41 protein-coding genes, 3 tRNA genes, 1 other RNA gene and 2 pseudogenes are annotated in these 46,825 nt (G+C 63.6%); 24 read left to right on the top strand and 23 right to left on the bottom strand.

The window, feature by feature from the left end; all coding sequences use genetic code 11:
- The 5 genes and pseudogenes from ACFC3J_RS10040 to npdG all read left to right on the top strand — a co-directional run.
- A pseudogene (locus ACFC3J_RS10040) lies at positions 1-365 on the top strand (starch synthase); the annotation flags it as partial.
- Positions 362-2,239 (top strand): glycogen debranching protein GlgX, encoded by a 1,878-nt coding sequence (gene glgX / locus ACFC3J_RS10035; protein WP_375196027.1) that lies wholly within the window; start codon positions 362-364, stop codon positions 2,237-2,239. The pseudogene ACFC3J_RS10040 and the gene glgX, both read left to right, overlap by 4 nt.
- Positions 2,240-2,375: 136 nt before the next feature.
- The gene (locus ACFC3J_RS10030; RefSeq protein WP_375196026.1) at positions 2,376-3,110 is read left to right on the top strand and encodes a TetR/AcrR family transcriptional regulator; all 735 of its coding nucleotides are present in this window, start codon (positions 2,376-2,378) and stop codon (positions 3,108-3,110) included.
- A 397-nt stretch (positions 3,111-3,507) separates the two neighbouring features.
- Entirely contained in the window at positions 3,508-5,892 is a 2,385-nt protein-coding gene (cofH, locus tag ACFC3J_RS10025) for a 5-amino-6-(D-ribitylamino)uracil--L-tyrosine 4-hydroxyphenyl transferase CofH (protein WP_375196031.1), read from the top strand.
- Positions 5,882-6,547 (top strand): NADPH-dependent F420 reductase, encoded by a 666-nt coding sequence (npdG, locus tag ACFC3J_RS10020; protein WP_375196025.1) that lies wholly within the window; start codon positions 5,882-5,884, stop codon positions 6,545-6,547. Before cofH ends, npdG begins: the two co-directional genes overlap by 11 nt.
- Positions 6,548-6,983: 436 nt before the next feature.
- Here the strand turns inward: npdG and ACFC3J_RS10015 are convergent.
- Positions 6,984-7,059: transfer RNA gene (locus tag ACFC3J_RS10015), tRNA-Lys, on the bottom strand.
- A 51-nt stretch (positions 7,060-7,110) separates the two neighbouring features.
- Entirely contained in the window at positions 7,111-7,605 is a 495-nt protein-coding gene (gene folK, locus ACFC3J_RS10010; protein ID WP_375196024.1) for a 2-amino-4-hydroxy-6-hydroxymethyldihydropteridine diphosphokinase, read from the bottom strand.
- A gap of 23 nt (positions 7,606-7,628) precedes the next feature.
- Between folK and ACFC3J_RS10005 the strand changes: the two genes are divergently transcribed.
- Positions 7,629-8,282: a uracil-DNA glycosylase gene (locus ACFC3J_RS10005; RefSeq protein ID WP_375196023.1), complete on the top strand. Its 654-nt coding sequence runs from the start codon at positions 7,629-7,631 to the stop codon at positions 8,280-8,282.
- Here the strand turns inward: ACFC3J_RS10005 and ACFC3J_RS10000 are convergent.
- The 5 genes from ACFC3J_RS10000 to ACFC3J_RS09980 all read right to left on the bottom strand — a co-directional run bounded on the left by ACFC3J_RS10000 (position 8,272) and on the right by ACFC3J_RS09980 (position 12,555).
- On the bottom strand, positions 8,272-8,562 hold the full coding sequence (locus ACFC3J_RS10000) for a putative quinol monooxygenase (RefSeq protein ID WP_375196022.1): 291 nt from the start codon (positions 8,560-8,562) through the stop codon (positions 8,272-8,274). The genes ACFC3J_RS10005 and ACFC3J_RS10000 overlap by 11 nt on opposite strands.
- A gap of 12 nt (positions 8,563-8,574) precedes the next feature.
- The gene (gene aguB / locus ACFC3J_RS09995) at positions 8,575-9,423 is read right to left on the bottom strand and encodes an N-carbamoylputrescine amidase (protein ID WP_375196021.1); all 849 of its coding nucleotides are present in this window, start codon (positions 9,421-9,423) and stop codon (positions 8,575-8,577) included.
- A gap of 11 nt (positions 9,424-9,434) precedes the next feature.
- The gene (locus ACFC3J_RS09990; protein ID WP_375196020.1) at positions 9,435-9,788 is read right to left on the bottom strand and encodes a DUF3147 family protein; all 354 of its coding nucleotides are present in this window, start codon (positions 9,786-9,788) and stop codon (positions 9,435-9,437) included.
- Complete coding sequence (locus ACFC3J_RS09985; RefSeq protein WP_375196019.1) at positions 9,785-10,771, bottom strand: agmatine deiminase family protein; 987 nt, start codon at positions 10,769-10,771, stop codon at positions 9,785-9,787. The genes ACFC3J_RS09990 and ACFC3J_RS09985 overlap by 4 nt, the downstream gene beginning before the upstream one ends.
- A gap of 131 nt (positions 10,772-10,902) precedes the next feature.
- Entirely contained in the window at positions 10,903-12,555 is a 1,653-nt protein-coding gene (locus ACFC3J_RS09980; RefSeq protein ID WP_375196018.1) for a M28 family peptidase, read from the bottom strand.
- A gap of 120 nt (positions 12,556-12,675) precedes the next feature.
- Here ACFC3J_RS09980 and ACFC3J_RS09975 point away from each other — a divergent pair, with 120 nt between their 5' ends.
- The gene (locus ACFC3J_RS09975) at positions 12,676-14,679 is read left to right on the top strand and encodes an alpha/beta hydrolase family protein (protein WP_375196017.1); all 2,004 of its coding nucleotides are present in this window, start codon (positions 12,676-12,678) and stop codon (positions 14,677-14,679) included.
- A gap of 58 nt (positions 14,680-14,737) precedes the next feature.
- Here the strand turns inward: ACFC3J_RS09975 and rpsD are convergent, their stop codons facing one another.
- Positions 14,738-15,352, bottom strand: coding sequence for a 30S ribosomal protein S4 (rpsD, locus tag ACFC3J_RS09970; protein WP_375196016.1), 615 nt, complete (start codon positions 15,350-15,352; stop codon positions 14,738-14,740).
- A gap of 181 nt (positions 15,353-15,533) precedes the next feature.
- On the opposite strand from rpsD, the gene ACFC3J_RS09965 reads away from it, so the two are divergent.
- Complete coding sequence (locus tag ACFC3J_RS09965; RefSeq protein WP_375196015.1) at positions 15,534-15,833, top strand: chorismate mutase; 300 nt, start codon at positions 15,534-15,536, stop codon at positions 15,831-15,833.
- Positions 15,834-15,869: 36 nt separating this feature from the next.
- Here ACFC3J_RS09965 and ACFC3J_RS09960 read toward each other — a convergent pair.
- The 4 genes and pseudogenes from ACFC3J_RS09960 to rpiB form a co-directional block, all read right to left on the bottom strand.
- Positions 15,870-16,592 (bottom strand): annotated as a pseudogene (locus ACFC3J_RS09960) (RNA methyltransferase); the annotation flags it as partial.
- Positions 16,591-17,052, bottom strand: a complete 462-nt coding sequence (gene nrdR, locus ACFC3J_RS09955; RefSeq protein ID WP_375196014.1) for a transcriptional regulator NrdR — start codon at positions 17,050-17,052, stop codon at positions 16,591-16,593. The pseudogene ACFC3J_RS09960 and the gene nrdR, both read right to left, overlap by 2 nt.
- Before the next feature lie 6 nt (positions 17,053-17,058).
- Entirely contained in the window at positions 17,059-18,378 is a 1,320-nt protein-coding gene (gene glyA, locus ACFC3J_RS09950) for a serine hydroxymethyltransferase (protein WP_375196013.1), read from the bottom strand.
- An 11-nt stretch (positions 18,379-18,389) separates the two neighbouring features.
- Positions 18,390-18,827: a ribose 5-phosphate isomerase B gene (rpiB, locus tag ACFC3J_RS09945; RefSeq protein WP_375196012.1), complete on the bottom strand. Its 438-nt coding sequence runs from the start codon at positions 18,825-18,827 to the stop codon at positions 18,390-18,392.
- 102 nt (positions 18,828-18,929) lie between these two features.
- On the opposite strand from rpiB, the gene ACFC3J_RS09940 reads away from it, so the two are divergent.
- Entirely contained in the window at positions 18,930-19,127 is a 198-nt protein-coding gene (locus ACFC3J_RS09940; protein WP_375196011.1) for a hypothetical protein, read from the top strand.
- Here ACFC3J_RS09940 and ACFC3J_RS09935 read toward each other — a convergent pair.
- Both ACFC3J_RS09935 and ACFC3J_RS09930 read right to left on the bottom strand, forming a co-directional pair.
- On the bottom strand, positions 19,124-20,200 hold the full coding sequence (locus ACFC3J_RS09935) for an HPP family protein (protein ID WP_375196010.1): 1,077 nt from the start codon (positions 20,198-20,200) through the stop codon (positions 19,124-19,126). The genes ACFC3J_RS09940 and ACFC3J_RS09935 overlap by 4 nt on opposite strands.
- A 164-nt stretch (positions 20,201-20,364) precedes the next feature.
- Positions 20,365-21,021 carry an alpha/beta hydrolase gene (locus tag ACFC3J_RS09930; RefSeq protein WP_021319762.1) on the bottom strand — a complete coding sequence of 219 codons (657 nt, stop codon included), beginning with the start codon at positions 21,019-21,021 and terminating at the stop codon, positions 20,365-20,367.
- 133 nt (positions 21,022-21,154) lie between these two features.
- On the opposite strand from ACFC3J_RS09930, the gene ACFC3J_RS09925 reads away from it, so the two are divergent.
- The 12 genes from ACFC3J_RS09925 to ACFC3J_RS09870 all read left to right on the top strand — a co-directional run bounded on the left by ACFC3J_RS09925 (position 21,155) and on the right by ACFC3J_RS09870 (position 31,033).
- On the top strand, positions 21,155-22,186 hold the full coding sequence (locus tag ACFC3J_RS09925; RefSeq protein ID WP_375196009.1) for a cysteine desulfurase family protein: 1,032 nt from the start codon (positions 21,155-21,157) through the stop codon (positions 22,184-22,186).
- The gene (locus ACFC3J_RS09920; protein WP_375196008.1) at positions 22,183-23,271 is read left to right on the top strand and encodes a cysteine desulfurase family protein; all 1,089 of its coding nucleotides are present in this window, start codon (positions 22,183-22,185) and stop codon (positions 23,269-23,271) included. Before ACFC3J_RS09925 ends, ACFC3J_RS09920 begins: the two co-directional genes overlap by 4 nt.
- Positions 23,272-23,288: 17 nt before the next feature.
- A complete protein-coding gene (locus ACFC3J_RS09915) occupies positions 23,289-23,624 on the top strand; it encodes a 2Fe-2S iron-sulfur cluster-binding protein (protein WP_375196007.1) in 336 nt (111 codons plus the stop codon).
- Positions 23,625-23,654: 30 nt separating this feature from the next.
- Positions 23,655-24,563: an SGM family class A beta-lactamase gene (gene blaSGM, locus ACFC3J_RS09910; RefSeq protein WP_375196030.1), complete on the top strand. Its 909-nt coding sequence runs from the start codon at positions 23,655-23,657 to the stop codon at positions 24,561-24,563.
- Between the two features lie 55 nt (positions 24,564-24,618).
- Positions 24,619-24,716, top strand: an RNA gene (gene ffs / locus ACFC3J_RS09905) — signal recognition particle sRNA small type.
- Positions 24,717-24,813: 97 nt separating this feature from the next.
- Positions 24,814-26,424 carry a DNA polymerase III subunit gamma/tau gene (locus ACFC3J_RS09900; RefSeq protein WP_375196006.1) on the top strand — a complete coding sequence of 537 codons (1,611 nt, stop codon included), beginning with the start codon at positions 24,814-24,816 and terminating at the stop codon, positions 26,422-26,424.
- A complete protein-coding gene (locus ACFC3J_RS09895; protein ID WP_375196005.1) occupies positions 26,421-26,744 on the top strand; it encodes a YbaB/EbfC family nucleoid-associated protein in 324 nt (107 codons plus the stop codon). Before ACFC3J_RS09900 ends, ACFC3J_RS09895 begins: the two co-directional genes overlap by 4 nt.
- Before the next feature lie 131 nt (positions 26,745-26,875).
- On the top strand, positions 26,876-29,269 hold the full coding sequence (gene lon / locus ACFC3J_RS09890; protein WP_375196004.1) for an endopeptidase La: 2,394 nt from the start codon (positions 26,876-26,878) through the stop codon (positions 29,267-29,269).
- Between the two features lie 178 nt (positions 29,270-29,447).
- On the top strand, positions 29,448-29,720 hold the full coding sequence (locus ACFC3J_RS09885) for an HU family DNA-binding protein (protein WP_013846598.1): 273 nt from the start codon (positions 29,448-29,450) through the stop codon (positions 29,718-29,720).
- Between the two features lie 279 nt (positions 29,721-29,999).
- Positions 30,000-30,076, top strand: a tRNA-His gene (locus tag ACFC3J_RS09880).
- Between the two features lie 65 nt (positions 30,077-30,141).
- On the top strand, positions 30,142-30,513 hold the full coding sequence (gene hisI / locus ACFC3J_RS09875; protein ID WP_375196029.1) for a phosphoribosyl-AMP cyclohydrolase: 372 nt from the start codon (positions 30,142-30,144) through the stop codon (positions 30,511-30,513).
- Positions 30,500-31,033, top strand: coding sequence for a hypothetical protein (locus ACFC3J_RS09870; protein WP_375196003.1), 534 nt, complete (start codon positions 30,500-30,502; stop codon positions 31,031-31,033). The genes hisI and ACFC3J_RS09870 overlap by 14 nt, the downstream gene beginning before the upstream one ends.
- Here ACFC3J_RS09870 and ACFC3J_RS09865 read toward each other — a convergent pair.
- The 5 genes from ACFC3J_RS09865 to ACFC3J_RS09845 form a co-directional block, all read right to left on the bottom strand.
- Complete coding sequence (locus ACFC3J_RS09865; RefSeq protein ID WP_375196002.1) at positions 31,030-31,650, bottom strand: YitT family protein; 621 nt, start codon at positions 31,648-31,650, stop codon at positions 31,030-31,032. The genes ACFC3J_RS09870 and ACFC3J_RS09865 overlap by 4 nt on opposite strands.
- Positions 31,647-32,858 (bottom strand): MFS transporter, encoded by a 1,212-nt coding sequence (locus tag ACFC3J_RS09860; RefSeq protein WP_375196001.1) that lies wholly within the window; start codon positions 32,856-32,858, stop codon positions 31,647-31,649. The genes ACFC3J_RS09865 and ACFC3J_RS09860 overlap by 4 nt, the downstream gene beginning before the upstream one ends.
- Before the next feature lie 202 nt (positions 32,859-33,060).
- A complete protein-coding gene (locus ACFC3J_RS09855; RefSeq protein WP_375196000.1) occupies positions 33,061-33,732 on the bottom strand; it encodes a L,D-transpeptidase family protein in 672 nt (223 codons plus the stop codon).
- A gap of 90 nt (positions 33,733-33,822) precedes the next feature.
- Positions 33,823-36,090: an NADP-dependent malic enzyme gene (locus ACFC3J_RS09850; RefSeq protein WP_375195999.1), complete on the bottom strand. Its 2,268-nt coding sequence runs from the start codon at positions 36,088-36,090 to the stop codon at positions 33,823-33,825.
- Between the two features lie 11 nt (positions 36,091-36,101).
- Positions 36,102-37,025 (bottom strand): LysR family transcriptional regulator, encoded by a 924-nt coding sequence (locus ACFC3J_RS09845; RefSeq protein ID WP_375196028.1) that lies wholly within the window; start codon positions 37,023-37,025, stop codon positions 36,102-36,104.
- A gap of 91 nt (positions 37,026-37,116) precedes the next feature.
- On the opposite strand from ACFC3J_RS09845, the gene ACFC3J_RS09840 reads away from it, so the two are divergent.
- The 3 genes from ACFC3J_RS09840 to ACFC3J_RS09830 all read left to right on the top strand — a co-directional run bounded on the left by ACFC3J_RS09840 (position 37,117) and on the right by ACFC3J_RS09830 (position 43,381).
- The gene (locus tag ACFC3J_RS09840) at positions 37,117-39,213 is read left to right on the top strand and encodes a malate synthase G (protein WP_375195998.1); all 2,097 of its coding nucleotides are present in this window, start codon (positions 37,117-37,119) and stop codon (positions 39,211-39,213) included.
- 167 nt (positions 39,214-39,380) lie between these two features.
- Complete coding sequence (gene alaS / locus ACFC3J_RS09835) at positions 39,381-42,035, top strand: alanine--tRNA ligase (RefSeq protein WP_375195997.1); 2,655 nt, start codon at positions 39,381-39,383, stop codon at positions 42,033-42,035.
- A 407-nt stretch (positions 42,036-42,442) separates the two neighbouring features.
- Positions 42,443-43,381: a glutaminase gene (locus tag ACFC3J_RS09830; protein WP_375195996.1), complete on the top strand. Its 939-nt coding sequence runs from the start codon at positions 42,443-42,445 to the stop codon at positions 43,379-43,381.
- A 3-nt stretch (positions 43,382-43,384) separates the two neighbouring features.
- On the opposite strand, the gene ACFC3J_RS09825 is transcribed toward ACFC3J_RS09830, so the two are convergent.
- The 4 genes from ACFC3J_RS09825 to ACFC3J_RS09810 all read right to left on the bottom strand — a co-directional run.
- Positions 43,385-45,172, bottom strand: a complete 1,788-nt coding sequence (locus ACFC3J_RS09825; protein ID WP_375195995.1) for a cation:proton antiporter — start codon at positions 45,170-45,172, stop codon at positions 43,385-43,387.
- A 78-nt stretch (positions 45,173-45,250) separates the two neighbouring features.
- Positions 45,251-45,336 (bottom strand) — tRNA-Leu (locus tag ACFC3J_RS09820).
- 226 nt (positions 45,337-45,562) lie between these two features.
- Entirely contained in the window at positions 45,563-45,850 is a 288-nt protein-coding gene (locus ACFC3J_RS09815) for an integration host factor subunit beta (RefSeq protein WP_375195994.1), read from the bottom strand.
- 168 nt (positions 45,851-46,018) lie between these two features.
- The coding region (locus ACFC3J_RS09810; protein WP_375195993.1) for a S1 RNA-binding domain-containing protein at positions 46,019-46,825 on the bottom strand (807 nt) is incomplete at its 5' end.

Genomic DNA, 46,825 nt, shown 5'->3' with positions numbered 1-46,825 from the left:
ATCTGATGCAGGCGGGTGGGGATGCGATCCTGATCCCTTCGCGCTTCGAGCCTTGCGGTCTGACGCAGCTTTATGGCCTGCGCTATGGCTGCGTGCCGGTGGTGGCGCGGGTCGGTGGGTTGGCCGATACGGTGATCGATGCCAATGAGGCAGCGACCGGCGCCGGAGCCGCGACCGGCCTGGTTTTTGCTCCTTCCGACCCGCTGGCCCTGCATGGCGCGATTGCGCGGGCCGCAAGGTTGCATGCGAACAGGGCGGGGTGGCAGGCGATGCAGCGGGCAGGCATGCGCGCCGATTTCTCCTGGACCCGCAGCGCTGCACGTTATGCGGAGCTGTTCCGGTCCCTCGTCCCGGGAACGGCATGAGCCAGCCGCCGCTGGGACCGGACATGCATGAGCGGGGAGCCCGCTTCCATATCCGCTCGCCCGACGCCGGACAGCTTTGGATCTGCCTGTTCGACGATGAGGATCGCGAGACGCGCCTGCCCATGGCGCCGGGCGCGGAGGGCATCTGGTCGCTCGATGTGCCGGGCGTGCGGGAGGGAGCGCGCTATGGCGTGCGGGCCGATGGGCCTTACGATCCCGGCGCGGGTTTCTGGTTCGACCCGGACAAGCTGTTGCTCGATCCTTATGCGACCGCGATCGACCGGGCGTTTGCCTATGATCCGGCACTGGCGTCGCGGCGAGGGGAGGGGCCCGACACTGCGCCCCTGATGCCCAAGGCGGTCTTGACCTTGCCGCCTCCGCCGCTGACCCCGTTGCCGCCGCTGTTTCAGCCGGGCGGCCTCATCTACGAAGTGCAGGTGCGCGGTTTCACCAGGCTGCATCCCGACGTTCCGGAGGCGCAGCGCGGCACCATCGCCGCTCTCGGCCATCCGAAGGTGATCGAGCATTTGCAGCGGCTGCACGTCTCGGCCGTCGAACTGATGCCGGTCAATGCGTGGATCGATGAGCGGCATCTGGGACAGCTCGGCCTCCACAATGCATGGGGCTATAATCCGGTCAGCTATTTCGCGCTCGATCCCCGAATCGCGCCCGGCGGCATGGCGGAGCTGCGCGGCGCCGTCGAAGCGCTGCACGCGGCGGGGATCGGCGTGATCCTCGACATGGTCTACAATCATGATGGCGAGAGCGATGCGCTGGGGCCGACGCTCTCGCTGCGCGGTCTCGATGCGCGTCATTATTTCCGGCATGAACCCGATGGCAGCCTTATCAACGATACCGGCACCGGCAACAGCATCGACTGCAACCATCCTGCCTCGCAGCGATTGATCCTCGATTCCCTGCGCCATTTCGCGGGCGCGGCGGGCGTGGATGGATTCCGTTTCGATCTGGCGCCTGCTCTGGGCCGTCTGCCCGGCGGCTTCGATGCGCGGGCGCCGCTGCTGGACGCGATGCGGACCGATCCTCTGCTGGCCGACCGCGTGCTGATCGCCGAACCCTGGGATATTGGTCCCGGCGGCTATCAACTGGGGCAATTCGGCGAGGGATGGCTTGAGTGGAACGATCGCTATCGCGACGATCTGCGCCGTTTCTGGCGGGGCGACCGTGGGATGCTGGGCGCGCTGGCGACGCGCCTGGCCGGTTCGTCCGACATATTCGGCAAGGCGCCCGTCACCCGCACCGTCAATTTCCTCGCGGCGCATGACGGTTTCACGCTGGCGGACCTCACCGCTTATGAACGGCGGCATAATGAGGCCAATGGCGAACAGAATCGCGATGGCCATGGCGAGAATTTCAGCTGGAACAACGGCGTTGAAGGGCCAAGCGACGATCTTGCGGTGCTGGAAGCTCGCCGGCGGGACATCAAGGCTTTGCTCGGCACGCTATTCTGCTCGCGCGGCACGATCATGCTGACGGCCGGCGATGAGTTCGGCCGTTCGCAGCAGGGGAATAACAATGCCTATGCGCAGGATAATGCAACGGGCTGGGTCGATTGGGCTGGACACGACAGGGAGATTGAGGCGCATGCCTTCGCGCTCGCCACCCTGCGGGCATCGCAGCCGGACCTGCGCGATACGCACTGGCTGTCGGAGGACGATGTCGATTGGCTCGATGAGCAGGGCCAGCCGCTGACGGTGGCCCAATGGGAGGATGCGGAGCGTCGCTGCCTTGAGATGCGTTTTTCCTCCGGTCTTGCAATCTATGTGAATGGCGGCGACCAGCCCCGTTTCTTCGGCTCAGTGGAAGTCCCGGCGCGAACGGTTTTGGCCGTCCCGGCCGAACAGAGAGGCGGTTGATCTGGCCGGTCCGTCCCGTCTCACCTTAGGGCGGGGAGGGGCTTCCTACGACTCAGGACCATAAATTTGCACGATCATGCAATCCCGCTATGATCCTGTCGCGAAAGGGACGATCCGGCTATGAAAGCGAGCGACCTTGGCGAGTGAATGGGGCGAAGAGTTGAAGGAAGGCGGCGATCGGCCCCAGACCTATTCCAGTCCGGCGATCATCGAGCGCCGCCGCCGGATACTGGAGGAAACACGCAAGGTCATCGCCGAACAGGGCATCGCCGCGCTCAGCATGAACGATATTGGCCTGCGCGCAGGCGTGGCCAAGCGCACGCTCTACAACGCCTTCCAGACGCGCGAGCGGATGGTCGCATCGGCCATTCAGGAATATTTCGACGAATATGGAAGCAGGATCGCCTATTCCAGCGCTCCGGGCACGATGCTGCACAATCTGGAGCGCATGATTTCCATCGTTCAGCGCAACCGGAAGATGCGCAATTATATCAGGGCGATCATGGCGCTCTATTTCAGTTCGGATGTCGATCATGACATCTGGACGGCGATGCATTCGCCTGCGGTTCATCATAACCGCCAGTGGATCGAGGTGCTGGAGGCCGGGAAGCAGCTTCAACCTTGGATTGTCGCGGATACGTTGGTCGAGGATCTGGTGCGCTTCGAATATGCGACGATCAACGACTGGGCGCAGGGGCGCATCGCGGATGATGCGGTGATCGTCCGGCTGGTGAGCGGCTATCTGACGAGCCTGCTCGGCGCGCTGAAGGGCGCGGCGCGCAAGGAAGTGGAGGCGCTGATCAAGGATATAGCCGAACGCGGCATGGAAGCTCTCCCCGCTATTCAGCCTCCCAGGGCCGTCGCAGCATGAATTTGCACTCTGTCATCGGCTAGCCCATAACGGCGTCTGGAGAAGGCGAGAAATCAAAGACTTGGAGTGGCCAAGCCGACCCAGTCGGATCAGAAGCGGCTCAAGGCGTCGGTCTATTGCCACATATGTCAGGCTTGCGCATGGCTGCCAAAGACAAGGCGGTCGAATGAATTTGAACCCATGGTGCGAAATTGTTTGCGCTTGGGATCAACGGACCTTCTTTCCATCAACGAACAATTTTCGGCTCACCGGAAGAAGCGGCGCCTACCCCTAAAAGCCGGGCGATTCCTCGAAGTGGGAGCGCGTCATGATCGGGCGGCCGGGACCAGTGGGTTGAACTCGCGGCCAAATCCAAGCAAAACAGAATAAATATAATGGAGAGATACGAATGAGAGGCATGGTCGGGATCAATGGGCAGGCAAATGCGTTGCTGAACCTGTCTTTCGCCGATCTTCTTTCGGCTGCTTCGGCGCTGCGGGACGAGGGGCATGGCCGGGTTCAGAGCTGGTCGCGCAAGGTCTTCATTCCGCTGACCCAGCTATGCCGCAATCTCTGCCATTATTGCACCTTTTCCCAGCCGCCCCGGCCCGGCGAAAATGCCTATATGACCCAAGAGGAGGTGCTGACGGTCGCTCGCGCAGGCAAGGCGGCGGGCTGCACCGAGGCGCTGTTCACGCTGGGCGACAAGCCCGAACTGCGCTTTACCGTCGCCCGCGAGGAACTGGCGCGACTGGGCCACGCCACGACCATCTCCTATCTCACCGAAATGGCGGCGCTGATCCGCGACGAAACCGGCCTGCTGCCGCACATCAACGCTGGGGTCATGACCCGCGAGGAGATGGCGGCGCTCCGCCGTGTCTCGGTTTCGCAGGGGTTGATGCTGGAGTCCGTGTCCTACCGCCTCTGCCGGAAGGGCGGCGCCCATTACCGCTCACCCGACAAGGAACCGGCGGCGCGGCTCGAAACCATCCGCCTCGCTGGCGAACTGCAAATCCCCTTCACCACCGGCATCCTGATCGGCATCGGCGAAACCCGCGCCGAACGGATCGAGGCATTGGAAGCGATCCGCGACCTCCACGAACGCTACGGCCATATTCAGGAAGTGATCGTCCAGAATTTCCGCGCCAAGGAGCGCACGGTGATGGCTCATGCGTCCGAACCGGACATGAAGGAACTGCTCTGGACAATCGCCGCCGCCCGACTGATTTTGGGGCCGGAGATGAACATTCAGGCGCCGCCAAATCTCTCGGCGTCTGACTTTCCGCGCCTGCTCTCGGCGGGGATCAACGATTGGGGCGGCGTCTCGCCGGTGACGCCCGACCATGTGAACCCGGAAGCGCCATGGCCCGAAGTCGAGTGCCTGCGCATGGCGACCGAAAGCGAGGGGCGGATGCTGGTCGCGCGCCTGCCGGTCTATCCGGCCTACGCGCAGGATAATGGCCGCTGGCAGGACCCCGCGATGGTGCGCCACATTCTCGCTCATGCCGACGCGCAGGGCTTCGCCCGCGAGGACGGATGGTCGCCGGGGATAGCGCTCGAACCCCGCGTCACGCGCCCCTCGACCCTGCCCATCGATCCGAAGATTGCCGCCATCGTCGAGCGCGCCTTGGCTGGCGCATTGCTGGACGAGGAGGAGATCGCGACCCTCTTCTCGGCCCGCGAAACGGACCTGAAGCATATCTGCGACAGCGCCGACGCCCTGCGCGAACAGGTGATGGGCAACGAGATCACCTATGTCGTCAACCGCAACATCAACTATACCAATATCTGCGCCTATAAATGCAGCTTCTGCGCCTTCTCGAAGGGCGACAAGGCAGAGGCATTGCGCGGCATACCCTATGACCTCGACCTCGAAGAAGTCGTCCGTCGCACCCGCGAGGCATGGCAACGCGGCGGCACCGAGGTCTGCCTGCAGGGCGGCATCCACCCCCATTATACCGGCGAGACCTACATCAATCTCGCCAAGGCGGTTCGCACCGCCGTGCCGGACATGCACATCCACGCCTTCTCCCCGCTGGAAGTGTCGCAGGGCGCCGCGACTCTGGGCCTGAGCGTCGAGCAATTTCTGATCCGCCTGAAGGGCGCGGGCCTCGATACGCTCCCCGGCACGGCGGCGGAAATCCTTGACGATGAAGTCCGCGCCCAGATCTGCCCGGACAAACTCAGCTCCGATCAATGGCTCGACGTCATCGAAACCGCGCATCGCGTCGGCTTCACCACCACCGCCACCATCATGTTCGGCCATGTCGACACGCCCCGCCATTGGGCGCGTCACCTGATCCGTATCCGCGACCTTCAGCGCCGCACCGGCGGTTTCACCGAGTTCGTGCCGCTGCCCTTCGTTCATATGGAATCGCCCATGGGACTGCGCGGAGAGGCGCGCCACGGCCCGACCTTCCGCGAAGTCCGGCTGATGCACGCGGTCGCCCGGCTCGCGCTGCATCCGCATATTCGCTCGATTCAGACCAGTTGGGTGAAGCTCGGCCCCGAAGGCGTGAAGGCCTGCCTTACCTCCGGCGCTAACGACCTTGGCGGCACGCTGATGAACGAGAGCATCTCCCGCGCCGCCGGGACCCAGCATGGTCAGGAAATGCCGCCCGCCGCGATGGAGGCGCTGATCCGCTCGATCGGCCGCACCCCGCGCCAGCGCAGCACTGTCTATGGCGCAGTAGCGCAGGACATGCATGAGCGCGGCATGGCCGCTGAGGACCTCACCCCGATGGTCCTCACGGCCCCGCGCAAACGCCGAAAAGAACAGGAGAGATTTGAATATGCAGAATGAAACTCTGGCGAGCATTGCCGTTCTCGGCGGCACCGGCAAGGAAGGCGGGGGCCTGGCGCTTCGTTGGGCGCATAAGGGCCACAAGGTCATCATCGGCAGCCGCACCGCTGAACGCGCGCAGGAAGCTGCCGCCCAGATGAACGAAGTGCTGGGGAGCGGCACCATTACCGGCGCCGCCAACCCGGAAGCCGCCGCGCAGGCCGACATCGTCGTTCTTGCCGTGCCCTATGCGGCGCAGCAATCGACGGTAAGGGATGTCGAACCGGCGCTGGCGGGCAAGATACTGATCGACGTGACGGTACCTCTGGTCCCGCCAAAGGTCAGCCGCGTGCAACTCCCCGAAGGCGGCTCGGCCGTCGAGGCGGTGCAAAGGATGCTGGGCGAGGGGGTGCGCGTCGTCTCTGCCTTCCAGAACATCAGCGCCCATCATCTTACCCGGCTGGACGAAGAAATTGAATGCGACGTCCTTGTCTGCGCCGACGATAGCGGAGCCGCCGATCAGGTGGTCGCGCTGGCGCAGGAGATTGGCCTGCGCGCCTGGAACGCAGGACCGCTTTGCAACTCCGTTGTTGCCGAAGGACTCACTTCTGTCCTGATCGCGCTCAACCGCAGATATAAGGTTCCCGGCTCAGGCATCCGCATCACCGGCGTCTGATGGGAGAAATAATGGCTGAGGCCTCTATCGTCGCTAGCCGCAGGTCCAGCAGCGTGTAGCCTCCAGCCCTGGAAAGCCGCAAATCACACATCCCGACAGGAACGGATCGCCACACCGTTCCCCAAGGACCAAAGAATAGTATGGCGTCGCAATGCTGCCCCTGCAAAGAGCCTGCCTTCGACGGATCCTCCGTCGGGCAAAAATAGGGGCCTGGGGGCCAGCGGCGCGACGAACCGGAGCGATGCGTTCAATCGCTCCGGGAACCAGCCGTGTGGCCAAGCCGTTCATCTTACATAAAGAAATGGAGAGGGCAGATGAACAACGCGCTGAAGCCTCATGCCATGTTCGGCATCCTGCTAGGTCTGCTGCTTTCTATCGAAATGTGGTGTTGCGTCGCGCTGATGCTGATCGCGCTGACTTGACCGTCGGGAAAATATGGTGAGCCCTGCTGGATTCGAACCAGCGACCTACTGATTAAAAGTCAGTTGCTCTACCGACTGAGCTAAGGGCCCTCATATCCTGAGGTTCGGACGCACTAGAGGCGCCGCCGCCACCGGTCAACCTCAAGAAGTCGCTTTTCTCAAGCGAGCGTGCAAATGGCGCATGGAAAGCCCGGAAATCGGGTCACGCCAGCATGGCACAATCGCGCAAAGTGGCGCCAGCACGAAATCCCGCCGCGGGAAAGCGGGGTGCGGAATGTGCAGCGACCGACTGTTCCAGCGGCCCCCGGACCAGAGGATGATGTCGATATCCACACTCCTTGGCCCCCAGCGCCGGAACCGCCGACGGCCAAGATTACGCTCTATGCGCTGTAAACTGGCGAGCATGGCTGCGGGGGGGAGGTCGCTTTCCACCAGCAACGCCCCATTCGCGAAAACCCGCCGCGAAGGACCTAAAGGCGGTGTCGTCATGACGGACGAAACGGCCAGAACCTTGCCCAGTTCTGCAATCCGACCGACTGCCTCTCTCAGCAATTGCTTCGGGGTCAGCCGCGCCGACAGGGAGCGGTTCGATCCCAATGCAAGCGCATATTGGTGACGAGTGCTTGTCTTGGCCATGGCCCAGCGCCTATCGGGTTGCGATGACCCTGCCTAGTCCCTTGCCCCATACCGAGCCGCCGCATGATTGCCAGCTTTGTCCGCGTCTCGCCGCTTTGCGCGAAGAATGTCGGGCCGAGCATCCCGACTGGTGGAATGCGCCGGTCCCGTCCTTTGGTGATCCGAACGGCAGAATCGCGATCATCGGACTTGCTCCCGGGAGAAATGGGGCCAATCGCACCGGGCGGCCCTTTACCGGCGATTTTGCAGGGGACCTGCTCTACGCCACGCTCGCCAAATTTGGCTTTAGCAGTGGCGCCTATGAAGGCCGCTCCGATGACGGCCTGATCCTGCGCAACATCATCATCCTCAACGCGGTCAAATGCCTGCCGCCGCAGAACAAGCCGCTGCCCGAGGAAATCCACAACTGCCGCGCTTTTCTGAAGCCGGCCGTCGCGGCGCTGCCGAATGCGCAGGTTTTCATCGCGCTTGGCCAGATTGCGCATCAGTCGGTGGTAAAGGCGCTGGGCGGCAAGCTGCCCAAGGCGCGCTTCGCCCATTTGGCCGAGCATCGCATGCCCAGCGGCAGGATCGTGATCGATAGCTATCACTGCTCGCGCTACAATCAGAACACGGGCCGCCTGACGGCAGAATTGTTCGAGGCGGTATTCGCGCGAGCAGCGGAACTCAGCGCATGAGATAGTCGAGATAGGCCCCGTCCGGCGGTCCGTCGAGCGCGGCCATCATCGGCGCGAATACCGATTTGTCGAGGCCCGTCGCTGCGGCTTTGTGCGCATCGACATCAGCCCATTGCTCGATGAAGACGAAGCGTCGCTCATTGCCGAGATCGCGCAGCAGTTCCACGCCTTCGCAGCCGGGCAGCGGACGAACCGCGTCAGCCACGGCGCGCAAGGCGGTTTCCAGCGCGGCATCCATGCCTTCCCTGGCGTGCATGATATAGTGGCGGGCAACGGTCATAGCGTCTCTCCTTCAGATGTCCTGTGCGATCCGCGCATATAAATCGGGCCGCCGGTCGCGGAAGAAGCCCATGCCTGCACGATGGATCTTGGCTTTTTCCAGATTCAGCGTCGCCACCAGAGCGCCATTGTCTTTCGCATCGGCCTCGGCAGCAAAATCGCCCCATTCGTCGCTGATGAAGCTGTGACCGTAAAATTTCTGGCCTTCTTCTTCACCGATACGGTTTGCGGCAATCACCGGCATGCAGTTGCTGACCGCATGGCCGATCATGGCGCGCCGCCACATGCGGCTGGTGTCGAGGTCGGCGTCATAAGGCTCCGAACCGATGGCGGTCGGGTAGAACAGCATCTCCGCGCCCATCAGCGCCATCACGCGGGCAGTTTCGGGATACCATTGGTCCCAGCAGATGCCGACGCCGATGGTGCCATAGGGCGTCTTCCACACCCTGAAACCGGAATTGCCCGGGCGGAAATAATATTTTTCCTCATAACCCGGCCCGTCGGGAATATGACTCTTGCGATAAACGCCCATGACCTCGCCCTGATCGTCGATCATGGCGAGCGAATTATAATAATGATGCCCGTCGCGTTCGAAGAAGCTGGTGGGAATGTAGACGCCCTCGGCCTTCGCCACCTTCCGCATTTCCTGCACGGCGGGATGTTCGTCGAGAGGCAGGGCACGGTCGAACAGCGCTTCGTCCTCATGTCTGCAGAAATAATAGCCTTCGAACAGCTCAGGCGGCAGGATGATCTTCGCGCCCCGCGCGGCAGCCTTCACGACATGACCCGCGACCATTTCGATATTGTCCGCCCGGTCGTCCGAAAAGGCGAGCTGGAGCGCGGCGACGGTGACTTTGGTCATCAAATATTACCCTACGATCGGATACCCATGCGGGCGGCAACGGCTACGGTCAGGAGATAGAGCAGGATCGTCAGCACGCAACCCGCGATCAGCGCTGGGCCAAAGCCGACGCCGCGTCGCAGCAGCATCGGGATCAGCAGAAACATCGGCAACGACGGGATGACATAATAGAATGTCGCCTCCGCATGGCGCGCCATGTTTTCGACGTCCGGCTTGTCGTTCCACAACCAGATCATACCCACCACCGAAATCAGCGGCAGGGATGCGATCAGCGCGCCCAGCCCGGGAAAGCGGCGCGATACCACCGATACGACGGCGATGATGATCCCGGAAATCAGCGCCCGCAGCGCCAACATCACGGTCATGCGGCCGCTGGCATCTGCTGGCTGCAACAATGGAAGCTGCCGCCGCCTGACAGGATTGCATCGCTGAACAATCCGACAATCTCCCGGCCGGGAAAGAAGGGCCTCAACGCATCCAGAGCCGCCTGATCATTGGGCTGGCCATAGATCGGCACGATGACAGCCGCATTGCCGACGTAGAAATTCATGTAGCTGGCCGGAATGATCTCGCCGTCCACGACCACGCGGCCAGGGGAGGGGATGGACGCCACCTCGACCCCGAACGCCCTGGCCCGCGCCAGCGCATCGGCATAGATCGCTGCGTTCGGATCATCCTTGCCGCTCGCCTCGGGCAGGGCCAGCACGCCCGGCGCCACGAAGCGCGCCAGATTGTCGACATGTCCGTCCGTATGATCGTTGAGAAGGCCGTCCCCCAGCCACAACATGTCCGAAAGGCCCAGCGAGCCGGCCAGCAGCGTCTCGATCTTGCCCCGGTCCAGTTCCGGATTGCGGTTGGGATTGAGCAGGCATTGCTCGGTCGTCACGAACAGCCCGGTGCCGTCGGTATCGACCGCGCCGCCCTCGAACACCCAATGCTGGGTGGAGGTCGGCAGTCCCGTCGTCGCCGCCAGCCGCGCACCGATATCCTCGTCGCCCGGCATCTGATATTTGCCGCCCCATCCGTTGAAGCCGAAATCGACCAGCGCTCGCTCCCCGCCCCGCAGCACTGCGATCGGCGCGGTATCGCGCAGCCAGACGTCGCCCAGCTTCTGCACCATGATGGTCACGCCGGGCGCCGCCAGTTTGCGGGCATCCTCCGCATCGCTTTCCTTGGCGCAGACCAGCCGCACTTCCTCGCCGCGACCCCCGGCATGGAGAGCGCTCGCAAAGTCCGCAATCTGCTGGCGGGCCGCGTCGAAGGCGCCCGGCCATTCTTCGGGATAGGTGGGAAAGCCGATCCAGGTCCACTCATGCGGCGCCCATTCGGCGGGCATACGGAAAGTCATGGGCGTGGCTCCTGTCTGCGGGAAAATGTCCGGTGGCCTCTACAGGATCAGGTGTCGCGTGACAGCCGTAAAATGTGCGTCGGTTGGAGGATGAACGGGGGGACTGTGGCCATTTTCCCCCGTCCGGCCGTTCATTTTGCCCCGCGGCTCCTGTCGCGGATCGCCCGAAACTCGTCGCCCGGCGTCCAGTTCGGCCAGTCGGTGGTAGTCGCCAGCGCTCGGCCCACATCATAATAAAGTTTGAGGTCCGCCTTTACCCCGCTCCAGTCCCAGCTGGGATCATATTCATCCTTGGGGCCGTGATAGCGATGTTCCTCATAATCCTTGGCCGCCTTGGCCCCCGCGGCGGGGCCGCCCTTCACCAGATCCTGCCCGCCCTCAAAATAGAGCATCGGCACGCCATGTTTGGCGAAGCTGAAATGGTCCGAGCGATAATAAAATCCCTTTTCCGGCGTCGGTTCCAGACTGGCAACCCGCTTCTGCGCGGCGAGTGCCCGATCGAGATAGGCGTCGAGCTGCGACTTGCCCTTGCCGATCACGACGACGTTCTTCGCCAGCCCTGCCATGCTGAGCGCGTCCATATTGACCCCGCCCACCGTCTGCCCCAGCGGAAAGACAGGATGGTTGCCATAATAGGCCGATCCGAGCAGCCCCGATTCCTCCGCCGTCACCGCCAGAAACACCTGACTGCGATCCGTCGGCCCGGCCTTCACATTGGCCTGCGCCAGCGCCACCAGAGCCGCGGTCCCGGTCGCATTGTCGATCGCGCCGTTGCAGATGTCGTCGCCATCGGGCGCCGCCTCGCAATGGCCCAGATGATCCCAATGCGCCGCGTAAAGCACATATTCATTGGGCCGCACCTTGCCCGGCAGCAAGGCGACGACATTTTTCGAACTATGCTTGCGGATGGCATTGTCGAAGCTGAGGTTCGCCTTCACCCCCTTCAAGGCCACTGCCCTGAACCCGCGCTTTTTCGCAGCCGCCATAAGCGCATCGAGGTTCAGTCCGGCACTTGCCATGAGCGCCGCCGCCTTGTCCTTCTGGATCCAGCCGATGGCCGCCGACTGGTCGGCATTGCCGTTGGCGCTGTCGGCGACATGCTGCGCGCCGGTCCAGCTGGATTGCACGACGTTCCAGCCATAGGCGGCCGGAACCGTGTCATGCACGATGATCGCCGCCGCAGCGCCCTGCCGCGCCGCTTCCTCGAACTTGTAGGTCCAGCGGCCATAATAGGTCATCGCCCGCCCGCTGAACGGCCCGCGCAGGGTGGGGTTCTGATAGTCAGGGTCGTTCACCAATATGACGACCGTCTTTCCCCTGACGTTGACACCCGCATAATCGTTCCACTTCTTCTCCGGCGCGTTGATGCCATAGCCGACGAAGACGACCGGACTGTCCTTGACTGCGATATGGGCCTGTCCGGTGCGATAGGTGGCCATCACCATTTCCGGCCCATATTTGGCGGATATCGTTCCCTTGCCGCCGGTGAAGGTCAGCGGCGAGACGTTCTTCGCGTCGATTTCGACCAGCGGGACATCCTGGAACCAGCTCCCCTTATTGCCCGGCTTCAGCCCCAGCGCCTCGAACCGCCGCACCAGATAGGCGAGCGTCTTTTCCTCCCCCGCGGTCCCCGGCGCGCGCCCCTCATAGGCATCGGAGGAAAGCTCCTTCACCACCTCTTTCATCGTCTCGATGGAAGGGCCGCTGTCGGAGGCCGCTACCGCCGCGCTACTGGCGATGAGGGCGATCAGCGGCAGCGTGATCTTGGCGAAACACAGGCGCATGGGAGGAACCTCAAAATCTGGACGATGCGATGATGGCACCGCACATCGGGGCGGGCAAGCGCCACCCGTTGACAGTTTTACTGCCGTATATATTCCTGACCTCGCAAGGGGGTCTGTGTCATGCGATTGAAGTTTCTGAATATTCTACCGTTGGTTGCGCTTGCCGTGCCGGTTCATGCGCAAAGCCCAACGCTTGAGCCAAGCGCAGCCGCCAAGGCCTTTGGTTCGCGCCCCATTATCGATGTCAGCATTTCGCCGGACGGCAAGTCGCTTGCGCTGGTCGAACCGCTGGTGGGGCGGGGTTCCGTCGTGTCGGTGGCCCGGCTGGACGGAGGCGTCGAACCCAGGCCCGTGCTGGTGTCGGAGGGCAAGGAGGACAGGCTGTTCGGCTGCGCCTGGTCCAGCAACGCGCGGCTGGTCTGCAACGCCTATATGATCAGCGCCATCTACGGCGAGAAGCGCGGCTGGACCCGCATGCTGGCGGTCAATGCTGATGGCAGCGATATGAAGGCGATCAGCGCGAAGGGCAGCGGCGATCAACTGGGTTTCGTGTTGCGGGGCGGTCGGATCATCGACTGGCTGGGTAAGGCCGGGGAGGACACGGTGCTGATGGACCGTTACTACATGCCGGAAATGACGACTGGCAAGATGACCGCCGAGCAGCGCGAGGGCCTGGGCGTCGAACGGGTGAACACGCGAACGTTGGCCCGCAGCTCGGTCGAACCGGCTCGCGGCAATGCGGCGGGTTATATCACCGATGGCCATGGCAATGTCCGTATCATGGTCACGCGCCCGACCACGAGCATGGGTTATGGCGGCCATCGCTATGATTATTTCTATCGCAAGAAGGACAGCCGGGAATGGCTGCCTTTATCGACGCAGTCGGTATCGGGCGTCGTGGCGACGGGCTTTGAGGCCGACTCCGTCGATCCTGCGCTGGACGTGGTCTATGGCAGCGATGCAGTCAACGGCCGCACAGGCATTTACCGGATCAGCCTGGACGGCAGCATGAAGAAGGAACTGGTGTTCGAGCAACCCGGCGTCGATGTCGACGACCTGATCCGCATTGGCCGCCATCAGCGTGTCGTCGGGATCAGCTGGGCCACGGACCGACGCCATTCGATCATGTTCGATCCGGAACTCAGGAAGGTCGCGGCTGCGCTGACCAAGGCGTTGCCCAATGCGCCGCTCATCACCTTCGTCGACAGCAGCGAGGACGAAAGCAGGCTCGTCCTGCTGGCGACCAGCGACGTCGATCCGGGCAAATATTATCTGTTCGACAAACAGACCAAACGGCTTGCGGAGATCGCGCCGATGCAGGCGGCGCTGGGGAATTATAGCTTGTCGCAGGTCAAGCCCGTCAGCTTTCCGGCTGCCGATGGCAAGCAGATTCCCGGTTATCTGACCCTGCCGCCGGGCAGCAACGGCAAGGGATTGCCCGCGATCGTCATGCCGCATGGCGGACCCTGGGCGCGCGACGAATGGGGCTTCGACTGGCTCGCGCAGTTTTTCGCGCATCAGGGCTACGCCGTGCTTCAGCCCAATTTCCGGGGGTCGACGGGGTTCGGGGTCGAATGGCTGGGCAGCAGCGGCTTCAAATCCTGGCAACAGTCGATCGGCGACGTCAATGACGCCGGCAGATGGCTGGTGGGGCAAGGTATCGCCAACCCGGCGCAGCTTGCCATCGTGGGCTGGTCCTACGGCGGCTATGCGGCGTTGCAGTCCGCCGTGGTGGACCCGCAGCTCTACAAGGCGATCGTGGCCATCGCGCCGGTGACGGACATTGGCGACCTCCAGACGGAGTGGAAGAATGATCTCAGCCCCGCCATGCTGGAGGGCATGTTCGGCGATATGTCCGTGGCGCAGGCTGGTTCACCCGCTCGCCAGGCTGATGCCTTTGTCGCGCCGGTTCTGATGTTCCATGGCGATATTGACCAGAATGTGTCGATTGCCGAATCACGCCTGATGGCGTCGCGCCTGCGTGGCAAGGGCAAGCCGGTCGAACTGGTTGAATATAAGGGCCTGGACCACCAACTGGCCGATGGCCAGGTGCGCAGCCAGATGCTGGACCGCGCCGACCGCTTTTTGCGCGATGCGCTGCATCTTCCCGCGGCCAAACCCTGAAAAGAAAAAGGGCGGTCCAACCGGACCGCCCCCCTTGTTCGGATATCCGCGACTGAAATTAGCGCGAATAGAATTCAACGACCAGATTCGGTTCCATCTTCACCGGATAGGGCACTTCGTCCAGCGACGGAACGCGGACATAGGTGACCTTGGCGGTGCCATCGGGAGATACATAGTCGGGAATGTCGCGCTCGGGCAGGCTCTGCGCTTCAAGGACCAGCGCCATTTCCTGCGCCTTCTTGCCCAAGGTGATCTCGTCGCCCGGCTTCACCAGACGGCTGGCGATGTTGCACTTCACGCCGTTCACATAGATGTGGCCGTGCGAAACGATCTGGCGGGCCGAGAAGATAGTCGGCGCGAACTTGGCGCGATAGACGACAGCGTCCAGGCGACGCTCGAGCAGGCCGACCAGGTTCTGGCCGGTGTCACCCTTCATGCGGGCGGCTTCGATATAGTTCTTCTTGAACTGCTTTTCGGTGATGTCGCCATAATAGCCCTTCAGCTTCTGCTTGGCGCGCAACTGAATGCCGTAGTCCGACATCTTGCCCTTGCGGCGCTGGCCGTGCTGACCGGGACCATATTCACGCTTGTTGACCGGGCTCTTGGGGCGACCCCAGATATTCTCGCCCATGCGGCGGTCAAGTTTGTACTTTGCGCTGGAACGCTTCGACATGATGATTTCCTAAACAATTGCGTATAACGTTGTTCCCGGTATCGCCTGCGATCCATATTTCAGGGGCAGGGCCGCCGCTTCACCGGGATGCGGAGCCAATCGCGAAGCGGCGCCTATGGAGAAGGGGGGCAGGCATGTCAACCCTCGACAGGCCGGTTTTCGCGGCTTAGTGCCATTGCCCATGAACCCCGAAAGCTACACGACCATGGCCCAGGTCCGCGCAGGCGTGGACGAACTCGACCGCCAGCTTGTCGCGCTGCTCGACCAGCGCTTTGCCCATATGCGCGCCGCCGCCCGGATCAAGCCGGATCGCGGAGCCGTACGCGATGAGGCCCGCAAAGCGGAGGTGATTGAAAATGCTCGCGCTGAAGCTGAACGCCTCGGCGCGCCCGCCCATGTCATCGCAGCGCTGTGGGAACAGTTGGTCGAAGCCTCGATCGCTTATGAAATGACCGAATTCGACCGTTTGCGGACCAGCTGATCCATCATTCCCGCCTTCGCGGGAATGACAGGGCGTTTAGCGAGAGCGTGGATTGCGCAGCGCCGACAGCACGCCCCGCAAGGTCCGCACTTCCAGGTGATTCCAGCCCGGCTTGGTCAGCAGATTCCGCAATGTTCGCTTGGTCGCGGGCGCACGGTCTGGCGGGAAGAAATAGCCCGCGCCTTCGAGCAAGGTTTCGAACTGCTCGATCATCCCCTCCAGCTCTGCCTGCGGAGCCGGTTCGCCCAGATCAACCACGGTCGGCTGTTCCAGTCCAGCCTGCTTCGACCACTCGTAGGCGCAGAGGATCACCGCCTGCGCCAGATTGAGCGATCCGAATTCCGGATTGATCGGCACTGTCAGAATCTTGCGCGCCAGCGCCACATCCTCGGTCTCCAGGCCCGACCGTTCCGGCCCGAACACATAGGCCGACCGTCCCTGCGCAGCGTGAATTTCCCGCGCAGCCTCATCCGGCGTCACCACCGGCTTGGTCACGCCCCGCTTGCGCACGGTGGTTGCATAGACATGCGCGCAATCCGCCACCGCATCCGCGAGCGTCTCGAAAACCTCGGCCTTGTGCAGCACCACGTCTGCGCCTGCTGCTGATGGGCCGGCATCAGGATTGGGCCAGCCGTCGCGCGGCGACACCAGCCGCATCTCGGACAGTCCGAAATTGAGCATAGCCCGCGCCGCCTTGCCGATATTCTCGCCAAGCTGCGGTCGCACCAGAACGATGACGGGAGGCAGCGACGCGGTTTCAGTCACCGCCGACTTCCTTCACCGTCGAGGCGAAATCCTCGAAATCCCGTGCGTCGGTAAAGTCCTTATAAACGCTGGCGAAGCGAATATAGGATACGCTGTCGAGGCGCTTTAAGCCCTCCATCACCATCTCGCCAATCGCCCGCGCCGGGACTTCGCCGTCGCCGGAGGTTTCCAACTGCCGCTGGATGCCGGAAATCAGCTTTTCCAGACGGCTTGGGTCGATCGGTCGCTTGCGACAGGCAATGCCGATAGAGCGCGCCAGCTTGTCGCGATCAAAGGCTTCCTTGCGCCCCTCGCTCTTCACCACCCAGATGTCGCGGAGCTGTATCCGCTCAAAGGTCGTGAAGCGCGCGCCGCAGGCTTCGCACTGCCGACGACGACGAATGGCGGCGCCATCCTCCGTCGGCCGGCTGTCCTTTACCTGACTGTCGTCATGGGCACAGAAGGGGCAACGCAAGGGCGATTACCCTTCGTAGATCGGGAAACGGGCGCAAAGGGCCGATACGCGCTCGCGCACGCTGGCTTCCACGGCGGCATCGCCATGCTCACCATTGTCGCGCAGTCCTTCCAGAACGTCTGCGATCATGTCGCCGATCGCCTCGAACTCCGCCACTCCGAACCCGCGCGTCGTTCCCGCAGGGGAGCCAACCCGAATGCCGCTGGTCTTGGTCGGCGGCAGCGGGTCGCCCGGCACGCCATTCTTGTTGCAGGTGATGAAGCTGCGCTCCAGCGCCTCGTCCGCATCCTTGCCAGAAATCCCGTAGGGGCGCAGGTCGATAAGAGCCAGATGCGTGTCGGTGCCGCCCGAAACCACGGCCAGACCGCGCTGCTCCAGCTTGCCCGCCAGCGCCTTCGCATTGGTGACGATGGCCTTGGCATAGGTCTTGAACTCGGGACGCAGCGCCTCGCCGAAGGCAACAGCCTTCGCCGCGATCACATGCATCAGCGGGCCGCCCTGAAGACCGGGGAACACCGCCGAGTTGATCTTCTTCGCAATGGCTTCGTCGTTGGTCAGGATCATGCCGCCACGCGGACCGCGCAGGGTCTTGTGCGTGGTGGTGGTCACGACGTCGGCAAAGCCGAAGGGCGTCGGATGCTCGCCACCGGCGACCAGACCCGCGAAATGCGCCATGTCGACCATCAGCAGCGCGCCGACCTTATCGGCAATCGCCCGAAAACGCGCGAAGTCGAGATGGCGGGGATAGGCCGAACCGCCCGCGATGATGAGCGTCGGCCTGGCCTCGATCGCCTGCGCCTCGAGCGCATCATAATCGATGAGGTGGGTGTCTTCGCGCACGCCGTATTGCACGGCGTTGTACCACTTGCCCGACAGCGCCGGCTTCGCGCCGTGGGTCAGGTGGCCACCGGCGTCCAGCGACAGGCCCATGATGGTGTCGCCCGGCTTGGTCAGCGCCAGCATCACCGCGCCGTTCGCCTGCGCGCCGGAATGGGGTTGAACATTGACGAAGCCGCAGTCGAAGATCTCCTTGGCGCGGTCGATTGCGAGCTGCTCCACCTCGTCCGACGGCGCGCAGCCCTGATAATAGCGCTTACCGGGATAGCCCTCGGCATATTTGTTGGTGAAGACCGAACCCTGCGCTTCCAGCACCGCCTTTGACACGATGTTTTCCGAAGCGATCAGTTCGATCTGATTCTGCTCGCGCTTCAGTTCCTTGGTAACGCCCGCGAAGACCGCCGGATCGGCATCGGCCAGATTGCGCGTGAAATAGCCTTCGGAACGGATGTCCGACAGGTTGGGCTGGGTGAGGGTTTCGGTGCTCATCTCAAGTCCTTTCAGAGCGCGGGCTGGGAGAGTTTTTCGACGCGGCCGGCATGGCGGCCTCCGCCGAAGTCAGTGGTAAGGAAAGCGGTGACGCAGGCCTTGGCCATATCCACGCCGGTCAGGCGCGCGCCCAGGGCAAGAACGTTCGCGTCATTATGCTCGCGGCTGAGCGCGGCGGACAGCGGCTCGGATACCAGCGCGCAGCGGCAGGCGGGGTTGCGGTTCACGGCAATGGAAATGCCGATACCCGACCCGCAGAGCGCGATGCCACGCTCGGCCGCGCCGGAAGCGATCGCTGACGCGAGCTTGTAACCGAAATCGGGATAATCCACCCGGTCGGCGGTCGCCGGACCCAGATCGTCCACATCATGACCTTCGGAGCGCAGCCAGTCTGCGATTTCCGCCTTCAGATCGACGGCGGCGTGATCGGAAGCGAGAGCTATTTTCACGGCTTGGTTGTCCTGTCACGCAAAAGGTGATTCGTTCTCGCGCCTCTTACGGGGTGCGCTGCAATATTGCCACCGTCCACCTGCCAACCTATGGCCTGCTCCATGGCAGGCACGATTTTATCCATTTTGATGTTGGCTGGCATGGCTTTGACGGGGGGCGGCGTCTACGCCATCGTCAAGAAGCGAGATCGAAAGCGCGGCATGCTGATGATCGTCGCGGGTCTCGTCATGTTCGCCAATGTCGCGATCACCGCCATTCCCGGCCCGGATCTGCCTGTGCTGGAAAACGACATGCGTTAAACCTGACAAGCCAGCGCGGATAGCAGATCGGTCTGGGTAATCAGGCCCCGCAACATCCGGTCGTCATCCACCACGACGGCCTCTCGCCGTCCGCCGCCAGTCAACGGACGGAGCAGCGCGGCCACGGGCGTATCGGCATGCACGACATAGGCGGGCGAAGCGATGTCGCACACATCCTCGCCGTCTCGCGCCAGGTCCAGCGGGGTGACCAGACCCTGCACGCGTCCGGCATTGTCCAGAACTGGCAGGGACAACAGCCGCCGCTCATGGAGCAATTTCCGGGCCTCGGCCACGGGCCTGTTTTCCTTCACCGAGATCACGTCGCGGGACATGATATCTCCGCACGTCAACGTGCCATGTGTCCGTTCGGCGGCGCGCATTTCGGCATCGCGCAGGACGGCCTGCAGATCGGCGGCATCGACGTCCAGCGCATCGCCATAGGCGTTCAGCGCCTCCTCGACATCCTGCTTGGACGGGGTTCGCAGGATCGGCGTGGGATCGCTGGTTCCATGCGCGCTGGCTTGCTTGGGCGCGACATGGGGGTAGCTATGCCCGGCCAGCCGGTGAAAGATGATGGCGACCGTCACGAGCAGAGCGGTGTTTACCGCCACCGGCACCAGCGCGAACATATAGCTGTGCGTGGCGCCCAACACCGCCGACAGCGCCACCGCGCCCCCCGGCGGATGCAGGCAGCGCAGCAGCGACATGGCGCCGATCGCGCAGCCGACCGCGAGCGCGGCGGCTATGGTCGGATCGGGAATAAGCCGGCAAACGGTGATCCCGACCAGCGCCGATACCACATTGCCGCCAAATACCGACCAGGGCTGGGCGAGCGGACTGGCGGGCACGGCGTAGAGCAGCACCGCCGACGCCCCCATCGGCGCCACCAGCAGGGGATGGGCGATGCCATTGCCCAGCATCAGCCCGCAGAGCAGCCCGGTTATCGCGATCCCGCCAATGGCGCCGCTGGCCGCCTTCAGCCTGTCGAAAAAGCCGGGACCCGCCGGTGCGGGAACGAAGGCGCTGTAATAGCGGCTCCATATCAGGCGGACGTCGTTCTTCTCGTCACTCATCGCTGGCGGCCGCTACCGGGCGCGGTCCGTCCCGCCAAGCGGGAATTTCCTTGAATGCCTCAACCCCAGCTTCCTGGCTGGAAGGGCGGGGGAGGCCTGCATGCGCTCCCAAAAAAAGGGGCCGCCCAAGCAGCCCCTTCAACTTTTTGAATTTCAGTCAGCCATCACCGGATAGGGGAATCCGGCGAGAGGCGCATGTCGAGATAATTGTCGACCGACTTCATCAGCTGATCCAGCTCATGTTCGAAAAAGTGGTTCGCGCCCCGGATTTCGTCATGATGGATGGTGATGCCCTTCTGGGTGCGCAGCTTGTCGACCAGCTTCTGCACGGCGCTGGCGGTTACGACCTCGTCCGCCGTTCCCTGCACGATGATGCCCGACGAAGGGCAGGGCGCGAGGAAGGAGAAGTCATACATGTTCGCCGGAGGCGCGACCGAGATGAAGCCGCGAATTTCCGGCCGCCGCATCAGCAGTTGCATGCCGATCCACGCGCCGAAGGAGAAGCCCGCGATCCAGGTCGTCTGCGCCTCAGGATGGAAGCTCTGTACCCAGTCGAGCGCCGCAGCGGCATCGGACAGTTCGCCAATGCCGTTATCAAACGTCCCCTGGCTGCGTCCCACGCCGCGGAAGTTGAACCGCAGCACCGCAAAGCCGCGCTTCACGAAGGTCTTGTAAAGCGCCTGCGTGATGCGATCGTTCATCGTGCCGCCGCCCTGAGGGTGCGGGTGCAGGATCATGGCGACGGGTGCGCGGGGGCGGGGCGGGGGGCTGAAGCGGCCTTCAAGGCGGCCTTCGGGTCCGGGAAAGATTACGTCGGGCATGGCACCTGTTATGTTTCTGGGCCGGGCTTAACCGGCGAATGGGACAGGCGCAGCAGCCAGTGCTGGCGCTGCGCGGCAGACCGCCTATATAGAAGCCGCCACCATTTCCGCAATCAATGAGTGTTTTTCGGCCTTGGCTCTAGACCGTCTCTATCTGGATCACGCCGCCACCACGCCGCTGCTGCCCGCTGCCAAGGCTGCCATGATCGAGGCCCTGGAAAGCTGGTCCAATCCCTCCAGCCCCCATAGGGACGGCCGCCTCGCCCGCGCCGCGCTGGAGGACGCCCGCCGCCGCGTTTCCGCCGCGCTGGAATGGGACGGCCATGTGATTTTTACCTCCGGCGCCAGCGAAGCCATTGCCATCGGCCTGACCCGCGCCAAGGCAAGCCGGATCCAGACCTCTCCGGTCGAGCATGATTCGGTGCTCCGCGTCACGCCGCAGGCCGGGCGGCTGGATGTGACGTCCGACGGCCGCGTCGCCCCTTTTCGCTCTGAGGGCGAGGCGCTGGTCGCCATTCAGCACGTCAACAACGAAACCGGCGTGATCCAGCCCCTCGACGCGATCGACCGCGAAGGCTCCATCCTCTTCGCCGACTGTGCCCAGAGCGCCGCCAAACTCCCGCTGCCGCAAGCCGACATGATCGCCGTCAGCGCCCATAAATTCGGCGGCCCTCCGGGCGTAGGCGCGCTGTTCGTCAAGGACCTGACCCTGATCCATCCCAGCGGCGGACAGGAGCAGGGCTATCGCGCAGGCACGGAAAACCTGCCCGCGGTCCTCGCCATGGCGGCGGTGCTCGAAGCCCGCACCGACTGGCTCCCGCAAGCCGCCGCCCTCCGCGCCAGACTCGATGCCGCGATCGAGCAGGCGGGCGGCGAGATTGTCGCCCGCAACGCCCCGCGCATCCCGACGATCGCCAGCTATCGCATGCCCGGCGTGTCGGCCCGCGCCCAGCTCATCCAGTTCGACCTTGCAGGCATTTCCGTCTCGGCGGGCAGCGCCTGTTCTTCCGGCTCTCTCAGGACCAGCCATGTCCTGCACGCCATGGGCTGGGACGAAGCGCGGGCCAGCGAGGTCATTCGCGTGAGTTTCGGTCCCTCAACCAGCGAAGCCGATATCGACCGCTTCATTGGGCAGTGGACCAAAATGGCCGAGCGGGCGCGATGACGATCTATCTCGATTATCAGGCGACGACCCCGCTCGCTCCGGAAGCCTTCGATGCGATGGTTCCGCTGCTGCGCGACCAGTTCGCCAATCCCCATAGCCCGCACCGCCTCGGCCGCGCTGCTGCCGCGCAGGTCGAGGTTGCCCGCGCCGAGATACTGGAACTCCTTCCCGAAGGAGGGCGTCTGCTCTTCACCTCCGGCGCCACGGAGGCGCTGAACATGGCCATTCAGGGCGCCCCTCCCGGCGACGTCGTCACCCTCGCCACCGAACATGCCGCCGTTCTCGACACCGTGGACGCCATGGGCCGGGGAGGGCGCCGCATCACCATCCTACCCGTCGGCGCCGACGGCCTCGTCGACCTCGACATGGCGGCCAAGGCCATCCGCCCCGGCGTTGCGCTGGTCGCAGCTATGCTGGTAAATAACGAGATCGGCGTGATCCAGCCCGTCGCAGACCTCGCAGACCTCTCCCATAAGGCCGGCGCGCTATTCCTTTGCGACGTCGTACAGGGCTATGGTCGCGTGCCCATCCCGGCCCATTGCGACATGATCGCGATCAGCGCCCACAAAATCTACGGTCCCAAGGGCATCGGCGCGCTCTGGCTGCGGGATGGCGTGCCCCTGACCCCGATCATCCACGGCGGCGGACAGGAGGGCGGCCTGCGCTCCGGCACGCTCTCTCCCGCCCTTTGCGCAGGTTTCGGCATCGCCGCCCGCCTGATGCGCGACCGCGCCGAGGCGGACCGCGCTCATGTCGAGTCGCTCTGGGAGGCCGCCCGCGCCCTTTTCTCCCACTGGACGCTCAACGGCAGCGCCGATCGGCGCTATCATGGCAATCTGAACCTCCGCCGGGGGGGAGTCGACGGCGCCAGATTGCTGTCCGATTGCCGCAATGTCGCTTTTTCGCTCGGCAGCGCTTGCGCAAGTGGGTCCGGGCGGCCTAGCCATGTGCTGCGCGCACTCGGCCTGTCAGACGCAGAGGCGCGCGGATCGGTGCGGATCGGCTTTGGCCGGTACACGACACTGGCCGAGTTGGAGGATGCTGCGGGGTTATTGAATGAGGCAGCCCAAAAATGGGCGCCGTGACATGCGGGGAACGCACCATGACAAGGGTTGTCTTCATCAGCGCCGATGGAGAGCATAAGCAGGAGGTTGAGGCGCCGGCTGGTGCCGTCCTGCTCGACATCGCTCAAGCCGCGGGTCAGCCGCTGGAAGGCACCTGCGAGGGCCAGATGGCCTGTTCCACCTGCCATGTCATCATAGATGCGGATGATTTCCCGAAGCTCAAGAAAGCGAGCGAGGACGAGGAGGATATGCTTGACCTTGCCGCTGCCGCCACCCGCACCAGCCGCCTTTCCTGCCAGATCGTGCTGGACGAGAAGCTGGAAAGCCTGACCGTCCGCATCCCCGGAGAATTTTACAATATGCAGGGGATGTAGGTTTTGCCCAAACGCCTGATTATTGCGGCCCTGCTGTTCGCCACACCCGCTGTTGCGCAGCAGCAGGACAACGCCCCGCGCCAGTCGCTGCTGCCGCCCGCGCCCCGTTACATGGTGAGCGAATCGGCGATGAAGGCAATCCGCAATCCCAAGGAGATCGAGGAAAGTACCGGCGGCCGTCTGGGCGTGGCGCTGGTCGACAGCAAGGGCGCGCTGATTCTCGGTTTCAATCGGGACGAGCGCTTTGCGATGTGCTCGACCTTCAAGGCTCCGCTCGCGGCCGCCGTGCTGACCGGTGCCGAAGGTGGAAAATTCGGTCTGGAAGGCCAGATCAGCTTCACCAGGGCCGATATTCTCGATTATGCCCCCATCGTCAGGAAGAATGCCGGGCGCGGCCGCATGTCGATGGAGGAGCTTGCCGCCGCCGCCGTCGAAGTCAGCGACAACAGTGCCGCCAATCTGCTGCTGCCGATGATCGGCGGACCGGAAGGCCTGACCCGGTTCATCCGTGCCCATGGCGACACGGTGACCCGCCTCGACCGGAACGAGCCGACCCTCAACGAAAATGTTGAGGGCGATGAACGCGACACCACCAGCCCCGCCGCCATGGCGATTCTGATGAGCCGTCTGATCTTCCATGATCTGAAGCCGGAAAGTGCCGACAAGCTGCGCGGCTGGCTCAATGCCAGCACTACCGGAGACAAGCGCATAAAGGCGGGTCTGCCTGAAGGCTGGACCTCCGGCAGCAAGACGGGGAGTTGCGGCACTGCCTACAATGACGTTGCGCTGGTGAAGGCAGCCTCGGGCGAGGAATATATTCTCGCCGTCTATCTCGATCGCCCCACGGTCGACGCCAAGGCCGCCGAAGCCGCCATCGCGGAAACCGCTCGCGCAGCGCTGGAGTTCGTTGGCAAGGCTCAGCAAACGGGGCTCGAGTAAATCGCCCCCCGCAGATCATCGCTTGCCATAATCCATTCCCTTCGCCATATGCCGCGCCGGGAGTCGGGCGGACGTAGTCGTCGCCAACCTGGTCAGGTCCTGACGGAAGCAGCCACAGTGATTTTGCTGCGGGTCGTTCCGGCTCCCACCTCCTTGTCTCCGCCCATGATCCGACGGCAGCGAAACAAATCGCGCCCTTCAAAGGCTTTCCGGCTTCGACAGCCCCGCCCCGAGCCGCTAGACTGATCGAATGTCCGATTCCCCTCAGCCCTATCGCGTGCTTGCGCGCAAATACCGACCGCGCAACTTTCGCGAGCTGATCGGGCAGGACGCCATGGTCCAGACGCTGGGCAACGCGATCCGCCGCGGACGCCTCGCCCATGCCTTCCTGATGACGGGCGTGCGTGGGGTGGGGAAGACGTCCACCGCGCGTCTGATCGCCAAGGCGCTGAACTGCGTCGGCCCGGACGGGCAGGGCGGTCCCACCATCGATCCTTGCGGTGTCTGCGAACCGTGCAGGGCGATTGCGGAAGGCCGCCATATCGATGTGGTCGAAATGGACGCGGCCAGCCATACCGGCGTCGACGACGTGCGAGAGATCATCGAGGCGGTGCGCTACGCCGCCGTTTCCGCCCGCTACAAAATCTACATCATCGACGAAGTCCACATGCTGTCCAAGAACGCGTTCAACGCGCTCTTGAAGACACTGGAGGAACCCCCTGCGCATGTGAAATTCCTGTTCGCCACGACCGAAGTGAACAAGGTGCCGGTGACGGTGCTGTCGCGCTGCCAGCGATTCGACCTGCGCCGCATCCCGGCCGAGCTGTTGGCGGCCCACTTCGCTCATGTAGTCGAAGCCGAATCGGTCGAAGCTGAACCCGACGCACTCGCCTTGATCGCGCAGGCCGCAGAAGGCTCCGCCCGCGATGGTCTTTCGATCCTCGACCAGGCGATCGCGCATGCCGAAATGGGCGAAGGCGCGCCGCGGGTCACCGCAACGCAGGTCCGCGACATGCTGGGCCTGTCCGACCGGGGCGCGACCCGCCGCCTGCTCGGTCTGCTGCTGGAGGGTGACACCGGCGCCTTGCTGGGTGCCGTTCGCGACCAGTATGCGCTGGGCGTCGAGCCGCTCTCGCTGATGCGCGGCCTGCTGGAACTCACCCACGCCGTCACGCTGGTCAAGGCGGGCCGCGACATCGCCAACCCCGGCCAGTCCGCCGAAGAACGCGAAGCGCTGGCCGACTGGGCCTCGCAGCTTGGCTTCGCGCCTCTCCATCGCCTCTGGCAATTGCTGCTCAAGGGCCATGACGAGGTCGCCAGCGCCGCGCTCCCCATCGAGTCGTGCGAAATGGCGCTGCTGCGCGTCATGCACGCCGCGGCCATGCCTGATCCCGGCGAGATCGCCCGCCTCCTCCGCGAAGGCGCCCCTGCCGCCGCAGCGCCCGGCCACACGCCTGCCGCGGCCCCTTCCGGCGCGCCCACCGCAATCCTTCCGGCCAGCTTTGAAGAGTTGATCGAAGCCTTTTGGCAGAAGGGCAAAGGTCAGCTTGCGCAGGAAATGCATGACTGCATCGGCGTCACCCGCTACGCTCCGCCCGAACTGGATTATACGCCTGCGGCCTCGTTGCTGCCCGGCTTTGTCGGCCGCATCACTCCGGCGCTGCGTGAAGTCACCGGCGTCGCCTGGCGGGTGACGCAGAGCGAGGGAGCACCCGTTCCGACCCTGCACGAGCAGGAAATGCGCAGGGCGGCCGACGCCCGCGCGGAAATCATGGAAACCCCGGTGGTCAAGGCGGCGCTGGCCGCCTTCCCCGATGCCGAGCTTAGCGATGAGCTTGAACAATGGAGCGCAGAGCGATGAAGGATCTGAACGAAATTTTGGGCATGGCGAGCCGCGTGCAGGAGGAACTGCAGCGCGCTCAGGACAATCTCGACAAGCTGGAGGTGGAAGGCACCGCTGGCGGCGGTCTGGTCAAGGTCCGCGCCTCGGCCAAGGGCCGCATCCTGGGTGTCGCTATCGACGACAGCCTGCTTTCCCCTACGGAAAAGCAGATGCTGGAGGACCTGATCACCGCCGCCTTCAACGACGCGCGCAAGAAAGCCGATGAAGTTTCCAGCGCCGAAATGGGGAAGATGACTGCCGGGCTGCCGTTGCCTCCCGGCTTCAAGCTGCCTTTCTGATCCTTTTTTATGGCGGAATCAGCCCTTATTCATCCTTCCCGATCTATAAGGCATGATTGAACCATGCGGTGACTGTCCCCATAAAGGCGATGAACCGCATGACTGGGTGGAATGTTCGCCCCGGAGAGTGAATGACTACACAATATCCCCTGCTGCCCCTCCGCGACATAGTCGTCTTCCCGCAGATGATCGTGCCGCTGTTCGTGGGCCGCGACAAAAGCGTGTCCGCACTCGAAGCGGCGATGGAAGGCGACAAGGAAATCTTCCTCGTGTCGCAGCTCGATCCTGCTGAGGATGATCCGGGCCAGGATTCGCTCTACGACACCGGCGTCATCGCGGTGGTCCTGCAGTTGCTGAAACTGCCAGACGGCACCGTTCGCGTGCTGGTTGAAGGCAAGCAGCGCGCGCGCCTCGACGGGATCGTCAATGCCGACGGGCATATGCTTGCGAATGTGAATGCGGTCGAGGAGTTGCCCGCCGAGGGGCCGGAAGCCGCAGCGCTGATGCGCTCGGTGGCCGAGCAGTTCGAAAATTATGCCAAGCTCAACAAGAAGCTGCCCGCCGAAACCCCGGTCCAGTTGCGCGAAATAGAGGACGCAGGCCGTCTGGCCGATGCGGTCGCCGCCAACGTCAACGTCAAGGTCGCCGACAAGCAATCCCTGCTGGTCGAGGCCGATCCGGTCAAGCGGCTGGAGATGGTCTTCGCCTTCATGGAGGGCGAACTGGGCGTGCTTCAGGTCGAAAAGAAAATCCGTGGCCGCGTGAAGCGGCAGATGGAAAAGACCCAGCGCGAATATTATCTGAACGAGCAGCTGAAGGCGATCCAGCGCGAGCTGGGCAATGGCGAGGGCGATGAAGGCGACGAGCTTGCCGAACTCACCGAGAAGATCGCCAAGGCCAAGCTGAGCAAGGAAGCCCGCACCAAGGCGACAGCCGAGCTGAAGAAGCTCAAGGGCATGCAGCCCATGTCGGCCGAAGCGACGGTGGTGCGCAACTATCTCGACGTGCTGCTGGGGCTTCCCTGGGGCAAGAAGGGCAAGGTCAAGACGGACCTCAAGAAAGCGCAGGCGATCCTCGACGAGGATCATTTCGCGCTGGAGAAGGTCAAGGACCGGATCATCGAATATCTCGCCGTGCAGGCGCGCACCAACAAGCTGAAAGGCCCGATCCTGTGCCTCGTCGGTCCTCCGGGCGTCGGCAAGACCTCGCTCGGCCGTTCGATCGCCAAGGCCACTGGCCGCGAATTCGTGCGCCAGTCGCTGGGCGGCGTGCGCGACGAAGCGGAAATCCGGGGCCACCGCCGCACCTATATCGGCTCGCTGCCGGGCAAGATCGTGACCAACCTCAAGAAGGCGGGGACGATGAATCCGCTCTTCCTGCTGGACGAGATCGACAAGCTGGGGCAGGATTTTCGCGGCGATCCGGCTTCGGCGCTGCTGGAGGTGCTGGACCCCGAACAGAACAGCAAGTTCCAGGATCACTATCTGGAGATCGACGTCGATCTTTCAGACGTGATGTTCGTGACGACGGCCAACTCCCTGAATTTGCCGCAGCCTTTGCTCGACCGCATGGAGATCATCCGGCTCGAAGGCTATACCGAGGACGAAAAGGTCGAGATCGCGCAGCGGCACCTGCTGCCCAAGCAGATTGACGCCCACGGTCTCAAGGAAGGCGAGTTCGAGGTCACTGAGGAAGCAGTTCGCGACCTGATCCGCTACTATACCCGCGAAGCCGGCGTCCGCACGCTGGAACGCGAAGTGGCGCGTCTGGCCCGCAAGGCGTTGCGCAAGATCCTCGAAGGCGCGTTCGACAAGGTGACGATCACGCCGGACAATCTCGCCGACTATGCCGGCGTGCGGAAATTCCGCCATGGCGTGGGCGAGGAGGAGCATCAGATCGGCGCGGTGACGGGTCTGGCCTGGACCGAGGTGGGCGGCGAGCTGCTGACCATCGAGGCCGTGACCGTTCCCGGCAAGGGCGCGATCAGGACCACCGGCAAGCTGGGCGAGGTCATGAACGAGTCCGTGCAGGCGGCCTTCTCCTATGTGAAGGCGCGCTCGCCCGGTTACGGGATCAAGCCCAATATCTTCACCCGCAAGGACATTCACATCCACCTTCCCGAAGGCGCAGTGCCCAAGGATGGCCCGTCGGCGGGCATCGGCATGGTGACGACGATCGTGTCGACGCTGACCGGCATTCCCGTCCATAAGGATGTGGCGATGACCGGCGAAGTCACGCTGCGGGGTCGGGTGCTGCCGATCGGCGGGCTCAAGGAAAAGCTCCTCGCGGCGCTGCGCGGCGGCATCAAGACGGTGCTGATCCCGGCGGAGAATGAGAAGGATCTGGCCGAGATCCCCGCGAACATCCGCGAAGGGCTGGAGATCGTTCCCGTATCGCATGTGGACGAGGTGCTGGCCCGCGCGCTGGTCTCGACTCCGGATGCGATCGCCTGGACAGAGGAAGACGATCTCGCTGCCCAGCCCAATCCTGCGCAGGGAAGGGATGGCGACGCCATTCGGCACTGATTTGCGTCAGTAAACGCGACGTTCGACGGCTGTTAGGATAGGTTTTACCTTAAAATCCTGTTCCAGCAGTCGCCGACGCCGCTTTCCCTTTGACAAGGGTAAAAAGCTGGGCCTTATTGCGCCGCCTACGCCGCGATTCCTAAACTTATCCAAACAGCTAGAAGGGGGTTCCCAAGGCATGAACAAGCAGGATCTTATCGGCGCCGTCGCTGAGAGCAGCGGCCTTTCCAAGAGCGACGCCAGCAAGGCGGTCGAGGGCGTTTTCGACGCCATCACCGGCGCGCTGAAGAAGGGTGACGAAGTGCGCCTGGTCGGTTTCGGCACTTTCTCCGTTTCGCAGCGCAAGGCTTCGACTGGCCGCAACCCGCGCACCGGCGAAACGATGACCATCAAGGCTTCGGCCCAGCCGAAGTTCAAGGCCGGCAAGGGTCTGAAGGACTCGGTCAACTAAAAGCTTTTGAAGGCGCTCCCCACGGGGCGCCTTTTTCCGTTTTTTTGAGCCGGCGTCGCGGTTGGCGAAAGTTTCATGGAGGGAGGAGCGCAGCAGCAGGGTGGTGATGTCCGCCCATGGCGCGCGCGATTTCGAAGGGTAGGGAAAGGGGCGGGGGCCATGGGCTTCACGCTCCTTTTCTTTTTTATTTTGGCCTCATGCCTTTTTCCGCATGGAGCCGCTTGACGGCGCGGGATGGGCCGCATATGTGGCCCTTCTCTCGGGGCAAACGCCCCTGTGGCGATCGTAGCTCAGTTGGTTAGAGCGCCGGTTTGTGGTACCGGAGGTCGCGGGTTCGGATCCCGTCGATCGCCCCATTTTCTGACTTTACCCGCGATAATCGGGGCTTCGCATGAAGCCTGCCCGCCTCTATAGCCCACTCATGGACGAAGCGCGCGACAAGGGCCTGACCCTCAATCCCAAATATGACCGAGACGGGCTGATCACGGCCGTCGTCACCAATGTCGATAGCGGCGAAGTGCTGATGGTCGCGCATATGAATGCGCAGGCGCTCAAGCTCACCGTCGACACCGGCCTGGCCCATTTCTGGTCGCGCAGCCGTCAGTCGCTGTGGAAGAAAGGCGAGACGTCCGGCCATATGCTGCAAGTCCGCGACATTCGCATAGATTGCGATCAGGATGCGGTCTGGGTGAAGGCCGTGCCTGCTGGCCCTACCTGCCATACCGGCGCCCGATCCTGCTTCTTCCGCCGCGTCAGCGCGGAAGGGCTGATCCCTGTCGATGCGGCAGACTAGCCTCGCATTGCTGCTGCTGCTCGCCGCCTGCCAACGCGGCGGCACGCCTGCGCCCGCTCCGCGGGAAACCGGCGTGCAGACCAGTTCCGGCCTGGAACGCGCGGCCATCGAAACCGGCGTTATCGCGGACACGGCCAGGACCCCGGCCATCGGCCTTTACCAGCGGTCGCATGAGGCGGGCCGCGACGCGCTCTGCGTGATCCCGGCGAAAAATGGCGACTATCGCTTCGGCCTGGAGGCCAGCTTCGGCGAGGATCAGAGCTGCGAGGGCAGGGGGTCGGCAAGGCGTGCTGGCGACAAGCTGATCCTGAGCTTCTCGCGCAGCGACCATTGCATCGTCGTCGCCCAATATGACGGCGATCAGATATCGCTGCCCGGCGTCGTGGACATGAAATGCGCGGAGGTCTGCAAGGGGCGCGGCTCGCTCGAAGGGGTCAGCTTCCCGCGTCTCGCCAGCGATGCAGCGTCGGCGCTTCAGGTGCGCGACAGCGCGGGCGACCCCCTCTGCAACGCGTCCTAATGCCCGATATAGCGCCCCGGCCGATGATTGACGATCAGCACCGCATTGATCGCCGCCGCCGATAGCACCGACAGGCCAAAGCGCTCCATCGTCAGCACCGGCAGGGACGCGGCAAGGATCGCCGCATCGCTGATCATCTGCGTCCTCCCCGCATTCCACCCGCGCCGCTTCTGGAGCGTGAGCGCCACCACGCCCACGCCGCCGACCCCCGCGCCATGGCGCGCCAGCGCCAATATGCCGAAACCGATGATCGACCCGCCAAACAGAGCCGCGAACAGGCTGCTGACGCTCGCTACCCGGATCGCCATCGGCAGCGCCATGCCCAGCGCCATGATCAGCAGATTGGCCGCCAGCGTCTTCCAGCCGAAGGCCGGGCCCATCGTCTTCCCCGCCATCATGAAAAAGGGGGTGTTGATGAGCAGGAACAGCAGGGCAGGCGAACAAGGCAGGAGATAGGAGAGCAGCAGCGCAATCCCCGCCATGCCGCCGGTCACCAACCCGGCCTGCTTCAGCAGCATCAGCCCCACGCCGATAAAGGCGCAGCCCAGCATGATCGCATAGCCGTCCTCCGCCAGCGTATGAGGGCGGGGAGCGGGCATCACCTGCAATCCGCTCATTCGCAAGGGATGGCGGCCAACCGCATCGATCGCTGCTGCTGGCTAAGCGTGAACAGGAAGATGGCAAGACCGCCCAGTGCCAGCGCGGCGCCGATCCACCCGGTCGAGGTAAAGCCATAGCCCGCCGCAATCGCCATGCCGCCCAGCCACGGTCCCAGCGCATTGGCCATGTTGAAGGCGGCATGGTGCGCCGCCGCCGCCAGCGTCTGGGCGTCGCCCGCCACATCCATGAGGCGCGTCTGGAGAACGCTGCCCAGCCCGCCGCCGCAGCCGATCAGGAAGATCACCAGAGACAGGCTCCAGATATTCCCCGCCATCAGCGGGAACAGCGCCAGCGACGCGGCGCTCCACAACAGCACGATGACCGCCGTGCGGCTCTGCGCGCGGTCGGCTGCCCAGGCCGCGACCAGATTGCCGATGGTCATGCCCACGCCAAAGATCGCCAGCACCACCGGCACCCAATGTTCCGATACATGGGTGACGGACAACATGGTCGATGCGACATAGGTATAGACGGCAAACAACCCGCCAAAGCCGATCGCCCCGGTCAGCAGCGTCAGCAGCACCTGCGGCTTCCTGAGCGCGCCCAGTTCCCGGATCGGGCTGGCCTGCGGATCGCCCGCATCGCGCGGCGCATAAAGCGCCACAGCCGTCATCGTGATCATGGCCAGCAGCGCGACGATGCCAAAGCCCCAGCGCCACCCCAGCGCCTGACCCATCCAGTTCGCCGCCGGCACGCCGATCACGGTCGCGACGGTAAGGCCGGTCATCACCCGCGCAACCGCCAGCGCGCGCCGGTCGCTGGGCACCAGCGATGCCGCCACCAGCGCCGCCACGCCGAAATAGGCGCCGTGCGGCAGGCCGCTCAGGAAACGGAACAGCAGCATGGTGGTGTAATCGGGCGACAGCGCGCTCAGGCCATTGCCGATGGCGAACAACGCCATCAGCCCGATCAGCAGCGTCCGACGGGGCAGCCGCGCGCCCAGCACGGCGATCACCGGCGCGCCCACCACTACGCCCAGCGCATAGGCGCTGATCGCATGGCCCGCCATCGGTTCGCTGATGCGCAGGTCGCCCGCGAAAAAGGGCAGCAGGCTCATCGCCGCAAATTCGGTCGTTCCGATGGCAAAGGCGCCCATGGCGAGCGCAAGAATGACGAGGGCGGGATGAACCGGCCCGGAGGAATGGGGGCGGGTGGCCTGCGCCATCGGCTGCTCCATGTTGCAATGCAATAAGGGTAAGGCCTGCTCATGATAGCGTTATCGGGGAAAATCAAGCCGGGGTCCGCGTGACTTTATTGCAGCCGCGTCGGTGCGACGCGCAATCATGGCAGGCGGGATCAGGGCGATAAGGCACCATGATACCGACGCACTCAGGGGACGGAACGATCAGATATGGCCGGGCCTTATGTCAGGCGCTCGATCTGGCGTGGCTGGTGTCCAGCATCTTGCCGTTGGTGATGACGACCAGATCGCCAAGACTCGTCACGCCGAACAGCTTCTTGGCGAAAGACCGGGGCACGCCGATGCAGCCATGGGTCGCATTGCCCCATTGAACGTCGCTGCCATGGATCGCGACGCCATCGCTGGTCAGTCGCAGCGTAAAGGGCATGGGCGCGTTATTGTAAGTGCGCGAATAGTGATCGGCATCCTTCTGGATGATCGGGAAGGCGCCGAGCGGGCTTGGCTTGTCGTCGGCGCCATAGATAATGACCGCCGATCCTATCTCATAACCGGCGCGAAAGACGGACAAGGTTTGCGCCTTGAGGTCCACGGTGATGATGATCCGTCCGGCCGCGGGCGCGCCGCTTTCGTCCCAGACATAATCGCCGTGACGGAAAGGGCCGTTTATGGGCAGCACCCGCTTGACCATCAGGGCCTGGGGATCGACCGCCACGGGTTGAGCGCGCGTCCGCTCCACCGGCCTGGCTGGTTTCGCCGTGTCCGGCACCTTTGTCGGGTGAACCGCATCGCCCGTCTCCAGATCGCGCCCGCGCCCGATGGATAGGCCCAGCAACAGCAGCACCGCAGCCGCGCCGCCCCCCATTGCCAGCTTCACTCCGGTCGAAACCTGTCCTGCCATGAACCTTCCGTTACTCAAACGCCCTTATGCCCGCGAAAGCGGGAATATCGGACTTTATCAGGGCCAGCTATGGCGCGAAAAGGTTAAGGTTCAGCCTTCGCGCTCGACCTCTGCCGCGGCGATGGCGGTCAGGTTGAGGATACCGCGCGCCGTCACGCCGGGGGTCAGCACATGGATCGGCTGCGCCAGTCCCATCAGCATCGGCCCCACGGTCGGCGAACTGGACGAAGCGGACAGCGCCGTCAGCGTGATGTTCGCCGCGTCCAGATTGGGCATGACCAGCAGATTGGCCGATCCTTCGAACCGCGAATCCGGGATCAGCCGCTCACGCAGGCCTTGGCTGAGCGCCGCATCGGCATGCATTTCGCCATCGACCATCAATTCCGGCGCGGCCTTCTTCACCAGTTTGAACGCCTCGCGCATCTTGCGCGCGCTGGGCGAATGCGACGCCCCGAAATTGGAGTGGGACAGCAGCGCGACACGCGGACTGAGGCCGAAATGCTTGAGTTCCGTCGCGCCCAGCAGCGCCATTTCGGCAATCTGCTCCGGCGTCGGATCGGGCACCATATGGGTATCGGTGATGAACAGCGCGCCCGCATCCAGGATCAGGCCGGACAGCGCATAGACGCGGCTGTGGCCCGGCGTGCGGTCGATGACGCGCAGCACATGCTCCACCTCGCCCCAATAATCGCTGTTGCCGCCGACCAGCGCCGCGTCGACGCGGCCGGTGCGCAGCAGCATGGCGGCGGTGACGCTGGGGCGGCGATAGACATGGCGCACCACCTCGTTAGAGGAAACGCCCCGCCGCGCGGCGACGGCGCGATAGGCCTCGACCAGTTCGCCCATCAGGAGATGATCGGTTTCGGGGTCGACCACCTCGACGTCGCGGTCCAGCTCGAAACGCAGGCCGAGATTGGGCAGCTTCTCGTTCAGGATACGCCGCCGCGCCACGATCACCGGACGGACGATTCCCTCGTCCAGCGCGTCCTGAATGGCGCGCAGCACGCGATCATCCTCGCCTTCGCCGTAAGCGATGCGGCGCTGGGCGCCACGGGCAGCCTCGAACACCGGCAGCATCAGCTGGGCCGAACGGGCATTCTGCTGCATCAGCTGGCGCTTGTAGACCTCAAGGTCGAGCTGCTTTTTGGCGACGCCGCTGTCCATCGCGGCCTTGGCGACGGCGGTGGCGATCTCCGCAATCAGGCGCGGGTCGAAAGGGGTGGGGATGATATAGTCCGGCCCGAACACCAGCTTGCGCCCGCCATAGGCCTGCGCCACGCTGTCATGGGCGGGCATGCGGGCGAGGCTGGCGATGGCGTCGGCGGCGGCGGCCTTCATCGCCTCGTTGATCTCGGTCGCCCGCGCATCCAGCGCGCCCCGGAAGATGTACGGGAAGCAGAGGACGTTGTTGACCTGATTGGGATAATCCGACCGGCCGGTGGCGATGATCGCGTCGGGTCGCGCTTCGCGTGCCACTTCCGGGCGGATTTCCGGCTCCGGATTGGCGAGCGCGAAGATCAGCGGATTGGGCGCCATCAGCGGCAGCCATTCGGGCTTCAGCACGCCCGGCGCCGACAGGCCCAGGAACAGGTTCGCGCCCGGCAGCACGTCGGGCAAGGTGCGCGCATTGGTGGTCCGGGCATAGCGGGCCATGTTGGGCAACATGCCCTCGCGCTCGGAATGGATGACGCCGTCCTTGTCCGTCAGCGTGACGTTCTCGATGGGCAGGCCCATGGACACCAGCAGGTCGACGCAGGCCAGCGCCGCCGCGCCCGCGCCGGACGTCACCAGCTTCGCGTCGGCCAGCGTCTTGCCCTGCAACACGAGCGCGTTGCGCACGGCGGCCGCGACGACGATGGCGGTGCCATGCTGGTCGTCGTGGAAGACCGGAATCTTCATCCGCTTCTTCAGCTCCGCCTCGATGGCGAAACATTCCGGCGCCTTGATATCCTCCAGATTGATGCCGCCGAACGTCGGTTCCAGCAGGGCGACGGCCTCGATGAATTTTTCCGGATCGGTCGTGTCGACCTCGATATCGAAGACGTCGATGTCGGCGAATTTCTTGAAGAGGACGGCCTTGCCCTCCATTACCGGCTTCGACGCCAGCGCGCCGATCGCACCCAGCCCCAGAACGGCGGTGCCGTTGGAGATCACCGCGACCAGATTGCCGCGCGCGGTATAGTCCATCGCCTTTTCGGGATCTTCGGCAATGTCGACGCAGGGTGCGGCGACGCCGGGCGAATAGGCCAGCGCCAGGTCGCGCTGGTTGACCATGCGCTTGGTCGGTTCGATCCGCAGCTTTCCGGGTTGCGGATAGCGGTGATAGTCGAGGGCTGCGCGGCGGGTAGTATCGTCCATGGGAAGGGGCCTTAAAGCGGGTTTTCGGAAGGGGCAATGGCGGAGCGCTCCCAGGGCGGGCTGGGGGCGTAGAGCTGGATCAGGAAATCGACGAAGGCGGTGATGGCCAGCGGCGGATTGCTCTGCGGCAGATGCACGGCATAGAGGCCGACGTCCGCCGACCCTTCATGATCCGGCATGATCTGCCTTATATCGCCGCGGTCGAGCGCGTCGCTGACGTCCCAGAGCGAGCGGAGCGCGATGCCCACGCCCGCCATCATGAGTTCGCGCACCATTTCGCTGCTGTTGGTGCGGACATGGCTGACGCCTTCCACCGAAACCGGGCCTTTGGGGCCGCTGAGGCGCCAGGGCAATTGCCCGTCGGCTGCCAGCAGGCGATGGTGGCGCAGGTCCGCTATAGTTTCCGGGGTTCCGAACCGTTCCAGATAGGCAGGCGCCGCGCAGAGGACGCGCCGGTTGGTCGCCAGCCGGTGCGCCGACAGCCCCGGTCCGGGATCGGCGGTGATGCGGATGGCAAGGTCGGCGCGCGTCGCCAGCAGATCGGCATAGTCGTCGGACAGGTCGATCCGCATCCGCACCTTGGGATGGGCGTCGAGAAATCGCTCCAGCCATGGCGCGACATGCATGCGCCCGAAGGAGGTCGGCGCCGTGACCCTCAACGTCCCGGACGCCTCCGCCGAAGCGCCGGACACGCGCCGCTCCGCTTCGTCCAGCGCGGCGATGATGTCGCGCAGATCCTCATGCAGCCGCTCGCCCGCCGGGGTCAGAGCCAGCCGCCGGGTCGTGCGGTGGATAAGGCGGATGCCCAGCCGCTCCTCCAGCCGGACCAGCCGCTTCGACACCATGGCGGGTGAAATGGCCAGCCGCCGACCCGCTGCCGCCATGCCGCCTTCATCGACGATGGTCGCGAACAGGTCATAATCCGGGTCCATCATTTGTTTCACCAGAGGAAAGTCTGAATTCGAATAATAGCGTCTACACGGCATAATGCCATCCGTCTATGGTCCGCCGCAAAGGAGAGCATCCATGACTGCCATGACCGATCGCGCGGGCCTCAAGGTTGCGCAGCAACTCGCCACTTTTATCGAGGACCGCGCGCTCCCCGGCACCGGCATAGACGCCGACCGCTTCTGGCAGGGCGCCGCCGGGATTTTCGCTGAATTCGCCCCGGAAAATGCCGCGCTGCTCGCCAGGCGCGACGATCTTCAGGCGCGGATCGACGCTTATTATGGCGGCCGCGTCGGCCAGCCCATCGATACGCCCGCGCTTCGGGCTTTCCTGAGCGAGATCGGCTATCTCGTTCCCGAACCTGCCCCCTTCCAGATCGGCAGCGAAAATGTCGATGAAGAAGTCGCCCGCCTCGCCGGGCCGCAACTGGTCGTCCCGATCCTCAACGCCCGCTTCCTGCTGAACGCCGCCAATGCGCGCTGGGGGAGCCTTTATGACGCGCTCTACGGCACCGATGCCATTCCCGGCGCGGCGGCAGGGAAGGGCTATGACGCGGCACGCGGCGCGCAGGTCATCGGCTGGGCCAAATCCTTCCTCGACGAAGCCATCCCGCTCGCCAACGGCTGCTGGGCGGACCTCGCCGGCGATGATATCCAACTGGCCGATCCGACCCAATATCGCGGCCGGAGCGAGAAGGGGCGGCTGTTTCGCCATAACGGCCTGCACATCGAAGTCGTCTTCGACCGCGCCCACCCCATCGGCAGGGACGACCCGGCAGGCATCGCCGATGTCATCCTCGAATCGGCCCTGACCACGATCTGCGACCTTGAAGATTCCGTCGCCGCGGTCGACGCGGAGGACAAGGTCGCCGCCTATGCCAACTGGCTCGGTCTGATGCGGGGCGACCTCAGCGACAGGTTCGAGAAGAACGGCGCCATGATGACCCGCGCCCTCAACCCGGATCGCGGCTACACAGCGCCCGACGGCAACCGCTTCACCCTGCCGGGTCGCAGCCTGCTCTTCGTCCGCAATGTCGGCCACCTGATGACGACGCCCGCCATCCTGCTGCCCAATGGTCAGGAAGCGCCCGAAGGCATATTCGACGGCATCGTCACCAGCCTGATCGCCCTTCATGACCTGAAACGGGAAGGGGGCAACAGCCGCACCGGCAGCGTCTATATCGTCAAGCCCAAGATGCACGGTCCCGAAGAAGTCGGCTTCACCAACCGCCTGTTCGACGCAATCGAGGATATGTTGGGCCTCGCCCGTCACACCATCAAGGTCGGTGTCATGGATGAGGAGCGCCGTACTTCCGCGAACCTCGCCGCCTGCATCGAAGCCGTCCGCGATCGAATCGTCTTCATCAACACCGGATTCCTCGACCGCACCGGCGATGAGATGCACACGGCGATGCACGCCGGTCCGATGATCCGCAAGGGCGAGATGAAGACCAGCGACTGGATTACCGCCTATGAAGACCGCAACGTCCAGATCGGCCTCGCCTGCGGTCTTTCCGGCCGCGCCCAGATCGGCAAGGGCATGTGGGCCGCGCCGGACCGCATGGCCGACATGCTCGACCAGAAGGTCGGCCACCCGAAAAGCGGCGCCAATACGGCGTGGGTTCCGTCCCCCACGGCGGCGACGCTGCACGCGACTCACTATCACCGCATCGACGTCTTCGCCCGCCAGACCGAGCGCAAGGCCGAAGCCATCGCCCCGCTCGACAAGTTGCTGACCATCCCGGTCGCGAGAGAGCGCAACTGGTCGGAAGAGGAAATCGCACTGGAGCTGGACAATAATGCGCAGGGCATCCTTGGTTATGTCGTCCGCTGGATTGATCAGGGCGTCGGCTGCTCGAAAGTCCCGGACATCCATGACATCGGTCTGATGGAAGACCGCGCCACGCTGCGCATTTCCTCGCAGCATATGGCGAACTGGCTGCTCCACGGCGTCTGCACGGCGGAGCAGATCGACGCCGCCTTCATTCGCATGGCGGCCAAGGTCGACGCCCAGAACGCCGGCGACCCGCTCTATCGGCCGATGAGCGGCAATGAATCTACCAGTCTTGCATGGCAGGCCGCCCGCGCGCTCGTCTTTGAGGGCGTCGCCCAGCCCAACGGCTATACCGAGCCGCTGCTGCATAAATATAGGGCGTTGGCGAAGGCGCTCGCCTGATGAACACACAGGAGCGGGGAGGGGGTGTCCTCTCCCGCTCGCCCGACGGTTTGAGAGACTGTCAAATGCCCGCCGCCCGTCCCAATCGCCACTCGATCAACCGATATTCCAATAAACGACGAAAAGCCCCGCTTGTGCGTTGGAGCGCTTCCCACTAAATCGCGCGCATGACCTCGACCAACGACATTCGCCGCTCCTTCCTCGACTATTTCGGGGCCAACGGCCACACCATCGTTCCGTCCGCGCCTCTGGTGCCGCATAACGATCCGACGCTGATGTTCGTCAATGCGGGCATGGTGCCGTTCAAGAATGTCTTCACAGGCCTCGAAACCCGCCCCTACAATAAGGCGACGTCGAGCCAGAAGTCGGTCCGCGCCGGCGGCAAGCATAACGACCTCGACAATGTCGGCTACACCGCTCGTCACCACACCTTCTTCGAAATGCTGGGCAATTTCAGCTTTGGCGACTATTTCAAGGAACAGGCGATCACCCATGCCTGGACCCTGCTGACGAAGGAATGGGGCATTCCGGCGGAAAAGCTGACCGCCACCGTCTACCACACCGACGACGAAGCCTTCGACCTGTGGAAGAAGATCGCGGGCCTGCCCGAACACAGGATCATCCGCATCCCCACCAAGGATAATTTCTGGGCGATGGGCGACAGCGGCCCCTGCGGTCCCTGCTCGGAAATCTTCTACGACCATGGCGAGCATATCTGGGGCGGCCCTCCCGGTTCGCCGGAAGAAGATGGCGACCGCTTCGTCGAAATCTGGAACCTCGTCTTCATGCAATATGAGCAGGAAGCGAACGAGATCGTCAGCGAACTGCCCAAGCCCAGCATCGACACCGGCATGGGGCTGGAGCGCATCGCCGCCGTGCTTCAGGGCGTCCATGACAATTACGATACCGACACCTTCAAGGCGCTGATCGAGGAATCGGGCGCGCTGACGAAAACCGCCATCGACGGTGAGTTCAAGGCCAGCCACCGCGTCATTGCGGATCACCTCCGCTCGACCAGCTTCCTGATCGCGGACGGCGTGCTGCCCGCGAACGAAGGCCGCGGCTATGTCCTGCGCCGCATCATGCGCCGCGCCATGCGCCACGCGCACATCATCGGCGCGAAGGAGCCTTTGATGCATCGTCTGGTCGGCAGCCTCGTTTCCGAAATGGGCGGCGCCTATCAGGAACTGGTCCGCGCCCAGCCGCTGATCGAGGAAACGCTGCTGCGCGAGGAAACCCGTTTCCGCAAGACGCTGGAAAACGGCCTCAAGCTGCTGGACGAAGCGACCGGCGATCTGTCGGAAGGCGGCACGTTGCCGGGCGAAACCGCGTTCAAGCTCTACGACACCTACGGCTTCCCCTATGACCTGACCGAAGATGCGCTGCGCTCGCGTGGCCTCGGCGTCGACCGCGAGGGCTTCGACAAGGCGATGGCCGAGCAGAAGGCCGCCGCCCGCGCCGCTTGGAAGGGATCGGGCGAAAAGGCATCGGACGAAATCTGGTTCGACATTGCCGAAACCACCGGCAGCACCGAATTCATCGGCTACACCGCCACCGTGGGCGAGGGCGAAGTGCTCGCGCTGGTGAAGGACGGCGCGCGTGTCGACGCCGCCGGGCCGGGCGATGAGGTCACCATCATCACAAATCAGACGCCTTTCTATGGCGAAAGCGGCGGGCAGATGGGCGACGCTGGCACTATCAGTTCGCAGGCGGGCCTCGTCGCGGATGTCGAAGACACGGCCAAGCCGCTGGGTCGCCTCCATGCCCACAAGGCAAAGGTCGGCGCGGGCAAGATCAAGGTCGGCGATACGGTGCATCTCAGCGTCGACACCCAGCGCCGCGACCGCATCCGCGCCAACCACAGCGCCACCCATTTGCTGCATGCCGCGTTGCGCAACGAACTGGGCGCGCATGTCACGCAAAAGGGCAGCCTCGTCGCGCCGGATCGCCTGCGCTTCGACTTCTCGCACCCCGAAGCGCTGACCCACAGCCAGATTGCCGCGATTGAATCGCAGGTCAACGAGCAGATCCGCCATAATGAGCCGGTGACGACTCGCCTGATGACCCCGGACGACGCGATCGCTGCGGGCGCCATGGCCCTGTTTGGCGAAAAATATGGCGACGAAGTCCGCGTGCTTTCGATGGGGAAGGGCGACGCGCACAGCTATTCGGTCGAACTCTGCGGCGGCACCCATGTTCGCGCAACCGGCGATATCGCGATCCTCAAGATCATCTCGGAAAGCGCGGTTTCATCCGGCGTCCGTCGTATCGAAGCGTTGACCGGCGAAGCGGCGCGCCTCTGGCTCTCCGATCGTGAGGATCGTCTGCGCCAGTCCGCCGCCGCGCTCAAGACGACCCCGGAAGAAGTCCCCGCCCGCATCGCTGCGCTGGTCGAACAGAGCCGCAGGCTCGAACGCGAACTGGCCGAAGCGAAGAAGGCGCTGGCGCTGGGCGGCGGCGGCTCCGCGCAGGCCGCAGGCCCGGAAAAGGTCGGCAACGTCAGCTTCATCGGTCAGGTGATCGAAGGTCTCGATCCCAAGGAACTGCGCGGCCTCGTCGACCAGAACAAGGCGACTTTGGGCAGCGGCGTGTCCGCCGTCCTTGCTGTCGTGGATGGCCGCGCCAGCATCGCGGTCGGCGTCACCGATGATCTGAAGGACAGCATCAGCGCCGTCGACCTCGTCCGCGCAGGCGTCGAAGCGCTGGGCGGCAAAGGCGGCGGCGGCCGCCCGGACATGGCGCAGGGCGGCGGTCCCGACGGCGACAAGGCGCAGGCCGCGATCGACGCCGTCAAGGCCACGCTCGCCAGCGTTCCGGCATAAAGCTGACCCTCCATCATCCCTTAGCGCTCGCGGGGAAGGGATGATGGGGGGCGAGCGCAGTAAACCGCTGCCATTGCCGCGAATCCTGACTGGCGTGATCTTTCGGACCTTATGTTGTGAAGGCCTGAGACCCCAGCCTTTGCTGGGGTGACGATCGGCAAGCGCGCCCGATCCCAAGCAGGCCAAAGCAATAACCGAAAAGCAAAAAATGGTCGTATCCGGACCAGCCGGGAATATAGCCCTCCAGCCGCGAACATAAGTCTGTCCTACAGACCCCTATTGGGGCTATGCGGAAACCGGTTCTTTGACCTGTAGGAAAATTTTGTGAAAATGGCGCTTTTTCGCGCCTCTATCGTGTCACTTATGTCACCCTAATCCCGTTCATCCGGAAGCCGAGTGCGCATCTCATGGACCTGCCCGCCCTCCTTGCTGACATCGTTGATCGGGCCGCCGCGCGCGAAGATCGCGGCACGGTCGCAAGCTATATTCCTGAACTCGCCAAGATTGATCCCGACCAGTTCGGCATCGCCATCGCCACCGCCGACGGCCGCGTGATTGCGGGCGGCGACGCTGATACCGGCTTTTCGATCCAGTCGATCTCCAAGGTTTTCGCCCTGACCCTGGCGCTGGGCAAAGTTGGTGACCAGCTTTGGGAAAGAGTAGGCCGCGAACCCTCCGGTAATGCTTTCAACTCCATCGTCCAACTGGAACAGGAGCAGGGGATTCCGCGCAATCCCTTCATCAACGCCGGTGCCATCGTGGTGGCCGACGTCAATCTGGGCGGCCATCAACCCCGGGTCGCGATCGGCGAAATGCTGCGTTTCGTCCGTTATCTCACCGGGGACGACAGCATCGCCATCAACGAAGCGGTGGCGGCGTCCGAAACCGCCACCGGCTTCCGCAACATGGCGCTCGCCAATTACATGCGCGCCTTCGGCAATATCCGTCATGCGGCCGATCTGGTGCTGGGCACCTATTTTCACCAATGCGCGATCGAAATGAGCTGCCGCCAACTGGCGCTGGCCGGCCGCTATCTGATGCTCGATGGCCAGCATCCCGAAGGCGGTCGGGTCGTGTCACCCAGCCGGGCCAAGCGAATCAACGCGTTGATGCTGACCTGCGGCCATTATGACGCTTCGGGCGATTTTGCCTTCCGTGTCGGCATACCCGGCAAGTCGGGGGTCGGCGGCGGAATTCTCGCCATCGTTCCCGGCCGCGCCTCGATCGCGGTGTGGTCGCCCGGTCTTAACGGAAACGGCAACAGCCAACTCGGCACTTTGGCGCTGGAGGAACTGGCCCGCAGCACCGGCTGGTCCGTTTTCAGCGCCGGGCAAGGCAATGACTGAACATTAGGGAATTTCGTCCGCTCGCAACCGCCGGAGCTTCGGTGCCGTTTCAAGCTGAGCGGCATCCTTGATCCCCATACGAAGATCCTCACGTGTCTGATGGATCGATGCAATGACCGGCCCCATGGCGACGCCCAGGTCGACCAGAGCCGTCTCTGCCAGCTGAAGGGAACTTTCCAGCGTCTCCGGCACCGCATCGCTCGCGCCCGCGCGGTAAAGCTGGGCGGCGTGATCCGTATCCCGCGCGCGTGCGATGATGGGAAGATCGGGCACCCAGCCACGGACGCGCTTTGTCACCCTGACCGACAGCACTGGGTCATCCATCGTCAGGATAAGGGCCCGGGCGTGACCCAGTCGCAGTTTGTCCAGCATTTCGGCGCGCGAAACGTCCCCAAAGAGGATCGGATAGCCGCCGCGACGGGCGTCCGCGACGACATCTGGGTCGGATTCCACGACAATGAAGCGCTGTTTATGCAAGGTCAGCAGGTCGCACACCATGCGTCCAACCCGGCCAAATCCGATCACGACGGCGGCAGCCTCGGTATGATCCTCGCTGACTTCGGCGGCGGCGTCTTCCCCCAGCGCCATTTCCAGCCGACGTGCAATATCATGCCCCAACCGCGCCAGAAGCGGCGTGATGGTGAGACCAATTGCCGTCACGATCTGCCAGAAGGTGGCCGTAGACGGCAGAATGAGCTGCGCGGCAGCCGCTGCGGACAGGACGATCAGCGTGGTCTCCGAAGGGCTGGCCATCAGCACTCCGACTTCCAGCGCCACGCCCTTTCGAGCGCCGGAAATATAGAGCAGGGCGGCTGTCACGATGGTCTTGGCGAGAACGATGCCGACCACTGCCAGAAGGAGGCTCGGCCAGTTCGCCAGGATGACGCGCATATCCAGACCCATCCCCACGGTGATGAGGAAAACGCCGAGCGCCAGTCCTTTGAACGGCGCGGTCATCACCTCGACCTCGCCATGATAGTCGGTTTCGGCAATCAGCAGCCCGGCGAGCAACGCGCCAACGATCGGAGACAGGCCCGCGATCGATGTCGCCATGCTTGAGATGATGACGACCAGCAGACTGGCTGCCAGGAAGACTTCAGGACTTTTGGTGCGCGCCGCCTGACTGAAGATGTGCGGCAGACAGACGCGGCCCAGAACCAGCATGACCGCGATGGTGATGCCGCTTTTGACCAGCGTGTCGGCCAGTTCGTTCCACGGCCCGTCAGGACTGGCGGCTACGGAAGGAGCCAGAGCGCCGAGCATGAAGATGATGGGAACGAGCGCCAGATCTTCGAAAAGCAACATGGAAAAGGCGGCGCGACCGACGGCGCTTTGCGTTCCCACCATGGGAAGAACCACGGCTGTCGATGAAAGTGCGAGAGCAAGTCCCAAGCCAAATGCGCCGGCGGGTGATTGCCCCAATAAATAAAGCCCGGCGGATATCAATATTCCGCTGCCAAGCAATTCTGTTGCACCGACGCCAAATACTTGCGTACGCATGGTCCATAGCCGTCGAAAGCTAAGTTCCAGTCCGATGGAAAAAAGCAGCAATATGACGCCGAGTTCCGCAAAAGGCTCGATCGCCGCTCGGTTGGAAATGGTGACATGATAAAGCCAGGGATATTGGCCGACCAGCGCGCCCAATCCTGATGGCCCCACCGCCAAACCCACCAGAATGAAACCGATGACAGGACTGATCCGGAATCGGGCAAAACCAGGAATTACCAAACCGGCCGCGCCAAGAATGACGAGGGAATCGCTAAAGCTTTGAGGATTGATTGCGCCGGCCATGGCCGATCATTGCGGCAAATATGACGAATAGCCAGCGCTAAGGTCAGGAAAGCGTCGAAGCCATTCTGTCGTGCTGCCTGGTGCGGACGGCGGGACTTGAACCCGCATTCCCAGGGGGAGGCGGATTTTAAGTCCGCTGCGTATACCGATTTCGCCACGTCCGCATGGCGAACTCCCTGAACACTAACGATGTCCAGGTCAAGGATATGGTTCAGCGAAGGCCCGGATCCGACCGGCAGCAGCAATGAGTTGAAGCAAGCGATATGCTGCTTCAATCACCAGGCTTTTGGCTCTCGCCTATCTTCAATAGGGTCGTGCCGTTAGTAAATTCCGCTCTCAACCTGCCGTTCGGTCCTCGGCTCGTTTCACGCTGAACAAGGCCTTGGGTCTCTAAAGTCCCTTGCTGTTCAGCCGCTCCCGCATTTCCTTGCCGGGTTTGAAGTAAGGAACGCGCTTGGCATCTACCGGCACCTGCTCGCCGGTGCGCGGATTGCGTCCCGTGCGAGCGTCGCGGGCGCGGGTGGTAAACGCGCCGAAGCCGCGCAATTCCACGCGTCCGCCGCTGGAAAGGCGGTCGACAATCTCCTTGAAAAAGAGATCGACGATCCTTTCGACTTCCTGGAGGTTGAGGGTCGGATTCTCCTCAGCCAGCCTCTGTATCAGTTCCGAGCGTATCATTGGTCCTCCAGACTCCCCCTTTCTGGTTCCCGTTTAACTTATAGTGAATCCCCAAGCTTCTGACAATTGGCCAATATCGGTATGTTTTTCTCATTATGGGAATAGAAAAAGCCCGCCGGAGCTAAGTTCCGGCGGGCTCTATTACTTTAGTTAGATATCGAAGGAGACTTAGCCTTCGCTCTTGGCCTTGAGTGCTTCACCAAGGATGTCGCCCAGCGACGCGCCGCTGTCGGATGAGCCATATTGAGCGACAGCCTGCTTCTCTTCGGCGATCTGCATTGCCTTGACCGAGAAGGTCGGCTTCTTGGCGCGGTCGAAACCGGTGACCATGGCGTCGAACTTCTGGCCGACCTGGAAGCGTTCCGGACGCTGTTCGTCGCGGTCGCGGCCAAGGTCGCTGCGCTTGATGAAGCCGGCTGCGCCGTCTTCGCCAGCCTGGACTTCCAGGCCGCCGTCGCGCACTTCCAGAACCGTCACGGTGACGATCGAGTTCTTCGACAGGCCAGCGGCCGCAGCGGCCGTGCCGCCAGCAGCCGGACCACCACGTTCAAGCTGCTTCATGCCGAGGCTGATGCGCTCCTTCTCGACGTCGATGTCGAGAACGACGGCCTGAACCGTCTCGCCCTTCCGGTGCAGCGCCAGCGCGTCTTCGCCCGAAATGCCCCATGCGATGTCCGACATGTGCACCATGCCGTCCACGTCGCCATCCAGTCCGATGAACAGGCCGAACTCGGTCGCATTCTTGACTTCGCCCTCGACGGTCGAGCCGATCGGGTGACGTTCGGCGAAGCTGTCCCAAGGATTGTTCTGGGCCTGCTTGAGGCCGAGCGAGATGCGGCGCTTCTCGGGGTCGACTTCCAGAACGATGACGTCGACTTCCTGGCTGGTCGAAACGATCTTGCCGGGGTGGACGTTCTTCTTGGTCCAGGACATTTCCGAAACGTGGACCAGACCTTCGATGCCCGGCTCCAGCTC

Origin of the sequence: Sphingobium sp. (assembly GCF_041987595.1) — a bacterium.
Taxonomy (GTDB): domain Bacteria; phylum Pseudomonadota; class Alphaproteobacteria; order Sphingomonadales; family Sphingomonadaceae; genus Sphingobium.
Note: the sequence above shows the minus strand (reverse complement) of the source record. Positions and strands in the feature narration are given on the sequence as shown.

What these genes read in the sequence shown, in the direction of transcription:
- ACFC3J_RS10005 (WP_375196023.1), top strand. Translation starts at nt 7,629, where the DNA reads ATGACCCTGCCTAGTCCCTTGCCCCATACCGAGCCGCCGCATGATTGC.
- ACFC3J_RS09825 (WP_375195995.1), bottom strand. Translation starts at nt 45,172, where the DNA reads ATGGCCGGCGCAATCAATCCTCAAAGCTTTAGCGATTCCCTCGTCATT.
- ACFC3J_RS09830 (WP_375195996.1), top strand. Translation starts at nt 42,443, where the DNA reads ATGGACCTGCCCGCCCTCCTTGCTGACATCGTTGATCGGGCCGCCGCG.
- folK (WP_375196024.1), bottom strand. Translation starts at nt 7,605, where the DNA reads ATGGCCAAGACAAGCACTCGTCACCAATATGCGCTTGCATTGGGATCG.
- ACFC3J_RS09845 (WP_375196028.1), bottom strand. Translation starts at nt 37,025, where the DNA reads ATGATGGACCCGGATTATGACCTGTTCGCGACCATCGTCGATGAAGGC.
- alaS (WP_375195997.1), top strand. Translation starts at nt 39,381, where the DNA reads ATGACCTCGACCAACGACATTCGCCGCTCCTTCCTCGACTATTTCGGG.
- ACFC3J_RS09980 (WP_375196018.1), bottom strand. Translation starts at nt 12,555, where the DNA reads ATGCGCCTGTGTTTCGCCAAGATCACGCTGCCGCTGATCGCCCTCATC.
- ACFC3J_RS09915 (WP_375196007.1), top strand. Translation starts at nt 23,289, where the DNA reads ATGACAAGGGTTGTCTTCATCAGCGCCGATGGAGAGCATAAGCAGGAG.
- lon (WP_375196004.1), top strand. Translation starts at nt 26,876, where the DNA reads ATGACTACACAATATCCCCTGCTGCCCCTCCGCGACATAGTCGTCTTC.
- ACFC3J_RS09930 (WP_021319762.1), bottom strand. Translation starts at nt 21,021, where the DNA reads ATGCCCGACGTAATCTTTCCCGGACCCGAAGGCCGCCTTGAAGGCCGC.
- aguB (WP_375196021.1), bottom strand. Translation starts at nt 9,423, where the DNA reads ATGACCAAAGTCACCGTCGCCGCGCTCCAGCTCGCCTTTTCGGACGAC.
- ACFC3J_RS09940 (WP_375196011.1), top strand. Translation starts at nt 18,930, where the DNA reads ATGGCAGGCACGATTTTATCCATTTTGATGTTGGCTGGCATGGCTTTG.
- cofH (WP_375196031.1), top strand. Translation starts at nt 3,508, where the DNA reads ATGGTCGGGATCAATGGGCAGGCAAATGCGTTGCTGAACCTGTCTTTC.
- ACFC3J_RS09850 (WP_375195999.1), bottom strand. Translation starts at nt 36,090, where the DNA reads ATGGACGATACTACCCGCCGCGCAGCCCTCGACTATCACCGCTATCCG.
- ACFC3J_RS09920 (WP_375196008.1), top strand. Translation starts at nt 22,183, where the DNA reads ATGACGATCTATCTCGATTATCAGGCGACGACCCCGCTCGCTCCGGAA.
- glyA (WP_375196013.1), bottom strand. Translation starts at nt 18,378, where the DNA reads ATGAGCACCGAAACCCTCACCCAGCCCAACCTGTCGGACATCCGTTCC.
- ACFC3J_RS09900 (WP_375196006.1), top strand. Translation starts at nt 24,814, where the DNA reads ATGTCCGATTCCCCTCAGCCCTATCGCGTGCTTGCGCGCAAATACCGA.
- ACFC3J_RS09860 (WP_375196001.1), bottom strand. Translation starts at nt 32,858, where the DNA reads ATGGCGCAGGCCACCCGCCCCCATTCCTCCGGGCCGGTTCATCCCGCC.
- ACFC3J_RS09935 (WP_375196010.1), bottom strand. Translation starts at nt 20,200, where the DNA reads ATGAGTGACGAGAAGAACGACGTCCGCCTGATATGGAGCCGCTATTAC.
- ACFC3J_RS10000 (WP_375196022.1), bottom strand. Translation starts at nt 8,562, where the DNA reads ATGACCGTTGCCCGCCACTATATCATGCACGCCAGGGAAGGCATGGAT.
- ACFC3J_RS09885 (WP_013846598.1), top strand. Translation starts at nt 29,448, where the DNA reads ATGAACAAGCAGGATCTTATCGGCGCCGTCGCTGAGAGCAGCGGCCTT.
- ACFC3J_RS09975 (WP_375196017.1), top strand. Translation starts at nt 12,676, where the DNA reads ATGCGATTGAAGTTTCTGAATATTCTACCGTTGGTTGCGCTTGCCGTG.
- ACFC3J_RS09815 (WP_375195994.1), bottom strand. Translation starts at nt 45,850, where the DNA reads ATGATACGCTCGGAACTGATACAGAGGCTGGCTGAGGAGAATCCGACC.
- npdG (WP_375196025.1), top strand. Translation starts at nt 5,882, where the DNA reads ATGCAGAATGAAACTCTGGCGAGCATTGCCGTTCTCGGCGGCACCGGC.
- ACFC3J_RS09865 (WP_375196002.1), bottom strand. Translation starts at nt 31,650, where the DNA reads ATGAGCGGATTGCAGGTGATGCCCGCTCCCCGCCCTCATACGCTGGCG.
- ACFC3J_RS09855 (WP_375196000.1), bottom strand. Translation starts at nt 33,732, where the DNA reads ATGGCAGGACAGGTTTCGACCGGAGTGAAGCTGGCAATGGGGGGCGGC.
- glgX (WP_375196027.1), top strand. Translation starts at nt 362, where the DNA reads ATGAGCCAGCCGCCGCTGGGACCGGACATGCATGAGCGGGGAGCCCGC.
- ACFC3J_RS09870 (WP_375196003.1), top strand. Translation starts at nt 30,500, where the DNA reads ATGCGGCAGACTAGCCTCGCATTGCTGCTGCTGCTCGCCGCCTGCCAA.
- ACFC3J_RS09985 (WP_375196019.1), bottom strand. Translation starts at nt 10,771, where the DNA reads ATGACTTTCCGTATGCCCGCCGAATGGGCGCCGCATGAGTGGACCTGG.
- hisI (WP_375196029.1), top strand. Translation starts at nt 30,142, where the DNA reads ATGGACGAAGCGCGCGACAAGGGCCTGACCCTCAATCCCAAATATGAC.
- ACFC3J_RS09895 (WP_375196005.1), top strand. Translation starts at nt 26,421, where the DNA reads ATGAAGGATCTGAACGAAATTTTGGGCATGGCGAGCCGCGTGCAGGAG.
- rpsD (WP_375196016.1), bottom strand. Translation starts at nt 15,352, where the DNA reads ATGTCGAAGCGTTCCAGCGCAAAGTACAAACTTGACCGCCGCATGGGC.
- ACFC3J_RS09990 (WP_375196020.1), bottom strand. Translation starts at nt 9,788, where the DNA reads ATGACCGTGATGTTGGCGCTGCGGGCGCTGATTTCCGGGATCATCATC.
- ACFC3J_RS09840 (WP_375195998.1), top strand. Translation starts at nt 37,117, where the DNA reads ATGACTGCCATGACCGATCGCGCGGGCCTCAAGGTTGCGCAGCAACTC.
- ACFC3J_RS09965 (WP_375196015.1), top strand. Translation starts at nt 15,534, where the DNA reads ATGAACCCCGAAAGCTACACGACCATGGCCCAGGTCCGCGCAGGCGTG.